Genomic DNA, 56,383 nt, shown 5'->3' on the forward strand with positions numbered 1-56,383 from the left:
GATGGAGCGGTCGAAGCGGCGCGCCAGCTCCAGCCCGGAACCGGGCTTCTCGCTGAGCGCCACCAGGAGGGCGTGTTCAAGGGCCACCGGGGGAGGATGGCACAGCTATGCAACTCGTTGCAACGGGTCTCACGTATGGCGCCTCTCATCCTCCGGGCCAGCGCCTCGGCACCTGAGGTGGAGGCGGGCGACCGGGGTCGCGGGAGAACGTGAAGCCATGACGATCCTCCTCTCGGACCCACGGGTCCACGCCGTGCCGGTCCGTGAGAACGGCGACCAGCTGGTCCGGCTCGCCGCCGGCTTCGGGCCCGCGCGGGCGCTGGTGCGCTCCGGCCTCGCCGAGTGTCTCGAGACCGCCGCCGCGCAGCTGCCGCCCGGAGTGGCGCTGCGGGTGGTCGAGGGTCACCGCACCGCCAGCGACCAGCAGGCGATCATCGCCACCTACACCGCCGAGCTCCGGGCCGCCCGGCCCGGCATCCCGGCCGCGGAGCTGGCGCGCCTGACCAGCCGCTTCGTCGCCCCCCTCGAGGTCGCCCCGCACGTGGCCGGCGGTGCCGTGGACCTCACCCTGGTCGACGCCACCGGCGCCGAGCTCGACCTCGGCACCGCCATCGACGCTACCCCGGAGGCCTCCCAGGGACGCTGCTTCACCGCGGCGACCGGGATCGGCGCCGAGGCTCGCGCGCACCGCGACCTGCTCGCCCGCGTGCTGGGGGCTGCCGGGCTGGTGAACTACCCCACCGAGTGGTGGCACTGGAGCTACGGCGACCGCTACTGGGCGCTGACCACCGGCGCTCCGGCCGCGCTCTACGGCCCGGTCGACCTGGCGGTCGCGGCATGAGCGCGGTGCCTGTGAGCGCGGTGCCTGTGAGCGCGGTGCCCGTGAGCGCGGTGACCGTGAGCGCGGTGACCGGCCTGTCGGGGCCGCTGCTGGCCGTCGACCCGGCCGCGGTCGCGGCCAACACCCGGCTGCTGGCCGGGCGCACCGGTGCCGAGGTGATGGCCGTGGTCAAGGCCGACGGCTTCGGCCACGGCGCCGTCGAGGTGGCCCGCGCCGCGCTCCTGGGGGGCGCGACCTCGTTGGGGGTGACCAGCATCGAGGAGGCGCTGCCGCTGCGCGAGGCCGGACTGGACGTCCCCCTCCTCAGCTGGCTCAACCCGGTCGGGGCCGACTTCGCCACCGCCGTCCACGCGCAGGTGGAGCTCGCCGTCCCCTCGCTCGAGCACCTGGCGGCGATCGCCCGACAGGGGATCGGCGCCCGGGTGCACCTGCACCTGGACACCGGTCTGGCCCGCGACGGCGCCGCCCCGGCCGAGTGGGCCGCGCTGTGCCGAGCGGCCCGGGTCGCCGAGCGCGCCGGCCGGCTGCGGGTGGTGGGCGTGATGGGGCACCTGGCCTGCGCCGACGAGCCCGGCCACCCCGCCAACGCGGCCGGCCGCCTCCGCTTCGCCTGGGGCCTGCGGGTCGCCCGCGCCGCCGGGCTGAAGCCCGCCGCCCGGCACCTGGCCGCCACCGCTGCCGCCCTGACCGACCCGCTGTCCCACCACACCCTGGTCCGGGTCGGCGCGGGCCTGGTCGGGATCGACCCGACCCGGGACGGTGCCGGCAGCACCCTGCTGCGGCCCGCGATGACCCTGACCGCGCCGGTGGTGACCGTCCGCCGGGTGCGCGCCGGTACGCCGGTCGGCTACGGCCACACCTGGACCGCCCCGGCGGCGACCACGCTGGGCCTGCTCCCCCTGGGGTACGCCGACGGGCTGCCGCGGGCGGCGTCCGGGCGGGCCGAGGTGCTGCTGCGCGGCCGGCGTCGCCCCGTGGTCGGGCGGATCTCGATGGACCAGGTGGTCGTCGACCTGGGCGAGGAGGAGGTGCGGCTGGGCGAGGTGGCGACCGTGTTCGGGCCCGGTGATGACGGGGAGCCGACCGCGGCCGACTGGGCGCGCTGGTCCGACACCCTGGAGCACGAGGTCGTCACCGGCCTCGGCGCCCGGGTGCACCGGGTGGTCGCCCGCTCCGGACTGCGGAGCCTGGCATGAGCCGGGTGGCCGTGATCGGCGGCGGCCAGAACTGCGAGCACGAGGTCTCGCTCGCCTCGGCGGCCTCGGTCGCCGACGCGCTGGCGAGCTGCGGCCACGAGGTCGTGCGACTCACCATCAGCCCCGACGGCGCGTGGTGCGACGCCGACCGCCGGCCGATCGGGCTCGCCGCGGCCGTCGAGGTGCTGCGCGGCTGCGACGTCGTGGTCCCGGTGGTGCACGGCCCGCGCGGGGAGGACGGCACGCTCGCCGCCCTGTGCGACCTCGCCGGGGTCCGCTACGTCGGCTCCGGCCTGCGCGCCGGGGCGCTGGCGATGGACAAGTGGACCACCAAGCTGGTCGCGGGAGCCGTCGGCATCGCCACCGCCCCCGGGGTGCTGCTCACCCCGGCCAGCGCACCGACGTACGCCTGGAGCCACCCGGTGGTGGTCAAGCCGGTCGCCGCCGGCTCCAGCCACGGCGTCTCCCTGGTCCGCACGCCCGAGGAGCTGCCCACCGCCCTCGCGGCCGCCCTCGCGCTGGACGACCGGGTGCTGGTGGAGGACCTGGTGGTCGGCCGGGAGGTCGACGTCGCCGTGCTGGGCCGCGCCGACGGCTCCCGGACCTGCTCGCCTGCCCTGGAGATCGTGGTCGACGGCCTCTTCGACCTCGAGACCAAGTACGACGGCAGCGCCGACTTCCGGCTGCCCGCCGCCCTGGACGAGGTGGAGCGCAAGGCGCTGGAGGAGGCCGCCCTGGCGACGTACGACGCCCTGGGCTGTGCCGGGGTCGCGCGCGTCGACTTCTTCCTCACCGCCGCCGGTCCGGTGCTCAACGAGGTCAACACCATGCCCGGCTTCACCGCGGCCTCTCAGGTGCCCCGGATGTTCGCCGCCGCCGGCCTGCCCTACGCCGAGCTGCTCGACCTGCTGGTGCGCGACGCGCTCGCCGCCCCGTGAGGGCCCGGATCCAGGGCCTGGACCTGCTCCGCGGGATCGCCATCGCCCTGGTGATGCTGCGGCACGCACTCCCGGAGCAGCTCCCGGGCGCCGGCGTGGTCGGCGTGGTGATGTTCTTCGCGCTGAGCGGCTACCTGATCACCGGCCTGCTGCTGGAGGAGCTGCACAGCACCGGGCGGGTGGACCTGCGCCGCTTCTACCTGCGTCGCGCCCGGCGGCTGCTGCCCGCACTGGGGTTCCTGGTGCTCGGCGTGGTGCTGGTGACGCTCACCCTGGACCCGCTCGGCGACCGCGCCGAGCTGCCCAGGACCGTCGCGGTCGCCCTGACCTGGACCGGCAACCTGCCGTTCGGCCACGCCAGCGACGCCACCTTCCACCTGTGGACCCTGGCGACCGAGGAGCAGTTCTACCTGCTCTGGCCCGCCGTGCTGGCTCTCGCCTTCGCCCGGCGCCGCATCGGTACGGCGCTGCTGGCGGTCGCCGCCGCCTGCCTCGGCGCCTGCATCCTCACCCTGGTGCTGCTGGCCGACGCCCCGGACCTGGCCTACTCGCTGCCCACCTCGTGGGCGGTCTGCTTCGTGATCGGCGCCGGCATCCGGGTCTACGGCGACCGCATCGGCCCGGTGCTGGCCCGCTGCCCCGGGTGGGTGCCGGCGGCGGCCGTGGCCGGGCTGGCGGTGCTGAGCGTGATTCCATTGCGCGGACACGCACTGACCTACCTGGCGGGAGGACCGGCCATCGCTTCCCTGACCGCGGTGCTGCTGATCGCCTGGCGCGGCTGGACGCAGGTGCGCAACCCCGGTCTCCGAGCCCTGGTGTGGCTCGGCACCGTCTCCTACTCGGCGTACCTGTGGAACTATCCGCTCACCATGTGGCTCCGCCCCCACCTCGACCACGCCGGCCTGCTGGCCGCGGTGCTCACCCTGCCACTCGCGGCCCTGGGCTGGTACGCCGTGGAGCAGCCGCTGCAGGCGCGTCGCCGTTCCGAGCGGGTCCCGGCATGACCGGCGTGACGGGCATGACAGGCGTGACCCGCGACTGGCGGAGCTGGGCGCCCGACCTAGCGGTCGGGCTGGTGGTGCTGCTGGTCGGGCTGGTGGAGGCCACCGGCACCGACCTCGTCTACTCCTCCCGGACCTCCCTGGCGCTGGTCGCGCTCGGGATGGCCGCGGCCGCCGGGTTGAGCCGTCGGGCCCCCGGCATCGCGCTGCTGCTGGTCTGGGCGGTCTGCGGCATCCAGCTGCTCGGCAGCGTCGACCTGATGGTCTCCGAGGTGGCCGTCGCCGTGGTGGCGTTCGGCACTGCCCGCTGGGGATCGCTGCTCACCGTGTGGCTCAGCGCGCTCTCCATCCCCGCCGCGGGCCTGGTGGTCTTCGTGCTGCTCGCGGTCTCCCAGCTCTCCGGGCTGGTGGAGCAGGCGGGCGTGATGACGCTCGTCGAGCGTGCCTACTCCTACGGCGACACCTGGCAGCTCGCCGCGGCGCTGATCGGCGTCTCGGTGCTCGGCATCCCGTGGCTGGCCGGCCTGGCGCTGCGCTTCATGTCCCGGGCCCGGCGCTCGGAGATTTCGCAGGTCGCCGCCGAGGAGGACGCCGCCCAGGCGCACCGGGAGTCCGAGCAGGCCCGCGAGATCGCCCAGCTCCGCGAGGAGCAGGCGCGGATGGCGCGCGACGTGCACGACGTGGTGGGGCACTCACTGGCGGTGATCCTGGCCCAGGCCGAGTCGGCGCAGTACCGCAAGGGCTCCGACACCGAGGCGCTCAAGGAGACGATGGCCACCATCGCGACGTCGGCCCGCACCTCCCTCCAGGACGTGCGCCAGGTGCTGACCACCACCGCGCAGCCGACGGTCCGCCTCGGCGGGCTCGACAGCCTGGTGGACGGCGTCCGGGCCAGCGGGCACCAGGTCCTCAGCACCGAGGAGGGGACGCCCCAGCCGCTGCCCCCGGACCTGGAGACGGTGGCCTACCGGGTGCTGCAGGAGATGCTCACCAACGCGATCCGGCACGGTCGGCGCGACTCGGTGGTGCACGTGGAGCGGCACTGGGAGGGTGAGCTGCGTATCGAGGTCCGCAACGTGGTCGACACCTCCGAGGACCTGACGGCCCCGATCGCCGCGGTGGACGTCGCTCGCATGACGAGCGAGCCGCGGTCCGGCGGCCGGGGGGTCGAGGGGATGCGCCGCCGGCTGGAGGCGGCCGGCGGACGGCTCGACGTACGGCGTCGCCAGGAGGAGTCCGGCCCCACCTTCACCGCCACCGCCTGGCTGCCGTTGCGGTCGGTGGCCTCGTGAGCGCGCCCGCCGAGGAGATCAGGGTGCTCCTGGTCGACGACCAGGAGCTCTTCCGGGCCGGCGTCTCGGTGATCGTGGACGCCCAGGAGGGCATGAGCGTGGTCGGCCAGGCCGGTGACGGCATCGAGGCGCTGCGCCTGGTCGAGGAGCTCGAGCCCGACGTGGTGCTGATGGACATCCGGATGCCCGAGATGGACGGGGTTGAGGCGACCCGGCAGCTGTTCTCCCGCGAGCGGGTCGCCAGGCGGAGCAAGCCGCTGCGGGTGGTGGTGCTGACCACCTTCAACCTCGACGACCGGGCGGCCACCGCGATCCGGCACGGTGCCAGCGGCTTCCTGCTCAAGGACACCACGCCGCTGATGCTGCGCGACGCGATCCGCACCGTGCACGCCGGCAACGCGGTGCTGGCGCCGGCGGACCTCTCCGCGCTGCTGGAGGGACAGTTCCGCTCCGCCTCGCCCGCGCCGACGGCGTACCTCGGCCTGACCGAGAAGGAGCGGGAGATCTTCGAGGCCGTGGCCCGAGGGCTCTCCAACACCGAGATCGCGGGACAGGTCTTCGCCAGCGAGTCGACGGTGAAGACGCACGTCGGCGCCATCCTGCGCAAGCTCGCGCTGCGGGACCGGGTGCAGATCGTGGTCTTCGCGCACGAGCACGGGCTGGCGTCCGGCTGAACCGTGACAGTGGTTCTGTCACAATGCCGACATGGTCTACGAACTCGGTCAGGGCACGGGCCCGCTCAGGGGCGTCAAGGTCGTCGAGATCGCCGGCATCGGTCCCGGGCCGCACGCGTGCACGATCCTGGCCGACCTCGGGGCCGACGTGATCCGCGTGGAGCGCCCGGGCGGCAACCCGCTCGGCGGCGGGCCGAGCGACCTGCTGACGCGTGGGCGCCCCAGCGTGGCGCTCGACCTCAAGCGCCCCGAGGCGGTGGCGGCGGTGCTGGAGCTGGTCGCCGGCGCCGACGTGCTGGTCGAGGGCATGCGGCCCGGGGTCACCGAGCGCCTGGGGCTGGGCCCCGACCAGTGCTGGGAGCGCAACCCCGCGCTGGTCTACGGTCGGATGACCGGCTGGGGCCAGGACGGCCCGCTGGCCGAGGTCGCCGGCCACGACATGAACTACCTCGCCCTCTCCGGGGTCCTGCACGGCCTGGGCCAGGACCCCGCCCGGCCGCACTTCCCGACCAACCTGCTCGGCGACTTCGGGGGCGGCTCCACCTACCTGGTGATCGGGGTGCTCGCCGCGCTGCTGGAGGCGAAGGTCTCCGGTCGGGGTCAGGTCGTGGACGCCGCCATCGTGGACGGCGCCGCCCACCTCAACACCATGTACGCCGGCCTGCTGGGGATGGGCGTGCAGCGCGAGCAGCGCGCGGTCTCCCTGCTCGACGGCGGCGTGCCCTTCTACGACGTCTACGAGACCAGCGACGGCCGTCACCTCTCGGTGGGTGCCCTGGAGCCCCAGTTCTACGCCGAGCTGCTGCGGCTGCTCGACCTCGAGCAGCTGCCGGACCGCAACGACCCGGCCAACCTGGCCACCATCCGCGAGGCCTTCACTGCGCGCTTCGCCGAGCGCACCCAGGCGGAGTGGGCCGAGGTCTTCGACGGCACCGACGCCTGCGTGGCGCCGATCGTGCCGATGACCGAGGCGGCCCGGCACCCGCACCTGGTCGCGCGGGGCACCTACGTCGAGCGGGACGGGGTCGTGCAGCCCGCCCCCGCCCCGCGCTTCTCCCGGACCCGGCCCACGATCTCGATGTCGCCGCCGGCCACCGGCGGGCAGACCCGGGAGGCGCTGGCTGTCTGGGGCGTGACGGCGGTGGACGCGCTGCTCGACTCCGGAGCCGCCGTCCAGGCCTGACGGCGGTGGAGAACCCTCGGGCGCTGTGGGCGGGTGGGCCTAGGCTGGTCCGGACATGCTGATCCGACTTCTGCGCGAGCAGCTCGCGCCCTACCGCTCCTGGCTCGTGGCAGTCGTCGCCCTCCAGGGTGTCAGCGTGCTGGCCGCGCTGGTCCTGCCCAGCCTCAACGCCGCCATCATCGACAACGGGGTGACCACCGGGGACACCGGCTACATCGTCCGGGTGGGCGCGGTGATGCTGGCGGTCTCCCTGGTCCAGATGGTGGGCTCGGTCGGCGCCGCCTGGTTCGGGGCGCGCACCGCGATGAGCGTGGGCCGGGACCTGCGCGCCGCGCTCTTCCACCGGGTCGGCAGCTTCTCCGCGCGCGAGGTGTCGCAGTTCGGGGCGCCCTCGCTCATCACCCGCACCACCAACGACGTCCAGCAGGTCCAGATGCTCGTCGCGATGGCCTGCATCATCGCCGTCACCTCACCGCTGATGATGGTCGGCGGGGTCGCGATGGCGCTGCGCCAGGACGCCGGCCTCGGCTGGCTGCTGGCCGTCGTCGTGCCCGCGCTCATCATCAGCGTCGGGCTGGTGGTGAGCCGGATGGTGCCGAGCTTCCGGCTCATGCAGGCCCGCCTCGACTCCGTCAACCGGATCCTGCGCGAGCAGATCGCCGGTATCCGGGTGGTCCGCGCCTTCGTCCGCGAGCCGTACGAGACCGCCCGCTTCGGCCGCGCCAACGACGAGCTCACCGAGGTGGCCGTTCGCGCCGGCCGGTGGATGGCCACGCTCTTCCCGCTGGTGATCCTGCTGGTCAACCTGGGCAGCGTCGCGGTCATCTGGTTCGGCGGCCACCGGGTCGACTCCGGGGACTCGGGCGTCGGCTCGCTCACCGCGTTCCTGTCCTACCTGATGCTCATCATGATGAGCGTGATGATGGCGACCTTCATGCTGATGCAGGTTCCCCGCGCTGCGGTCTGCGCCGACCGGATCACCGAGGTGCTGGACACCCGGACCTCCCTGACCCCGCCGTCCGACCCGCTGCCCCTGGACCCGGACCGGCGCGGCTGGGTCGACCTGGACCGGGTCACCTTCGCCTACCCCGGCGCTGCCGACCCGGTGCTGAGCGAGGTCTCGTTCTCGGCCCGTCCGGGCCAGACCGTGGCCGTGGTGGGCTCCACCGGCTCCGGCAAGACCACCCTGGTCAACCTGGTGGCCCGGCTGGTCGACGTCACCGGCGGCGAGATCCGGGTCGGCGGGCACGACGTACGCCGGGTGGAGCCGCAGACCCTGTGGGCGGGGATCGGCCTGGTCCCCCAGAAGGCCTGGCTGTTCAGCGGCACGGTGCGCAGCAACCTGCTGCACGGCCGCCCGGGCGCCAGCGAGGACGACCTCTGGGCCGCGCTGGAGATCGCGCAGGCGCGTGAGTTCGTGGCGGCGCTGCCCGAAGGGCTGGACGCCCCGGTCGCCCAGGGCGGCACCAATTTCTCCGGCGGTCAGCGGCAGCGCCTGGCCATCGCCCGCGCCCTGGTCCGCCGTCCCGCGGTGTACCTCTTCGACGACTCCTTCTCCGCCCTCGACGTCGCCACGGACGCCCGCCTGCGGGCGGCGCTGCGGCCCGTCACCCGGGACGCGACGGTCATCGTGGTGGCGCAGCGGGTCTCCTCCATCACCACCGCCGACCAGATCGTGGTCCTGGACGACGGCCGGGTGGTGGGGCACGGCACGCACGCCGAGCTGCTGACCGACTGCCCGACGTACCAGGAGATCGTCACCTCCCAGCTCGGCACCGACGAAGGGGCGCTGGCATGAGCGAGTCCCCGGACCAGGCGCCGGACCAGGTCAAGCGCCCGCAAGGTCTCAAGGAGACCGAGCGGATCGCCCCGCCCGGCCCGGGCCACGGGCCCGGCGGCGCGATGGTCGCCCAGAAGCCCGAGAGCTTCGGCGAGTCCGGCAAGCGGCTGATCGGGCTGCTCCGCCCGGACCGGGTGACCGCGGCGCTGGTGGTGGCGTTCGGCGCCCTCTCGGTCCTCATGACCGCGATCGGCCCCCGGATCCTCGGCCACGCCACGGACCTGATCTTCACCGGCGTGCTGGGCCGGCAGTTCGCCCCCGGCACCCCCGACTCCGAGCTTCCCGAGGCCATCCGCGGCCAGGACGTGGTGCCCGGGGCCGGCGTCGACTTCGGCGCGGTCGGCCAGGTGCTGCTGATCGTGGTGGCCGTCTACGCGGCCGCGTCGCTGCTGGCCTGGCTCCAGGGCTACCTGGTCAACGACGTGGTGCAGAAGACCGTGCGCCGGATGCGGGCCGGGGTGGAGGAGAAGATCCACCGGCTGCCGCTCGCCGCGGTCGACAGGTCCTCGCGCGGGGAGCTGCTCAGTCGCGTCACCAACGACATCGACAACGTCAGCCAGACCCTGCAGCAGACGATGAGCCAGCTGCTCACCGCGGTGCTGTCGGTGTTCGCCGTGCTCGCGATGATGTTCTGGATCTCGCCCACCCTGGCCCTGGTCTCCCTGGTCTCGGTGCCGCTCTCGCTGCTGATCACCCGCGCCATCATGAAGCGCTCCCAGGGCAAGTTCGTCGCCCAGTGGCGGCGTACCGGCGCGCTGAACTCCCAGGTGGAGGAGGCGTTCTCCGGGCACGCTCTGGTCAAGGTCTTCGGCCGGCAGGAGGAGATCGAGCAGACCTTCGCCGAGGAGAACCAGGAGCTGTTCCGGGTCAGCTTCGGCGCGCAGTTCATCAGCGGCCTGATCATGCCGGCGATGATGTTCGTCGGGAACCTGCTCTACGTCGTGATCGCGGTGCTGGGCGCCCTGCGGGTGGCGAGCGGGACGATGACCCTCGGCGAGGTGCAGGCCTTCATCCAGTACGCCCGCCAGTTCAACCAGCCGCTGACCCAGGTCGCCTCGATGGCCAACCTGCTGCAGTCCGGGGTGGCGTCGGCCGAGCGGGTCTTCGAGCTCCTCGACGCGGACGAGGAGCCGGCCGACCCGCCGCCGTCGCAGGCGGCGATCACCCGCGGCGAGGTGGTCTTCTCCGACGTCTCGTTCTCCTACGACCCCGAGCGTCCGCTGATCAGCCACCTGTCCCTGGTCGCCCGGCCGGGGCAGACGGTCGCGATCGTCGGCCCCACCGGTGCCGGCAAGACCACCCTGGTCAACCTGCTGATGCGCTTCTACGACCTGGACGGCGGCCGGATCACCGTCGACGGGCACGACATCGCCGAGCTGCCCCGCGCCCAGCTGCGCGGACGCGTGGGGATGGTGCTCCAGGACTCGTGGCTGTTCCAGGGCACCATCCGCGACAACATCGCCTACGGCCGGCCCGGTGCCGACGAGGAGGAGGTGCTGGCAGCGGCGCGGGCCACGTTCGTGGACCGGTTCGTGCACTCGCTGCCCGAGGGCTACGACACCGTCATCGACGAGGAGGGGTCCAACCTCTCGGCGGGGGAGCGGCAGCTGGTCACGATCGCCCGCGCCTTCCTGATCGACCCGGCGCTGCTGATCCTGGACGAGGCGACCTCCTCGGTCGACACCCGGACCGAGCTGCTGCTCCAGCAGGCGATGACGGCGCTGCGCACCGACCGCACCTCGTTCGTCATCGCGCACCGGCTCTCCACGATCCGCGACGCGGACCTGATCCTGGTGATGGAGTCGGGGGCGATCGTCGAGCAGGGCACGCACGAGGAGCTGATCGCCGCCGACGGCGCGTACGCCCGGCTGCACCGCGCGCAGTTCGCTGCTGCGGTGACGTGAGTACTGGGAGTATGTTCCCCGCATGAACGCGCAGCCGGATGCCGGCAACTCCGTCCAGCACGTCGACGTCCTGATCATCGGCGCCGGGCTGTCGGGGATCGGGGCCGCCAGCCAGCTCACCCGCGAGCTGCCCGGCAAGAGCTACCTGGTGCTGGAGAGCCGACCGCGGATGGGCGGCACCTGGGACCTCTTCCGCTACCCCGGCGTCCGCTCGGACTCCGACATGTTCACCCTCGGGTACCGGTTCAAGCCCTGGCGCGGGGACAAGGCGCTGGCCGACGGCGCCGCCATCCTCGACTACGTGCGCGAGACCGCCGTCGAGTACGGCGTGGACAGCCACATCCGGTACGACCGCCGCGTGGCGGCGGCCGACTGGGACTCCGAGGCGGCCCGCTGGACCGTCACCGTGGAGACCGAGCGGGAGGATGTCGGGGCGGGTCGCTGAAGGTGCGCGAGCACTACACCTGCTCGTTCCTGTGGGCCTGCAGCGGCTACTACGACTACGACCAGGGCTACTCGCCCTCGTTCCCGGGCATCGCCGACTTCCGCGGCACCGTGGTGCACCCCCAGCACTGGCCCCAGGCGCTCGACGTCGCGGGCAAGCGCGTGGTGGTCATCGGCTCCGGGGCCACCGCGGTCACCCTGGTGCCCGCGCTCGCCCAGGCCGGGGCGGGCCACGTGACGATGCTGCAGCGCTCCCCGACGTACGTCCTGCCGGTGCCGGGGGTGGACGTGATCGGGCAGAAGCTGAAGAAGGTGCTCCCGAGAAGGCCTCCTACATGGTGACCCGGTGGAAGAACGTCGCCCAGGCCACGCTGCTCTTCCAGGCCTCCCAGCGCTGGCCCGGCCCGGTGCGCCGGATGATCCGCCGCCTCAACGCCCGCATGCTGCCCGAGGGCTACCCGGTCGACACCCACTTCAAGCCGACGTACGGCCCCTGGGACCAGCGGATGTGCCTGGTGCCGGACGGCGATCTCTTCCGCGCCATCAAGCAGGGCGGGGCGTCGGTGGCCACCGGGACCATCGAGACCTTCGACGAGACCGGCATCCGGCTCGCCTCGGGGAGCACCTGGACGCCGACCTGGTGGTCACCGCCACCGGGCTCAACCTGCTGGCCTTCGGGGGCATGACCATCTCGGTCGACCAGCAGCCCGTCGACCTGACCCAGACCATGGCCTACAAGGCGATGATGCTCTCGGGCATCCCGAACTTCGCCTACACGATCGGCTACACCAACGCCTCCTGGACGTTGAAGGCCGACCTGGTGGCCGAGTACGTGTGCCGGCTGCTGGCGCACCTGGACGCCACCGGCGCCCGTACGGCGGTGCCGGTCCGCGACCCGGAGATCGCCGAGGAGCCGTTCATGGACTTCTCCGCCGGCTACGTGCTGCGGGCGCTGGACCGACTGCCCAAGCAGGGGTCGACCGAGCCGTGGAAGCTGCGGCAGAACTACGTCCACGACGTCCGCACGATCCGGCGCGGGGCCATCGACGACGGCGTGCTGTCCCTGCGGTGAGCCTGGGCCGCCTGCCGAGGTGTACCTCAGGTCACACCAGTAACACCAGGATTCTCCGCTGAGCGGACGTGGGGGTTACTCTGGCGTCAGACGGCTCGTCAAGTCTTGCCTCGACCGTCCTGCGGGAGCGACACGCTCGAATCCCGTCCTCACTTCTCGTGAGGCACACGCAGCAGTCCTCGACTGCCAGCCCCGCCATCCGGCGGAAGCGCGTTGGTGAGACACCAACCGAAAGATCATCACATGAACTTCGCCGAACTTGGCGTGCCCTCGAACCTGTCCGCAGTGCTCGAGGCGCAAGGCATCACCATCCCCACCCCGATCCAGGCGGCCACGCTGCCTGACTCCCTGGCCGGCCGCGACGTGCTGGGCCGGGGCCGCACCGGATCGGGCAAGACCTACGCGTTCCTGCTCCCGCTGGTCGCCCGCCTCGACGCGAGCAAGATGCCGGCCATGCCGCGCAAGCCGCGCGCGCTGATCATGGCGCCGACCCGCGAGCTGGTCACCCAGATCCGCGAGGCGCTGCTGCCCCTGGCCAAGGAGGCCGGGCTCTCCACGCTCACCGTCTTCGGTGGCGTCGGCCAGAACCCGCAGGTCGCCGGCCTGAAGAAGGGCGTCGACATCGTCATCGCCTGCCCGGGTCGCCTCGAGGACCTGATGGGCCAGGGTCACTGCGACCTCTCCGCCGTCGAGACCACCATCCTCGACGAGGCCGACCACATGGCCGACCTGGGCTTCCTGCCCGGCGTCCGCCGGATCATGGACAAGACGCCCCAGCAGGGCCAGCGGCTGCTCTTCTCCGCGACCCTGGACAAGGCGATCGACGTCCTGGTCAAGCGCTTCCTGCACAACCCGGTCACCCACGAAGCCGACTCGGCCCAGTCGCCGGTGGCGAAGATGTCCCACCACGTGCTGCACATCGGTCGCGAGCAGAAGGTCTCGGTCCTGGTGGACCTGACCAGCGCGCCCGGCCGCACGGTGATCTTCACCCGCACCAAGCACGGCGCCAAGGCGCTGGCCCGCCAGCTCAACAGCAAGGGCGTGCCCGCCGTCGAGCTGCACGGCAACCTGTCGCAGAACGCGCGCACCCGCAACATGGAGGCGTTCCACTCCGGCAAGGCCTCCACGCTGGTGGCCACCGACGTCGCGGCCCGCGGCATCCACGTCGACGACGTGGCGCTCGTGGTCCACGCCGACCCGCCGTCCGAGCACAAGGCCTACCTGCACCGCTCGGGCCGCACCGCCCGCGCCGGCGCCGAGGGCACCGTCATCACGCTGATGACCGACGACCAGGTGCGCGACGTCCGCGACCTGACGCGGCTGGCCGGCATCAAGCCGACCACCACCAAGATCACCTCGGCGGGTCACCCGATCCTGACCGAGCTGGCTCCCGGTGCTCGCACCCTGGTGCCCGGTGGCTACGCGCCGCCGGCCCCCGCGGGTGGGCGCAGCAGCGGTGAGTCCACTGGTGCCCGCAGCGGTGGCGGCGGTCGCAACCGCTCGCGCACCGGCGGCGGCGCGCGTGGTGCGAAGAGCACCACGTCGGGCCAGTCGCGCGGAGGCTCCGGTGGCCAGTCCGCCGGCGGCCAGCGCACGCCGAAGAGCCCGGCCACCGGCGGTCGCCCCGCCGGCGGCGGCGCACGGCGTCGTCCCGCGGCCGCAGCCGGGAGTGGCAGCCACAGCGCTTCCAGCTTCAGCGGACGCCGCTGACCGGTAGCAGCATGAGCTGAGGAACTCCTCGGTGTGACGGTGCGTTGATCTCGTGCCGCCACCCGAGGAGTTCTTCCATGTCCGGACCTGTCCGTCATCCTCTCCAGCCCCAGGTGGACCGCCTGGTCGACCTGGGCTATCCCGCGCTCGCCGGGCTCGACGAGGCCGCCTTCCGCGGCCGGCTGGCACCGCTGCTCGCGCTCGAGCTGCCCGAGCCGGTCGCCGTCCCGTCCCCGCCACCCGCTGAGGACGGTCACCTCCGGCACGTCGTGGTGGTGGACCGGACGCTGGTGCCCCCGGAGTCCACGGTGCCGCTGCTGCGCCTGCCCGGCAGCGCGAAGCCCGGGATCGTGGACCGGCACCACCCCGAGGGTGGGCTGGACGCCTACCTGCCGCTTCCCGAGCTCGACCTGCCCCCAAGCGGCGTCTACCTGCTGGCCGACGTCGACCGCGGCGAGGAGTTCTGCGGCGTACCCCCGAGCAGGCCCTGAGGGTGATCCGGGAGCGGGGACGCACCCCGCTGACCATCGAGGAGGGCATCGCTGTGCTCACCCAGGCGCCGTACCTGCTGGAGCGCAACAAGTGCTTCTCACTCGCCGGCTCCCGCCGCGGCGACCGTCGGGTGCCGGGGCTGTGGATCAGCAACCGCGCCCCCAAGCTGGGGTGGTGCTGGGACGGCAACCCCCACGACTGGCTCGGCGTCGCCTCGGCCGGCACCCGCTTGGCCGCCCCGTAGAGTCGACCGGGCTGGCCGCAGCGTAGGCAGCGTGGGCGCAGGCAGGGAGGTGGTCGCCGGTGCAGGTCTGGCTCCGTCGAGCCCTGTGGGACGTCGTCCCCCGGGACCAGCGCGACACCGCCGAGGGGCTGCGGCGCCGCCAGGTGGTCACCGTGGCCGTGGCCGTGGTCGGCGCCCTGGTGCTCGGCTGGTCGATCCGGCTGGAGCCCGGGGACTCGCTGTTCTACGTCGGCACGTTCGCGCTGGCGGCGGTGTGGACGGTCGGCGCCTTCGTCTCCGGGCGGCTGCACCTGGGGCGGATCGCCTTCGGGGACCGGCTCACCCGCCCGGTGCTCACCCCGCTGGTGATCGGCTTCGGCCTGGCCGGGGTGTTCGTGGCCGGGGCCCTCGTGGTGCGCCAGATCCCGTGGCTCGACGAGCAGGTGCGCTCGGTGCTGGACTTCGCCGACCAAGGGTCGGTGCCGTTGCTGGTGCTGATCACCACGGTCAACGGGATCGCCGAGGAGCTCTTCTTCCGGGGGGCGGCGTACGCCGCGGTGCCCCGGCACCCGGTGCTGTGGACGAGCCTGGCCTACCTGGTCGTCACCCTGGCCACCGGCAACGTGATGCTCGCTTTCGCCGCCGCGCTGCTCGGCGTGCTGTGCGGGCTGGAGCGGCGCGCCTCCGGGGGCATCCTGGGCCCGATCCTGACGCACGTGAGCTGGTCGGTCACGATGCTGCTGGTGCTCCCGCTGGTCTTCGCCTGAGCCCGACCTCCCGGGGCAGGGGCCTCGCTCAGCGGCCCTGCTCCTCCAGCGCCCGGCGTACCGCCTCCTGGTAGCTGAGCGGCTCGCCCGGGACCAGCTCGCGGATCGAGTGGTCGCTGACCACCACCTCGACGCCCATGGAGTCGATGAGGTTGCGTCCCGTGGTGGTGTCGGTGTCGGTGACCAGGGAGAGCCAGTGCGAGGAGAGCCGCGGGCTCATCACGGGCACCGAGACGATGGGCACGGCGTCGCCGGTCATCACCTCGGAGGCGACCTGGAGCATCTGGGTGTAGGTCATCGCCTCGGGGCCGCCGATCTCGAAGACCCGGCCGAACGCCTGGTCGTTGTCCACCACTCCCACCAGGTAGCGGATCACGTCGTGGAGGGCGATGGGCTGGGTCTTCGTCTGCGCCCACCTGGGCACCACCATGGCCGGCAGGTTCTTGACCAGCTGGCGGGTGATCTCCCAGGAGATGCCTCCCGCGCCGACCACGATGGCTGCTCGCAGCACGGTCACCGGCACCCCCGTCTCGCCGAGCAGGGACTCCACCTCGCGGCGGCTGCGCAGGTGGGCGGAGAGCTTCTGGTCATCGGCGCCGAGCCCGCCGAGGTAGACGACCTGGCGCACCCCGGCGGCGGCCGCGGCCTTGCCGAAGGCTCGCGCCGCGTCACGGTCCTTGGACTCGAAGTCGTCGTGGTCCAGGCTGTGCACCAGGTAGACCGCCACGTCGATGCCGTCCAGGGCCGGGCCCAGGGTGGTCTCGTCGTCCACGTCGGCGCCCACGGGCGTCCCCGGGCCGTCGTACTCCTGGGGGCGCCGGGTCATCGCCCGTACGTCGTACCCCTGGTCGATCAGGGCCGGCACCAGACGGCTGCCGACGAAGCCGGTGGCGCCGGTGACCAGGACGCGCGATGTCTCGGTGGCGGTCATGCTCGCCAGCGTAGGCCCGGGGTGGGTGAGCAGTCCGGCCATAGGTCCCTGTCGGTCTCGTGCCGAAGACAGTAGTTTCTACTCATGATCGGTGATGAGTCCTTTGTCCAGCTCGACGAAGCCGAGTGCTGGGAGTTCCTGCGCAGCCACGAGTTCGGCCGGATGGCGTACCACCTCGTGGAGGAGGTGCACATCGCCCCGGTCAACTACGCCGTCGACCACGACACCCTGCTCTTCCGCACCGCGGAGGGCAGCAAGCTGCTGGGCGTGGTGATGAACCCCGACGTCGCCTTCGAGGTCGACGAGTACGACGACCGGCAGGCGGTCAGCGTCATCATCCGCGGGGTCGCCCGCAAGCTGGAGGAGGACGAGGAGCACCGTGCCGAGAACGTCCCGCTGCGGCCCTGGGTGAAGTCGCTGAAGTACAACGTGGTCGAGGTGCGGCCGACCGAGATCAGCGGCCGCCGCTTCCCGCTGGCCAAGCCCTGGACGCACATGCGGCCCGACCCGGAGTGACCACGCCGCCCGAGGCGTCGAGGTGACGGCTCAGCGGGCGCGCTTGCGGATGCCTTCGCGCTTGGTCTCGTCCATCGCCGCCTCGTACGCCGAGACCAGGGCGGCGACCGAGAGCGGCTTGAGGCGCTCCACGACCTCCTTGAGCCGGTCCGGGGTCATGCCCGACTCCTTGTACTTGGGCCAGACCATGGTGCGGAACAGCTCGTAGAGCTCGTGGGCGATCTCGCGTCCGTGGCGGGCGTAGAGCTCGCTCGCGGCCCGGGCGGCCTCGACCGGGTAGCCGAGCTCGAGCAGCCCCAGGCCGACGGAGAGCTGGGAGACCGCGACCCGGAACCGGCCCCGGGTGGCCGGCAGCACGATGTTGAGGGCCTCCAGGGTGGACAGGTCGTCCTCGGTCAGCTCCCGGCCCGCCCGGCCGCAGAGCTCGGCGCGGGTCATCTCCACCGGCATCTCGGCCATCCACGGGGCGAGCATGGTGCGGTGCAGCGCGACGTCCTCGGCGCTGGCGTCGGCCGGGATGCCCGCGACGTACCGCTCGATGGCGGCCAGGGTGAACCCGTGGCTCTGCAGCTCCTGGACCAGCTCCAGCCGCGCGACGTGGTCGGCGGAGTAGTAGCCGGAACGGCCGCGCCGGATCGGCGGCGGCACCAGGCCCTTGGTGGTGTAGAAGCGGATGTTGCGCACGCTCATGCCGACCCGGGCCGTGAGCTCGTCGAGGGTGAGCAGGCCGCGGGCGGCGTCGGCGGCCACCGCAGCGGTCTCGTGCATCGGTTCTGCCACGTCGCCTCCGTCCTCCTGCTCTGCTCCGCGCCTGCTCCGGGACCTGGACCGCTGCGTGGTGGTCCCGATCACATCCGCAAGACTGCTTGACGATTGTGACAGTAATAATGTCACAATCGAGGGAGCACCCGCGTCAGCGCGACGCGACCCCGCACGTCACACCCAAGGACGGTCATGGCAGAAGCATTCGTGTACGACCACATCCGCACCCCCCGCGGCAAGGGCAAGGCGGCCGGCAGCCTCCACGAGGTCAAGCCCATCGACCTCGCCGTGGGCCTGCTCGACGCCGTCCGGGAGCGCAACCCCGGGCTCGACCCGGCCCGCGTCGACGACGTCGTGCTCGGCGTGGTGTCCCCCCTCGGCGAGCAGGGCGGGGACATCGCCAAGACCGCGGCCATCGCCGCCGGCTACCCCGACACCGTCGCGGGCGTGCAGCTCAACCGCTTCTGCGCCTCGGGCCTGGAGGCGGTCAACCAGGCCGCCTCGCGGGTGCGCGGGGGGTTCGAGGACCTGATCCTGGCCGGTGGCGTGGAGTCGATGAGCCACGTCCCGATGGGCTCCGACGGCGGCGCCTGGGCCCAGGACCCCGCCACCGCGCTGAAGACCGGCTTCGTGCCCCAGGGCATCGGCGCCGACCTGATCGCCACCGTCGAGGGCTGGAACCGCGACGACGTGGACGCCTACGCCGCCCAGTCCCACCACCGCGCCGCCAAGGCGTGGGCCAACGGCTACTTCTCCGGTGCCGTGGTGCCGGTGCGCGACGCCAACGGCCTGGTCGTGCTGGACCGTGACGAGACCATCCGTCCCGACACCACCGCCGAGAGCCTCGCCGGCCTCAAGCCGTCGTTCGCCCAGATCGGCGCGGACGCCGGCTTCGACGACGTGGCGCTGGAGAAGTACCACTGGATCGAGCGGATCAACCACGTCCACCACGCCGGCAACTCGTCGGGGATCGTGGACGGCGCCGCGCTGATGGCGATCGGCAGCGAGCAGATCGGCAAGGACCTCGGCCTCACCCCGCGGGCCCGGATCATCTCCACCGCCGTCTCCGGCGCCGACCCGGTGATCATGCTGACCGGTCCCGCACCCGCCGCCCGCAAGGCGCTGGCCAAGGCCGGGCTCGAGGTCGGCGACATCGACCTGTTCGAGATCAACGAGGCGTTCGCCGCGGTCGCCATGCGCTTCATGCGCGACATGGGCATCAGCGACGAGATCACCAACGTCAACGGCGGCGCCATCGCCATGGGCCACCCGCTGGGTGCCACCGGCGCCATGATCCTCGGCACGCTCATCGACGAGCTCGAGCGGCGCGACCAGCGCCGCGGCCTCGCCACGCTCTGCGTCGGCGGCGGCATGGGCATCGCCACCATCGTCGAGCTCGTCTGAGAAGGGACCACCACACACATGAGCACCACCCACAACGACCAGACGGCCGACCAGAGCGCCGTCCACTACGAGCGCGACGCCGACGGCATCGTCACCCTGACGATGGACGACCCCACGTCCAGCGCCAACACCATGAACGAGATCTACCAGCGGTCCATGGAGGCTGCGGTCTCCCGGCTGTACGACGAGGTGGACAGCGTCACCGGAGTCGTGGTGACCAGCGCCAAGAAGACCTTCTTCGCCGGCGGCGACCTGAAGATGATGGCGAAGGCGACCAAGGACGACGCCGAGGCGATCTTCACGGGCGTCGAGGCGATCAAGGCGACCCTGCGCCGGCTCGAGACCTACCCCCGCCCCGTGGTGGCCGCGGTCAACGGCACCGCCCTGGGCGGTGGCCTGGAGATCGCGCTGGCCACCAACAGGCGCATCGTCGTGGACGACCCCAAGGTCAAGCTCGGCCTGCCCGAGGCCACGCTGGGCCTGCTGCCCGGCGGCGGCGGCGTCACCCGCACCGTCCGGATGCTCGGCCTGCAGACCGCGCTGATGGAGGTGCTGCTCCAGGGGCCGCAGTTCAACCCCGCCGCGGCCAAGGCCAAGGGCCTGGTCGACGAGCTGGTCGCCACCCGCGAGGAGCTGGTGCCCGCGGCCAAGGCCTGGATCGCCGAGCACCGCGAGGACGCGGACGCCGCGAAGAACCCCTGGGACCGTCCCGGCTACAAGATGCCCGGCGGCAGCCCCAAGTCCCCGGCGCTGGCGGCGTTCCTGCCCGCCTTCCCGGCACTGCTGCGCAAGCAGCTCAAGGGCGCCGACTACCCCGCGCAGAAGGCGATCCTCGCCGCCGCCGTCGAGGGCGCCAACACCGACTTCGACACCGCCTCGCGGATCGAGTCGCGCTACCTGACCACCCTGGTCTGCGGGCAGAACTCCACGAACATGATCCAGGCGTTCTTCTTCGACCTGCAAGCGATCAACTCCGGCTCCCTGCGCCCGCAGGGGGTCGCGCCGTTCAAGGCGACCAAGGTCGGCGTCCTCGGCGCCGGGATGATGGGCGCCGGCATCGCCTACGTCTGCGCCCGCGCCGGCATGCAGGTGGTGCTCAAGGACGTCGAGCTGGCCAACGCCGAGAAGGGCAAGGCCTACTCGGAGAAGATCAACGCCAAGGCCGTCTCCCGCGGCAAGCTGACCCAGGACAAGAGCGACGAGCTGCTGGGCCGGATCACCCCCACCGCCGACCCGGCCGACCTGGCCGGCTGCGACCTGGTGATCGAGGCCGTCTTCGAGGACGCCTCCCTCAAGGCGAAGGTCTTCGCCGAGGTGGCGCCGTACGTCACCGGTCATGAGCGGGGCGACGCGCTGCTGTGCTCCAACACCTCCACCCTGCCGATCACGGAGCTGGCGACCGGCGTGGACCGCCCGGCCGACTTCATCGGGCTGCACTTCTTCAGCCCCGTCGACAAGATGCCGCTGGTGGAGATCATCCGTGGCCGCGAGACCTCCGACGAGGCGCTCGCGAAGGCGTACGACGTGGTGCAGCAGATCCGCAAGACCCCGATCGTGGTCAACGACAGTCGCGGGTTCTACACCTCCCGCGTCATCGGCACCCAGATCAACGAGGGCCTGCGGATGCTGGCCGAGGGTGTCCACCCGATGTCGCTGGAGCGTGCCGCGACCCAGGCCGGCTACCCGGTGGGTCCGCTGCAGATCAGCGACGAGCTCAACCTGGAGCTGATGAAGAAGATCCGGATCGCCAACGAGGAGGCGTGGCGTGCCGAGGGCAAGGACGTCTCCGCCGACCCCTCGACCCAGGTCGTGGAGAAGATGCTGGAGATCGGTCGCCCCTCGAAGCTGAAGGGCGCCGGCTTCTACGACTACGACGAGGCCGGCAGGCGGACCGCGCTGTGGTCCGGCCTGGCCGAGACCTTCCCGCCCGCCGAGCAGCAGCCGCCCCTGGCCGACATCATGGACCGGATGCTCTTCATCGAGGCGCTCGAGACCGCGAAGTGCTTCGAGGAGGAGGTGCTCACCTCGGCGGCGGCCGCCAACATCGGCTCCATCATGGGCATCGGCTTCCCGGCGCGCACCGGTGGCGCCGCGCAGTTCATGACCGGCTACGAGGGTGCTGACGGCACCATCGGCCTGGGTGCCTTCCTGGCCCGCGCCGAGGAGCTGGCCGCGACGTACGGCGAGCGGTTCGCGCCCACGCCGTACCTGCGCGAGCTCCTCGCCAAGGGCGAGGGCTTCCCCGCCTGACCCCTGCCGCCCGGCGCCATCCATGTAACGCCCGGTTAGACGCACTTGCACCCCCCGTCTACGGGGGCGGAAGTGTGTAAAACCGGGCGTTACATGCGTTCAGCGGCCAGAATCAGCGGGTGACCCCGCCCGAGCCCACAGCCCCCCGGCCAGCCGTCGCCGTCGCGGACCTGCACGTCAGGTTCGGCGAGGTGGAGGCGGTCACCGGCGTCTCGCTCCAGGCGTACGCCGGCCAGGCGACCGCGCTGCTCGGGCGCAACGGCGCCGGCAAGTCGACCACCATGCGGGTGCTGGCCGGCGTGGTGCCGCCCACCTCGGGCAGCGTGCTGGTGGCCGGTCACGACGTGGCCCGCGACGCGCTGTCGGTCAAGCGGCGAGTGGGCTACTGCCCAGACGTCGGGGGCCTGGTGCCCCGCGCCACGCCGTGGGAGCACCTGCAGCTCGCGGCCCGGCTGCGCCGGATGCCCGAGCAGGGTGCCGAGGGCTGGGAGCCGCGCGCCCGGGAGATGCTCGAGCGGTTCGAGCTCGGCGACGTGGCGCACCGGGTCACCGCCGGGTTCTCCCACGGCATGGGTCGCCGGCTCTCGGTCATCCTGGCCGCCTTCCACCGCCCCGACGTACTGCTGCTGGACGAGCCCTTCGACGGGGTCGACCCGATCGGCGTGGAGGCCACCTTCGAGGTGGTGGCCGACGCCCGCGCCCGGGGCGCCTGCGTGCTGCTCTCCACCCACCTGCGCGAGCTGGCCATCGGCACCTGCAGCTCCGCCCTGGTGCTGCGCGGTGGCGCCCAGGTGGCAGACCTCGACGCCGACGAGCTCTCCGGGGAGGCCGGGGCCAGTGCCTACCGCGCCCTCCTCGACTGAGGTGTCGACCCGGGCCCGGCTGGCCGAGCTCTGCTGGGCGCCCGTGGTCGACACCGCGCACCTGCTCCGCTTCCGCTCCGCCTCGGTACGCCGTCCCCTCGCGCGCCGCATCGGCTGGTCGGTGCTGCTGCTGATCACCCTGGGGGCCGCCACGCTGCCGGCCCTGGCGCCGTCCGCCGGCGGCGGGGGCCGGGCGTTCGACACGTTGCTGCTGCTGCCCAGCCTGATGGCCGGGTTCCTGCTGCTGGCCATCGTCTCGGCCGTGGCCAGCGGCGGCGGCCGCGAGCTGCTCGCGCACGAGCACGCGGTGGCGTTCCCGGTGAGCCCGACCACCGACCACCTCGGGGCGCTGCTGATGGCCCCCCTCAACATCGCCTGGCTGCTCCAGGCCTGGTTCCTGCTGGGAGCCGCCGCGTTCGGCCAGGGTCTCTCCGGACTGCTCGGGCTCCAGGTCGTGATGGTGCTGTGGCTGCTGGTCGCCACCACCGCGGCGCAGGCGGTCGCCTGGACGATGGAGGCGATCCGGCGGCGCAGGCACGGGGTGGCCGCCTTCCGGACGATCAGCGGGGTAGTCGGTGCCGGGGCGGTGTGGCTGCAGCTCTCGGGCAACCTGGGCGCCTTCCTGGACGCCGTCCCGACCCTGTACCTGCTGGTCGCGGCCCGCTCGGGTCTCGGGGTCGACTGGGCGGGCGCGGTGGCGGTGGAGCTGCTGCTGACCCTGGGCGCCGTGGTGCTGGGGGCCTGGCCGGCCCACCTCGCCGCGCGGCGGCTCGCCCGGGACGAGCTGAAGGCGGAGAGCAACGTGCACCCGGCTCGGGCGCTGCCGCGGTCGGCGTTCGCGATGCTGGTGCGGATCGACCGGGCGTCGGTGTGGCGGGCGGTGCCGATGCGCCGGGGGTTGGCGGTGCTGGCGCTGGGACCCGGGCTGGTCGCGGTGGCCGGGGCCATGACCTGGGACACCGTGACGATCCTGCCTGGCCTGGTGGTCAGCGGCGGGGTGCTGCTCTTCGGGGTCAACGCCTGGTCGCTGGATGGTCGCGGGGGCCTGTGGCGCGAGAGCCTGCCGGTGGACGCGGCGTCGGTGTTCCGAGCCCGCAGCGCGGTGATGGCCGAGTGGCTGCTCGCCGCGGCCCTGGTCACGGTGGTGCTCGCCTCGCTGCGGGCGGGCGTCCCGACGGCCTCGGAGCTGACGGCGCTGGTGGTCACGGTGCTGGTGGTCACGGTGCAGGTGGTGGCGGTGGCGATGACCTGGTCCTCGCGGCGCCCGTTCGCGGTCAACCTGCGCTCGGCGCGCGCCACCCCGGCTCCGCCGATCGTGATGGTCGGCTACTCGGCTCGGTTGGCGACAAGCACCACACTGACTGCCATGGTGTTCTCCACGCTCTCCCAGGCGGCTCCGTGGTGGGTCGTCGCCGCGGTCGCGGTTCCGTTCCTCAGCTGGTCGACGGTGCGGTGGTGCCGGGCCTCGCGGGTGTGGCAGGACCCGGCGGCCCGGGCGGTCGTGGTCACCACGGTGGCCGCCTGATGGGGCAGGTGCTGCTGGTGCGCCACGGCCAGGCCTCCTGGGGGGCCGCGGACTACGACGTGCTGTCCGAGACCGGCCGCCGGCAGGCGGAGGTGGTCGGGCGTGCCCTGGCCGACCTGGCTCCCGACGTCGTGGTGCACGGCGCCATGGCCCGGCAGCGGGACACCGCCCAGCTCGCAGCCGCTGCCGCTGGGTGGTCGGCACCCCTGGTCGTCGACGCCCGGTGGGACGAGATGGACCACCTGGCGATGCTGGACCGGCAGCCGGCCGAGCACACCGGCGAGCCTGACCGCCGGCAGTTCCAGGCCTGGTTCGAGGCGGCCACCCAGCGGTGGACGTCGGGGGAGCACGACGACACCTACGACGAGTCGTTCCCGGCGTTCCGGGAGCGGGTGCTGGCCGGTCTGGCCGCCCTGACCGAGGCCGGGACGGCGGTGGTGTTCACCTCCGGAGGTCCGGTGGCGGCTGCGGCGACCCGCCTCATGGAGGCCGGCACCGCGACGTACGTCCGACTGGCGCCGGTGGTGGTCAACACCTCGGTCACCCGGATCGTGAGCGGGCGCCGTGGGCTGAGCCTGGTCTCGTTCAACGAGCACCAGCACGTGCCGCGCGACCTGCGGACCTATCGCTAGCCCAGCACCTGGGACTGCGCGAGGCAGTAGGCCTCCGCCGCGCGGAGCTCGCGCCAGGCGGGGGACTTGAAGTTGCGGATCAGGGCGGCGCGGGTCGCCTGCTTGGCCCGAGCCTCGCCGATGCGCCGGCCGAAGCAGGTGCTGTAGGTGAGGATGTCGAGCTGGTTGTTGGTCGCGAAGGCCTGGGCACGGCTGGCCAGCTTGATGTAGCTGGTGCACGCGAACTGGGAGTCGGCCCACAGGGTCGCCATCCGCTTGGGGACCCGGGGCACGAAGCCGTCGGCCTTCTCCGGAGAGAGCACGTCGGCCTCGACCAGCTCCTCCTCGCTGACCTGGGCCAGCACCTTGTCGGCGAAGCACTGGCCCTCGGCGATGTCCTCCTCGGTGGCGTAGGCGCCGACCACGAAGCTCACCAGTTGGTCGCGCACGCTGGGTGGCTCTGCGGGGCCCCCTCGCCACTGGGGTTGGCATCGCTGCTCGCGCAGGCGGTGATCAGCGTGGCGGACGCGATCAGCGTCGCGGCAGTCGTGAGCGCTCTCCGAAACATGGTCGGCTCCCATCGACTCATGGTTCTCCCTCAAGCACCGCGCGTTGTGAGCCGCGACACTCCTCCAGGTAGGGACGCTACCCGACCGTAGCCATGGCAGCCATGCCCGAAATTCGGTAGGGCCGCCAGGGTCGGGCTAGACGAGCTTGCGGAAGAGCGGCAGGGGCGCGTGCTTGATCAGCACCGACATCGGCCCCCAGGGCACCCGGGGGACGGCGGTGGAGGGGCGTTCGGCCTCGATCGCCCGCACCATCGAGCGGACCCCGCGCCGGGTCGAGGCCATCAGCGGCGGCGGGGTGGCGGACGGGCCCGTCTGGTTCATCTCCGAGGCGATGTAGCCGGGGTAGATGACCGAGACCTTGATGGCCGACCCGTGCAGCTCCGCCCGCAGGCCCTCCGCCAGGTGCGCCACCCCGGCCTTGGTGGCGGCGTAGGTGGCCATGGACTTGGGCATGCCGCGCACCGCGGAGATGCTGGAGATCATCACCAGGTGCCCGTGCTCCTGGGCCCGGAAGATCTCCATGGCCGCCTCGGTCTGGGCGAGCGCGCCGACGAAGTTGGTCATCGCGGTCTCGCGGTTGGCGTCGAACCGGCCGGTGCCCAGCGGGGCGCCCTTGCCGAGGCCGGCGTTGACGATCACCCGGTCCAGGGTCCGCCCCTCGGCGGTGAGCTCCTCGGCGAAGCTGCCGAAGACCTCGAAGACCCGGTCGTGGTCGTTGACGTCGAGCGCCCGGATCGAGACCGGGTGCCCGGGGTGGGCGGCCTGGATGTCGGCGCGCAGCTCCTCCAGCCGGTCGGTACGCCGGGCGCAGAGCGCGAGCGCGTGGCCGGCGTCGGCGAACTGACGGGCCATCTCAGCCCCCAGCCCGCTGCTGGCGCCGGTGATCAGGATGGTCTTGCGGGGGGACGGCTGAGTCATGGCCGGAGTGTAGGACTCGTCTCGGCCCATCTCAGCGGAGCCGCTGGTGGATGTCCTCGCTCATCCGCACGATCGCGACGTAGAACTCCAGCGTCATCCGGATGAAGCACAGGTAGAGCAGGAACATGAAGGCGCCGACCACGAGGAAGAGCAGGCCCACGGCGGGGGAGTCGGAGACGAAGCCGGCGATGGTGAAGAAGAGCCAGGTCAGGCCCAGGCCGATCACCGACAGGATGTAGACCAGCTTGACGACCATCGGCGTGATGAAGCTGCTGAAGGAGAAGTCGAAGAGGCTGCCGAAGAACCCCTTGCGCGACGGGCCCTGCGGGCCGCCGGGGTAGCCGGCGGGTTCGCCGTAGCCCTGGGTGTAGGGGTTGGTCTCGCCGGGACCCCCGGGGGGCTGGGCGCCGTAGGGATTGGTCTGGCCGTACGGGTCCTGCGGCGGGTTGCCGTAGTTGGACATGCTGATTGTTCCCCTCGTCGTGGTCGCGGTCTTGGGAGCCGCGCTGCCTGCGGCGTCACCCTAGTGACGCCTGGCCCCTATGCCCGGCTGGGCGCGGGTAAAACCTGGCGCGTCTCTCGACAGGGATCTGCATACTTGGTATACATACCGAGTATCCAGACGCTCCCGGGGCGCGGCGGATCGCCAGGAGGCTGAGATGTCAGTGCGCCAAGCCATGCTGGCGCTGCTGGAGCAGGGGCCGAAGTACGGCTACCAGCTCCGTGCGGAGTTCGAGCAGCGGACCGGGTCCACCTGGCCGCTCAACATCGGGCAGGTCTACACGACCCTGGCCCGGCTGGAGCGGGACGGACTGGTGGAGGCGGACGCCGCCGACGTCCAGGGGCACGTGGTCTACCGCGCGACCCCCCGGGGCCGGGACGAGGCCGCGACCTGGTTCACCACGCCGGTGCCCCGCGACCAGCCGCCGCCGCGCGACGAGCTCGCGATCAAGCTGGCCATCGCGGTCACCCTGCCTGGCGTCGACGTGGGCCAGGTGATCCAGCAGCAGCGCACCGCCACCATGACCGCGCTCCAGGACTACACCCGGCTCAAGCGCTCCGGCCGGGCCGCCCGGCCGACCGAGCCCGAGGACCTGGCCTGGAGCCTCGTCGTGGACTCCCTGGTCTTCACCTGTGAGGCGGAGCTCCGCTGGCTGGACCACTGCGAGGCGCGGCTGCGGCGGGTCGCGGCGGAGCGAGCGGCCGCGCCTGATCAGACCACCTCGGCACCGACCACCTCGGCACCGACCACCCAGGCACCGTCCAGCAGGGAGAACCGATGAGCGCCGAACCGATCGTCCGACTTCACGACGTCAGCCGGGTCCACGGCTCCGGCGCGGGGGAGGTGCATGCGCTGCGCGGCGTCTCCTTCCAGGTCCGTCCCGGCGAGCTCGTCGCGGTGATGGGTCCCTCGGGCTCCGGGAAGTCCACCCTGCTCTCGCTTGCCGGTGGACTGGACCAGCCCACCTCGGGCACGGTGAGCATCGAGGGCGTCGACCTCGGGTCGCTCAACCAGGCCGGCCGCGCCCGGATCCGGCGTACGTCGGTGGGCTACGTCTTCCAGGACTTCAACCTGATCCCCGCGCTGACCGCGGAGGAGAACGTGGCACTGCCGCGCGAGCTGGACGGCGTACGTGGCCGGGACGCCCGGGAGGCCGCACGCGCCGCGCTGGCCGAGGTGGGGGTGGCCGATCTCGCCGACCGGTTCCCCGACGACATGTCGGGCGGGCAGCAGCAGCGGGTGGCCATCGCCCGCGCCATCGTGGGCGATCGGCGGCTGATCCTGGCCGACGAGCCCACCGGGGCCCTGGACACCGACACCGGCGAGCAGATCCTGAGGGTGCTCCGGGACCGTTGCGACGCCGGAGCGGCCGGGGTGCTGGTCACCCACGAGGCGCGGCACGCGGCCTGGGCGGACCGGGTGGTCTTCATCCGCGACGGGGTCGTGGTCGACGAGGCCGGCGCCGACGACCCCGACGACCTGCTCGAGTCCAGCGCTACCGGAGGACTGTGATGCGGGGCTGGCGGCCGCTGCTGCGGCTGGCCTGGCGTGACGTGCTCCGGTCCAAGGGGCGCAGCGCGCTGGTGCTGGTGCTGATCGCGCTCCCGGTGCTCGCGGTGACCACGGCGCTGGTGGTGACGGCGACCGTCCAGACCTCCGGCGGTGAGGGCCTGGAACGGCGGCTCGGCGCCGCGGACGCCCGGATCTCCTTCGACGGGTCCGGCAAGGTGCTCCACCAGTTCGACCCCGACACCGGCTCCTCGATGAGCGAGGGGTCGCGCGGCAGCGGGCTCACCCAGGCCGGCATCGCCGAGGTGCTGGGCCGCGAGGTCCGGACCATCGGCTGGCGCCAGGACCAGCTGGTCGTCCGGAGCGAGGACCGCTCCACCCAGGCGCGCGTCTCCTACCTCGACCTGGCCGACCCGTTGGCCCAGGGCCTGGCCCGGCTCGAGGAGGGGCGGATGCCCGGCGCTCCCCGCGAGGCGTTGGTCAACCGGGCCTTCGTCGACCTGGGAGTTGAGCTGGGGGAGACGCTCACCCTGACCGACGGCACCACCTTCGAGGTGGTCGGCATCGGTGAGGACGCCTCCCAGAAGGGCTTCCCCGCGCTCTTCGCCCCACCCGGCGCCGAGACCGCCTCGGCACGCACCGGGACCTGGCTGCTGGACGCCGGTGACGTCACCTGGTCCGAGGTCCGGGCGCTCAACGAGCATGGCGCCACGGTGCTCTCCCGGGCGGTGCTGCTGGACCCGCCGCCGGATTCCGCGCTGCCCGCGGACCTGCAGCAGTCCGGCAGCGGCGACGCGGCCCTTACGGTCGGTGTCCTGGTCGCGGTGATGGTGCTGCTGGAGGTGGTGCTGCTGGCCGGTCCCGCGTTCGCCGTCACCGCGCGCCGCCAGTCGCGCACCCTGGCCCTGCTGTCCGCCGTGGGCGGCGCCCCGGCGCAGGCACGCCGCACCATCATGTCGATCGCCGTGGTGCTGGGCGCCCTGGCCGCGCTGGTCGGGGTGGTCGGCGGCATCGCGCTCGGCGGGCTGGTCGCCGTACCGGTGGCCCAGCACTACAGCAGCGAGTGGTTCGGGCCTTTCGACGTGCCCTGGACCTGGGTGCTGGTGGTCGCCGCCTTCGGGTTGGTCTCGGCGCTGCTGGCCGCCGCCGTCCCCGCGAGGCTGGCCTCCCGGATGGACGTGGTCGCGGTGCTCGCCGGACGGCGGGGGGACGCCGCTCCGTCGCGCCGCTCTCCCCTGCTGGGACTGGTGCTGCTCGGCGCCGGCGTGGCCGGCGCGGTGGTCGGGGCGCGGAAGCAGAGCGGGGGCGAGGTGTTCATCGCCGGCTCGGCGATCGTCTGCGTGCTGGGCATGGTCCTGCTGGTCCCCGTGGTGCTGACCGTCCTGGCCCGCATGGGCGGGCGGCTGCCGCTGCCCCTGCGGTACGCCGTACGCGACGCGGTCCGGCACCGCGCCCGCACCGTCCCCGCCGTGGCCGCGGTGGCGGCCACCGTCTGCGGCGTCGTGGCGCTCGGCATCAGCACCAGCAGCGACGCCAAGGAGGACCGGGAGACCTACACCCCCCGGCTGGTGCACGGCGACGGCATCGTCACCGTCAGCGACGCCACCCCCGCCCAGTGGAGTCAGGTCGAGCAGATCGTGCGTCGTGAGCTGCCGGGGGCGACGGTGACCCCGGTGCTCGGTGTCCCGGAGCCCACGGACGCGTACGTCGACGTGAGCTACCGGGTGCCGGGGCCCGAGCACACCCTGCTGGACTGGACCGGTGGCTCGATCGGCACCATGAACCTGGTCGGTGACGAGATCCCTCATGTGCTGCCCGACCTCAGCGCGGCGGAGCGAGCCCGAGGCGACGCGGCGCTGGCGCAGGGGCGCGTGGTGGTCTTCAGCAATCACGCCGTGAACGCGGACGCCGTGCGGATCAAGGGCGCCACCTGGGACCACGACACCGGGAGGGAGCAGACCCTCTTCGGCCCGGCCACCGTGCCCGCGAGGTACGTCGTGGTCGAGGGCACGGGCTTCCCGGCGTACGGCGTGGTGCCCACCACCGTGGCAGAGGAGCTGGGCATCGAGTCCGGAGTCGTCTCGGTGCACGTGACCGGGGCCGAGATCACCGACGACCAGCGCCAGGCGATCGGCGAGGCGGTCGCAGGGTTCGGCACCTATGCCGAGTTCTACCTGGAGCGGGGGTACGTCGAACGGGACAGGGTGCTGCTGCTGTGGGTGCTGGGTGCACTCGGTGCGGTGCTCATGCTCGGCGGCACCCTCACGGTCACCTTCCTGGCGCTCAGCGACGCCCGTCCGGACCTGGCGACCTTGGCAGCCATCGGAGCCGCGCCGCGGACCCGGCGGGCGGTGGCGGCGTCGTACGCCCTGGTGGTCGGGCTGGTCGGCGCGGTGCTGGGCGCCCTGGTGGGGTTGGTGCCGGGGATCGCGGTGACCTATCCGCTCACCCGCAGCACCGGGATCTGGAGCATCGAGGGCGAGGGCATGACCTCGGTCTCCGGGGAACCCCCGACGATCGGGCCGTTCCTGGAGATCCCGTGGCTGATGATCGCCGTCGTGGTGCTCGGGCTGCCGCTGCTCACCGCGCTGGTCGTGGGCGCCACGGCCCGCTCCCGGCTGCCGATGGTGGCCCGCCTGGACTGAGTCCGGCGACCGCGAGTCTGGCGGGCGGGGGAATGTCGCACCGGGTCCACGAGGTTGACCAAGAGTGACTTCTCCCGCCCTGCCTGCCATGCCCACCCTCTCCGTGCTCGACCTGGTGCCGGTGCGCACCGACCAGACGACCGGCGACGCGATCAACGCCTCGCTGTCGCTGGCCAGGACCGCGGACGGGCTGGGCTACCGGCGCTACTGGCTGGCCGAGCACCACAACATGCCGGCGGTGGCGGCGACCAACCCGCCGCTGCTGATCGCCATGGTGGCCGGGGCGACGTCGCGGATCCGGGTGGGCAGCGGCGGCGTGATGCTGCCCAACCACGCCCCGCTGGTGATCGCCGAGCAGTTCGCGCTGCTCGAGGCGGCCTACCCCGACCGGATCGACCTGGGCATCGGCCGGGCGCCCGGCACCGACCAGCTGACCCGCTACGCGCTGCGCCAGGGCGCGGGCGGTGAGGACCCGGTCGCGGAGTTCCCGCGCTACGTCGACGACATCGGCGTGCTGATGTCCGAGCACGGTGCGGCGATGGCCTTCAACGGCCGCGAGCACCCGCTCAAGGCCACACCCAAGGCGGCGTCGGTCGCGCCGATCTGGTTGCTCGGCTCCTCGGACTACTCAGCCCGGCTGGCCGCCTCGCGCGGTCTGCCCTACGTCTTCGCCCACCACTTCGCCGGGCAGGGCACCGCCGAGGCGCTCGAGCTGTACCGGACCTCCTACCAGCCCTCGGAGCGGTTCCCCGAGCCGCGGACCTTCCTCACCGTCAACGCCTGCGTGGCGGACAGTGCCGAGGAGGCCGAGCGCCTGGCGCTGCCGCAGGTGCTGCAGATGCTGGCCATCATGACCGGCGCGCCGCTGACTCCGCAGCGCCTGGTCGAGGAGGCCGAGAAGGTCGAGGTGCCGCGCGGCCAGCAGGGCATGGTCGACGGCATGCTGCGCCGCTGGGTCGTGGGGGACGCGGAGTCCTCGCGGACCCGGATCGCGCAGCTGGCCGCCGAGTTCGGCGTGGACGAGGTGATGATCCACCCGGTCGCCGGCTCCTTCACCGGTACGCCGGCCGCCGCGACGCCGGCGCGCGAGGAGACGCTCCGGCTGCTCGCGGCCTGAGCGCACCGCCGGCTCACCAGGCGGTCGGCTTGGTCGGGGCGACGACCCAGGCGTCGAAGAGCGGGTCCAGGTCCTGGCCGGTGACCCGCTCGGCGAGCCGCCGGAACTCGCGCGTGCCGGCGGATCGGCCGCCGTACTTGGCGACCCAGGCCTTGGCGAGCCGGAAGAACAGCTCGTCGCCGACGCGCTGGCGCAGGGCGTGCAGGGTGGCGGCGCCGCGGTCGTAGATCGCGTCGGAGAAGATCCCGAGGCGACCGGGATCGGAGACCACCGTGGTCCAGAACTTGTCGCTGGCCTTCCGCGCCAGCACCTTCTCGTAGGCCTGCTGGGCGGTCGTGCCGCCGCGGGCCTCGGTCCACAGCCACGTCGCGTACTCCGCCCAGCCCTCGTTGAGCCAGATGTCGGCCCACCGACGGAGGCCGACGTGGTCGCCCATCCACTGGTGAGCGAGCTCGTGCGCGGCCGTGGCCTCGTCCGCGTCCCGGCTGAAGAACGAGCGCGTCTGGGTCTCGAGTGCGTAGCCGACGGAGTTGTCGTCGACGATCGAGCCGTAGGAGACGAACGGGTAGCGCCCGAACCGCTCCTCGAAGAAGGCGACCATCTCGCCGGTCAGAGCCAGGCTCGCCTTGCTGCGCGCCCGCTTGGCGGCGGGGAGGTCCCGGTCCAGGAAGTCGATCACCGGGACACCGCCGGGGGTGGTGGAGCGCTGCATCTTGAAGTTCCCGATGGTGGCGGTCGCCAGGTAGGACGACATCTGGTCCGGGGCGTCCCAGACCCAGGTGGTCCGGCCCTTCCTGGTGCGCCGGCTCTCGAGCAGCCCGTTGGCGGCCACCGTCAGCCCCTTGGGCACCGTCACCTTGAAGCGGTAGGACGCCTTGTCGCTGGGGGTGTCGTTGACCGGGAACCAGGTGGCGGAGCCGTCGGGCTCGCTGACCACCATGGCGCCGTCGCGGGTGGTGACCCAGCCGTAGAGCGCGTCCTCGATGTCCTTGGGGCGACCGGTCGCGCCGCCGTACCTGACCACCACCTTGTGCTTCTGCCCGGGGCTCATCGACGAGCGCGGGGTGACCACCAGCTCGTTGTCGAGCGTCTGCCGGAAGCGGGCCGGGCGGCCGTCGACCGTGACCGAGCCGGCCACCAGGCCACGCAGGTCCAGGTTGAACCGGCGCAGGCGCTGGGTGGGCACCAGGCGGATCTTGGCGACCCCGTCGAGCCGGCCCACCAGCCGCGCCGGCGCGGGCCGCGGCGGGGTGTAGTCGAGGTCGAGCGCGTAGTGCTGGACGTCGTAGCCGCGGTTGCCCGCCAGCGGGAAGTACGGGTCGCCCCCGCCGGCCCCGCCGATGACGCCCTGGGGGCGGGACGCCGGGTCGGGACCCGCAGCGGCCTGGGCAGGGCTGAGGGCGGGGACGAGCAGGGCGCCGAGGACGAGGCCGGCGATACCGAGGCGGCGGGGGGTCTCCATCCGGCGACTGTAGACCTCGGGGCCGACGTCCCGCGTGGGGCAATCCCCGGGGATAGAAAAAGTCAGGCTTGACTGTTTGTTAGTTTCCGGGTCAGGATGGTCTCGTGAGCAGCCAGCCGATCCGAGTCCCGCAGGAGGAGCGCACCCGCGCCATGCGGGCGCGACTGCTGGAGGCCACCGTCGAGTGCCTGGTCGAGTTCGGGTTCTCCGGCACCTCCACCACGCTGGTCAGCCAGCGCGCGGGCGTCTCCCGGGGTGCGCAGCTGCACCACTTCCCGACCAAGAACGACCTCGTCGTCGCGGCCGTGGAGCACCTCAGCGCCCTGCGCGGCGCCGAGCTCGCCGACACCCTCGCCGACGTGCCGGGAGGCCCGCAGCGCACCCGCACGGTGCTGCGGATCCTCGCCGACCACTTCACCTCGCCCGTCTTCGCCGCGGCCCTGGAGCTCTGGGTCGCCGCCCGCACCGACGAGACCCTGCTCGCGGCCGTGCAGCCGCTGGAGCAGCGGGTCGGGCGCGAGGCCCACTTCCTGACCGCCGCCGCCCTCGGTGTCGACGGCACCGCTCCCGGCACCCGGGAGCTGGTGCAGGCGACCCTCGACCTGCTCCGCGGGCTGGGCCTGGCCAACACCATCTCGGATGACACCCGCCGTCGCGAGCGGATCCTCGACCAGTGGGCCACCACGCTCGAGAGCACGCTCGGCATCTCCGGCAGCAACCCCGACTCCAGCACTCACGAAGGAGCATGACCTTGCTCGACGACGTCCTGTCCGACCTCACCGCCGAGGGGGACAGCCTGGAGGCTCTCGTCTCCCCGCTGGCCCCCGAGCAGTGGCGCACGCCGACGCCGGCAGCCGGCTGGGACGTGGCGACCCAGGTCGCCCACCTGGCTTGGACCGACGAGGTCGCCGTCAAGGCGGCATGCGACAAGGTGGCCTGGGACGCCGAGGTGATGGGCGCCATCGGCAACCCCGAGGGCTACGTCGACGAGATGGCGCTGACCGGCGGTGCCGTCGACCCCGCCGCGCTGCTCGCCCGCTGGCGCACCGCGCGCACGAAGCTGGTCAAGACGCTCGCCGAGCTCCCCGAGGGCCACAAGCTCCCGTGGTTCGGCCCCCCGATGTCGGCGACCTCGATGGCCACCGCCCGGCTGATGGAGACCTGGGCGCACTCCCTCGACGTGCACCAGGCGCTCGGCGCCGAGCCGGAGGTCACGGACCGGATCCGGCACGTCACCCACCTCGCGGTCCGCACCCGCAACTACTCCTTCCTCAACCGGGGCCTGGAGAAGCCGGCCGAGGAGTTCCGCGTCGAGCTCGTCGCACCGTCGGGCGAGGTCTGGAGCTACGGCCCCGAGGACGCCGCGCAGACGGTGACCGGACCGGCGTACGACCTGTGCCTGCTGGCCACCCGCCGGGTCAGCCGGAGCCGGACCGCCCTGGTGGCGACCGGCCCCGAGGCCGAGGTGTGGCTCGACATCGCCCAGTGCTTCGCCGGTCCCGCGGGAGCCGGCCGATGAGCGCGGGCAACGGCGCGGTGCGGATCGGCAACTGCTCCGGCTTCTACGGCGACCGGCTCTCCGCGATGCGCGAGATGCTGGAGCAGGGCGAGCTCGACTACCTCACCGGTGACTACCTCGCCGAGCTGACCATGCTCATCCTGGGCCGCGACACCATGAAGGACCCGAGCCTCGGCTACGCCCGCACCTTCGTCCGTCAGGTCGAGGACACCCTCGGCCTGGCCCTGGAGCGGGGCGTCAAGATCGTCGCCAACGCCGGCGGCCTCAACCCCGCGGGCCTGGCCGAGAAGCTGCGCGAGGTCGCCAAGGGCCTGGGCCTGGACGCCGCGGTGGCCCACGTCGAGGGCGACGACCTGCGCGCCAAGGCCGCGGACCTGGGGTTCACCAACGCCCTGACCGCCAACGCCTACCTCGGCGGCTTCGGCATCGCCGCGGCCCTGCGCGGCGGCGCCGACATCGTGGTCACCGGCCGCGTCACCGACGCCTCCGTCGTCGTGGGCCCCGCCGCCTTCCACCACGGCTGGACCCCCGAGCAGTACGACGAGTTGGCGGGCGCGGTGGTGGCCGGGCACGTGATCGAGTGCGGCACCCAGGCGACCGGTGGCAACTTCTCCGGCTTCCTCGGCCTGGACCGGACCCGCCCGCTGGGCTTCCCGCTGGCCGAGATCGCCGCCGACGGGTCCAGCGTGATCACCAAGCACGCCGGCACCGGGGGAGCGGTCACGATCGACACCGTCACCGCCCAATTGGTCTACGAGATCCAGTCCTCGCGCTACCTCAACCCCGACGTGACCACGCACCTGGACTCGATCCAGCTGACCCAGGCCGGACCCGACCGGGTGGCGATCACCGGGGTCCGTGGCGAGGCCCCGCCCGCCCAGCTCAAGGTCTGCGTCAACGAGCTCGGCGGCTGGCGCAACAGCATGGAGATCCTGCTCACCGGCCTCGAGATCGACGCCAAGGAGGCCTGGGTCCGCGAGCAGCTGGTGGCCGGATGGGGCGATCACCAGCCCGCGGAGGTGGCCTGGGCGCGCACCGCCCCGCCGGTCAAGGACCCCGAGTCCCAGGAGCTCGCCTCGTGCGTGCTCCGGGTCACCGTCCTGGACCCCGACCCGAAGGTCGCCGGCAAGGGCTTCACCGCGCCCGCGGTGGAGACCGCGCTCGGCTCCTTCCCCGGCTTCACCCTGATGGCGCCGCCGTCGCCCGCGACGCCGTACGGCATCTACCGCCCGGAGTACGTCGACCGCGAGGTCGTGACGCACACCGTCGTGCACGCCGACGGCACCACTGAGGTCATCGCTGATCCCGGCACCTACTGCCCGCCCGAGCAGCGCGACGCGCTGGTCGACCAGGGACGTCGGCCCTCGCCGTTCCCGGCGCCGGTGGACCAGGTCAACCGGGTGCTGCCGCTGGGCACCTTCGTGCACGCCCGCTCCGGTGACAAGGGAGGCGACGCCAACCTCGGGCTGTGGGTCTCCCACGACGACGAGGAGAAGCGCGCCGCGCGGGTCACCTGGCTCACCAAGCTCATCACCGCCAAGAAGATCCGCGAGCTCGTCCCCGAGGCGGCGGACCTGGAGGTCGACGTCTACTCGCTGCCCAACCTGGGCGCGGTCAACGTCGTCATCCGCGGCCTGCTCGGCGCGGGCGTGGCGGCCTCCACCAGGACCGACCCCCAGGCCAAGGCCCTGGGCGAGTGGGTCCGTTCCCGGCACGTCCACATCCAAGGAGAACTGTTGTGAGCACAGCCGAAACGCTCGAGGAGCGTTCGTCGGTCGAGGAACGGGCGGCGCTGCGGCAGGCCGCCGCGGAGTTCACCCGACGCGAGATCGCGCCCCACCTGCAGGAGTGGGAGGACGCCGGCGAGCTGCCGCGCAGCCTGCACCTGGCCGCGGCCCGCGCCGGCCTGCTGGGCGTGAGCCTGCCCGAGAGCATCGGCGGCAGCGGCGGCGACCTGCTCGACACGATCGCGCTGCAGGAGGGGATGTTCTCCGAGGGTGCCTCCAGCGGCCTGATGTCGGCGCTGTTCACCCACGGGATCGCGCTGCCGCACATCGCGGCCCACGGCTCGCCCGAGCTGGTCGACCGCTACGTCCGGCCCACCCTGGCCGGGGAGCTGATCGGCGCGCTCGGCATCACCGAGCCCGGCGGCGGCTCGGACGTCGGCAACCTGCGCACCACCGCGGTCCGGGACGGTGAGGAGTGGGTGATCAACGGGGCCAAGACCTTCATCACCTCCGGCACCCGCGCCGACTTCGTCACCACCGCGGTCCGCACCGGCGGCCCGGGTGCCGGCGGCATCTCGCTGATCGTGGTGCCCACCAGCACCCCCGGCTTCACCGTGGACCGCAAGCTGGCCAAGATGGGCTGGCACTGCTCCGACACCGCCGAGCTGAGCTACGTCGACGTACGGGTGCCGGCCGGCAACCTGGTCGGCGAGGAGAACGCCGGCTTCTGGTACATCGCCGAGCAGTTCGTGGTCGAGCGGATGGCCCTGGCCATCCATGGCTACGCCATCGCGGAGCGCTCACTGGCACTCACCCACGCCCACTGCCGTGAGCGCAGCACCTTCGGCGAGCCGCTGATCAAGCGCCAGGTGGTGCGCCACAAGCTGGTCGAGATGCGCCGCCAGGTGGAGGCCGCCAAGGCCTACACCTACGCGGTGGCCGAGCAGTACGTCGCCGCCGGCGGCCCGAACGAGCAGGTCATCGCTGCCGCGTGCCTTGCCAAGGAGACGGCGTGCAACGCCGCCACCTATGTCTGTGACCAAGCCGTCCAGCTGCACGGCGGGACGGGATACATGCACGGGACCGAGGTGGAGCGGCACTACCGCGACGCCCGGCTCCTGCCAATCGGAGGAGGAGCGACCGAGGTGCTGACCGACCTTGCCGCCAAGCTGTTGGGGTACACCAAGTGAGCGCCGTGACGACTGAGGAGACGCCTCAGCCGAGCCGGCGCGAGCACCTGCTCGCCAAGATCGCCGAGCTGGACGAGCAGAACGCCAAGGCCGTGGCCGGCGGCGGCGAGAAGTACATCGCCCGCCACCACGCCCGCGGCAAGCTGCTGCCCCGCGAGCGCATCGAGCTGCTGATCGACGAGGGCTCGGCGTTCCTGGAGCTCTCCCCGCTCGCCGGCTGGGGCACCGACTTCACCGCCGGCGCCTCGGTGGTCTGCGGCATTGGAGTGATCGAGGGCGTGGAGTGCATGATCACCGCCAACGACCCGACCGTGAAGGGCGGCGCCTCGAACCCGTGGACGTTGAAGAAGACGTTCCGGGCCGCGCAGATCGCCCAGGAGAACGCCCTGCCCACGATCTCGCTGGTGGAGTCCGCGGGCGCGGACCTGCCGACCCAGAAGGAGATCTTCATCCCGGGCGGCAAGATCTTCCGCGACCTGACCCGGGCCAGCGCCCGGCGTGAGCCCACGATCGCCCTGGTCTTCGGCAACGCCACCGCCGGCGGCGCCTACGTGCCCGGCCTCTCCGACTACACCGTGATGGTCAAGGAGCAGGCGAAGGTCTTCCTGGCCGGCCCCCCGCTGGTCAAGATGGCCACCGGTGAGGAGACCGACGACGAGACCCTCGGTGGTGCCGAGATGCACGCCCGCACCTCCGGCCTGGCCGACTTCCTGGCCGAGGACGAGCGCGACGCGATCCGCATCGGGCGTCGCATCGTGGCGCGGCTGAACTGGCGCAAGGCGCGACCGGAGCCCCGGGCCTACGCCGAGCCGGCCGAGAGCCCCGACACCCTGCTCGACCTGATCCCCACCGACCTCAAGGAGCCCTTCGACCCGCGCGAGGTCATCGTCCGGATCGTCGACGGCGTCAGCGCCGGCAACGAGGTGCCCTTCGACGAGTTCAAGCCGCTCTACGGCTCCTCGCTGGTCACCGGCTGGGCGCAGCTGCACGGTCGGCCGATCGGCATCCTGGCCAACGCCCAGGGCGTGCTGTTCTCCGAGGAGGCCCAGAAGGCCACCCAGTTCATCCAGCTGGCGAACGCGAAGGACACGCCGCTGCTGTTCCTGCACAACACCACCGGCTACATGGTGGGTGCGGAGTACGAGCAGGGCGGGATCATCAAGCACGGCGCGGCGATGATCAACGCCGTCTCCAACTCCACCGTGCCGCATATCTCGATCCTGATCGGGTCGTCGTACGGGGCGGGCAACTACGGCATGAACGGCCGCGCCTACGACCCGCGGTTCCTGTTCACCTGGCCCAACGCCAAGTCCGCGGTGATGGGCCCGGCCCAGCTGGCCGGCGTGCTGTCGATCGTCTCCCGAGCCGCGGCCGAGGCCAAGGGCAAGGAGTACGACGAGGAGGCCGACGCCGGGATGCGCACCTTCGTCGAGGCCATGATCGAGGAGCAGAGCCTGCCCTTCGCGCTGTCCGGGATGCTCTACGACGACGGGGTCATCGACCCCCGGGACACCCGGACCATCCTCGGCATCTGCCTGTCCGCCATCGACACCCAGGCCACCGCGGGCACCGACCGCTTCGGCGTCTTCAGGATGTGAGTACCAACATGAGCAGCACCACCCCTCCCTCCACCACGATCACCCGCGTCCTGGTGGCCAACCGCGGCGAGATCGCCCGCCGGGTTTTCACCACCGCCCGCCGGCTCGGCATCGACACGGTCGCCGTGCACTCCGACGCCGACGCCGGCCTGCCCTTCGTCGCCGAGGCCGACCAGGCCGTGCGGCTGCCGGGCAACACCCCGGCCGAGACCTACCTGCGCGCCGACCTCGTCCTGGACGCGGCGCGCAGGACCGGCGCCGACGCGGTCCACCCCGGCTACGGCTTCCTGTCGGAGAACGCCGAGTTCGCCCGCGCCGTCATCGCCGCCGGGCTGGTCTGGCTCGGCCCGGACCCCAGCTCGATCGAGTCGATGGGCTCCAAGATCGAGTCCAAGAAGCTGATGGAGGCCGCCGGTGTGCCGGTGCTGGCCGACCTCGGCACCAGCGCCACCGAGGCCGACCTGCCGTTGCTGGTCAAGGCGTCGGCCGGCGGCGGCGGTCGCGGGATGCGCATCGTGCGCACCCTCGCCGAGCTGCCCGGCGAGGTCGAGAAGGCCTCCGCCGAGGCGGCGTCCGCGTTCGGTGACGGCACCGTCTTCGTCGAGCCGTACGTCGAGCACGGCCGCCACGTCGAGGTCCAGGTCGTGGGCGACCGGCACGGCACCGTCGCGGTCTTCGGCGAGCGGGACTGCTCCATCCAGCGCCGTCACCAGAAGGTCGTCGAGGAGGCTCCCGCGCCCGGACTGAGCGAGGAGACCCGCTCCGCGCTGCACGAGGCGGCCCGCGCGGCCGCCGCCGCCATCGACTACGTCGGCGCCGGCACCGTGGAGTTCCTGCTGGACGCCGCCGACCCGACCCGCTTCTGGTTCCTGGAGATGAACACCCGCCTACAGGTGGAGCACCCGGTCACCGAGGCGATCTTCGGGGTCGACCTGGTCGAGGCGCAGCTCTCGGTCGCCGAGGGCAACCCGGTCAGCGCGCCCCAGGAGGGCCCGCGCGGTCACGCCGTCGAGGTCCGCCTGTACGCCGAGGACCCGGCCGCCGACTGGCAGCCGCAGTCCGGGGTCCTGACCACCTTCGAGATCCCCGGCGTGGAGGTCGAGTTCGCCAACCCGGCCTCGGGCGGTCTGCGCCTGGACACCGGCTTCGTCGGCGGCTCCGAGGTGGGGACGCACTACGACGCGATGCTGGCCAAGGTGATCTCCTTCGCACCGACCCGCCAGCAGGCGCTGCGCCAGCTGGCCGGCGCCCTGGCCAAGGCCCGGCTGCACGGCCTGACCACCAACCGCGACCTGCTGGTCGAGGTGCTGCGCCACCCGCGGTTCGTCGCGGGTGAGGTGAGCACCGACTTCTTCGGCACCGAGGAGCTGGCCACCAGGTCGGCCGCCCAGCCCACGGAGGGAGTCGCGCAGGCGGCGTTCGCCGCGGCGGTGGCGCTCGCTGAGCGGGACCGGCTCGCGCGCACCGTGCAGCGGGGCATCCCGGTGGCGTGGCGCAACGTGCCCAGCCAGCCGCAGCTCACCTCATTCGAGGTCGCGGGCACCGACGAGCCGCTCGAGGTGCGCTGGACCGGCGGCCGTGACGGCTATGCCGGCGACGGGGTCACCGTGCTCGCGGCCTCGGTGGAGTCGGTGACGCTCGAGGTCGACGGCGTCGCCACGACGTACGACGTGGTGGTGGACGCCGGCCGGCTGGACGCCCCGGTGGTGCACGTGGACTCCCCGCACGGCTACCAGCGGCTGACCAAGGTCCCGCGGTTCACCGACCCGTCGGAGCAGGTGGCCACCGGCTCGCTGCTGGCCCCGATGCCCGGCAGCGTGATCAGCGTCGCCGTCGCCGCCGGTGAGGCGGTCACCGCCGGCCAGACCGTCCTGGTGATGGAGGCGATGAAGATGCAGCACACCGTGGCTGCGCCGACCGACGGCGTGGTCACCGAGCTCAACGTGGGCGTCGGCAGCCAGGTCGCCTCCGGCGACGTGCTCGCCGTGGTCACCGACAGCTCAGAGAACTCAGGCAACTCAGGCAACGAGGAGCAGGCATGACCGAGAACGCGTTCGTCGAGTCCGAGGAGCGGCGCGAGCTGCGCAAGGCGGTCTTCGCCCTGGCCTCCAAGTACGGCCACACCTACGTCGCCGAGAAGGCCCGCGAGGGCGGCAAGGTCACCGAGCTGTGGCAGGACATGGGCAAGCACGGCTTCCTGGGCGTCAACATCGCCGAGGAGTTCGGTGGCGGTGGCGGCGGGATCGGCGACCTTGCCGCGGTCCTGGAGGAGGCGGCCGCGGCCGGGGCGCCGATGCTGATGATGGTCGTCTCCCAGGCCATCTGCGGCTCGGTGATCGGGCGCTTCGGCACCGAGGAGCAGAAGCGGAGGTGGCTGCCGCGGATCGCCGAGGGCTCCTACACGATGGCCTTCGCCATCACCGAGGCCGACGCCGGCTCCAACTCCCACAACATCACCACCACCGCCACCCGGGACGGCGACGAGTGGGTGCTGAAGGGGTCGAAGACCTACATCTCCGGGGTCGACGAGGCCCAGGGGATCCTGGTCGTCGGCCGCGCCGCGGACGCGAAGACCGGCAACCTCAAGCCGTGCCTGTTCGTGGTGCCCACCGACGCCGCGGGCTTGGAGAAGCAGGTCATCGACATGACCTTCGACGCCCCGGAGAAGCAGTTCACCCTGTTCTTCGACGACGTCCGGCTGCCCGCCGACGCGCTCGTCGGGGACGAGGACGCCGGGCTGCTGCAGCTCTTCGCCGGCCTCAACCCGGAGCGGATCATGGGCGCGGCCTACTCCAACGGCATGTCGCGCTTCGCCCTCACCAAGGCGGTGGAGTACGCCAAGACCCGCACCGTGTGGCGGGACCGGCCCATCGGCACCCACCAGGGCATCGCGCACCCGCTGGCCAAGATCAAGATCGAGCTCGAGCAGTCCAAGCTGCTCCAGCAGAAGGCGGCGGCGCTCTACGACGCCGGCGACGACATGGGCGCCGGCGAGTACGCCAACATGGCCAAGTACGCCGCCGGGGAGGTGGCGTGCAACTCCACCGACGTCGCAGTCCACACCCACGGCGGGTCCGGCCTGACCACCGAGCTGGGGCTGGCCAACATGCTGGTCGCCGCCCGACTGGGCCGGATCGCGCCGGTCAGCCGGGAGATGATCCTCAACTTCGTGGCCATGCACTCCCTCGGCCTGCCGAAGTCGTACTAGTCGAGGTCGTACTAGTCGAGGTCGTAGTGGCCGAGGTCGTCGGTCCGCAGGCGCGTCAGCCGAACCATCGGCGCCGGCGCGGACGCCCCCCCGCGGCGTCCGCGTCGGGCACCTGATCCTGGTACAACGGCTCGGGTGCCGTCTGGGTCACGGCCTGCACGCGCTCGCGTACCGAGATCGGCACCGGCAGCTCGATCCCGGCGCTCAGCAGCTCGGCGGCGTCGCGCAGGTCCTCGACGTCGCCGCGGCACCGCGGGCACTGGGTGAGGTGGGACTCGTACGAGAGCCGGTCGAGCCCGTCGAGCCCGTCGAGGGCGAAGGCCGCGGATCGGTCGTGCACGTCGTTCATGCCGAGACCGCCTGGTGCTCGTCGTCGACCGGCTCGTCGTTGACCGCCTCGGCGAGGTGCAGCATCGCCTCGTGCAGCAGCTGCACGGTGGCCCCGGGGCGCAGGCGCAGCCGGGCGTCCACCTGGTCGTGGCTCCGACCGAGCAGGTAGACCTGCGAGAGCGCCTCGCGCTCGGCCCCGCTGAGCATCGGGAGCCAGTCGGCGTCCGGCGGGAACGTCGGCGGGCCGGCCGGGATCGCGCCGGTGCGCTGCCGCGGGACCGAGGCCCGGTGCGTCGTCACGGCCTGCCGGTGGGCGACCGCCAGCAGCCACGGCAGCGTGCTGTCCGCCTCCGGCTGCTCATCGCCGTTCCAGATCGACTCGTAGCAGCGAACCGTCGCCTCGTGCGCGCCGGGGCCAGGACCCAGCACCCGCGAGACCAGGCCCAGCACCCGGCCCGCGGTGGCGTCGAAGAGCTCCAGCATCGCCGGTGCGTCACCACGGCTCGCTCGGGCGAGCAGTCCGTGGATGCTCGCAAAGGCCGAAAGGGTCGACTGCGCGTGCGCAGAGGCAGATTCGGTCATGGCCGCCATCGTGGCCTGAGATCGGCGCCCGGAGGAGGGTCCAGGTGCCAACCTCCCCAATTCGGAGTAAAAGTCTTTACTTTGCCGCTACCTCGTCACCAGGGGCACGAACGCGTAGTGCCCGTGCTCGGTGATCTCGTCGTGGGTCACGCGCAGCATCGTGCCCCGCACCGGCACCACCATCACCCCGTCGTCGCTGAGCTGGGCGCGCAACGAGGAGGGCAGCCGCTCGGCCATCGCCGAGACCAGCACCCGGTCGTACGGCGCGTGCTGGGGCAGGCCCAGCACCCCGGGGCGCGCCGGCTCCACGGTGACCCACGGCTGGGCGTCGTGCGCCAGGTTGCCTCGGGCGAAGGTCACCAGCTCACCGAGGAGCTCGACGCCCCGCACCCGGCCGGTCGGGCCCACCAGGTCGCCCAGCAGCGCGGCGGTCCAGCCGGAGCCGGAGCCCACGTCGAGGACGTGCTGCCCGGGCCGCACGTCGAGCAGCCGGAGCATGGCGGCCACGGTCCGCGGCTGCGAGCTGGTCTGGCCGCCGCCGATCTCCAGGGGGCCGTCGTACGACGCGCGCCGGCGCAGCCTGGGGGGCAGGAAGAGCTCGCGCGGGTGCGCCTGGAACGCCGCTGCGATCGGGTCCGCGATCGGGTCGGTGGCGTCCATGAGTCCATCGAACGCGCAGCGGCCGGCAAGTTCAAGGGCGGCTAGGCCAGCTCGAAGAGCGCGACCAGCTCGCCGTCGGGCTCGGGCGAGCCGCCTTCGGGCTCCACGGTGATGCCGACGCCGGTGGCGTCCCGGGCGTCCCCGTCGAGCAGCACCGTCTGGTCGGACTTCGGTGGCATCAGCCCGGCGGGCACCATGTCGCCCTCGGGGGACTGGAACCACAGCTCGTAGACATGGCCCTCAGGCGCGGGCGGCATCGCCTCGGTGACCAGGACCGCCTTGCCGACCGACTTGGAGCGGACCAGGGTGGCGCGGGCGTCGCCCAGCTCCAGGGCGACCCGCTGCGCGTCGGCCGCGGCCAGCACCCGGTCGCTGGCGGTCAGCGTCCGGGAGGAGTCGTCGTCCTGCCACGGCTGGGTCACCGCGGCGCCCAGGCCGACGGCCGCGATCACCGCGGCGGCCGCCACGGCCGGGGCCAGGCGTCGGGCGGCGGTGCGGCGCGTCGTCACCGGCGGCCGCGGTCGTACGGCGGCCACGTCGTGCAGCACCCGGGGACGCAGCTCGGCGGGTGGCTCGGTCGCGCTCAGCTGGGCGAGCAGCGCAGCGGTCTCCCGGAAGGAGTCGACCTCGGCACGGCACTCGGGGCACCCCTCGAGGTGCCGCTCGAACTGGGCCTGCTCGAAGTCGTCCACCGCGTGGATCGCGTAAGCACCTGAGAGCGCGTGGATGTCGCTCATGACTGCACTCCCATCTGGTCGCGCATCCTGATCAGTCCGTCCCGGATGCGGGTCTTGGCGGTGCCGACCGGCAGGTCGAGCAGAGTGGCCACCTCGGTGTGGGTGTAGCCGCCGAAGAAGGCGAGGCCGACGGCCTCGCGCTGGACCTCGGTCAGGCCGGCCAGCGCCTGGCGGACCCGGACGGCCTCCAGGCCGGCGGTGGCGGCGTCGGCGGTGGCGTCGTGGGCCACCTCGTGGCTCTGGTCGTGGTACGTCGTGTCGCGCCGGCTGCTGGCCTCCGCGGCGCGGACCCGGTCGACTGCCTTGCGGTGCGCGATGGTCAGGAGCCAGGAGACCGCCGACCCGCGCTGGGGGTCGAACCGGGCGGCGTTGCGCCAGATCTCCAGGAAGACCTCCTGGGTGACCTCCTCGGACTGGGCCGGGTCGCGGACCACCCGGAGCACCAGTCCGTGCACCCGCGCCGCGCACGCGTCGTACACCTGGCGGAAGGCCTGCTGGTCGCCGCGCGCCGAGGCGCGGAGCAGGTCAGCCAGGTCAGCGCCGTCCGTCCCCTCCGGAGGACCGGAGGGGACGGACGAGAGGTGGCTCATGGGGCTATCAAACCTATGCCGGGTCGCTACCGCAATCTCAGGGCATCAGCACGGTGTCGATGACGTACACCGTGGCGTTGGCGGTGGGGATGTTGCCGCAGAGCACGGCCGCCTCCTCGTCGCCCACGGTCCAGGCCTCGCCCTCGCCCATGACCTCGACCGTGTCACCGGCCAGCGTCTCGTGCTCGCCGCCGACCTCGTCCGGGCCCAGCTGGCCGGCCACCACGTGGTGGGTGAGGACCTCGGTGAGGGCCTTCTTGTCCTTCAGCAGCGCGTTGAGGTCCTTCTTCGGGATCTGCGCGAAGGCGTCGTCGGTGGGCGCGAAGACGGTCAGCGCCTCGGCGGAGTTCAGGGTGTCGACCAGTCCGGCCTTGCCGACGGCGGCGACCAGCGTCGTGAGCAGCGGGTTCTCCGACGCGGCGGTGGCGACCGGCTTGGTGGCCATGCTGTCCACGGAGCCGGCTCCCTCGGTGGGGACGGCGGCACAGCCCTCGCCGAACGGCGCGGCCGCGGCGGAGCCCTCGGTCATGGTGGACTCGGACTCCATCGGGGTGGACTCCATCGACTCCGACTCCATCGGGGACTCCGAGGCGCTGGAGCTGGTCTCGCTGGCGCTCGAGTCGTCGTCCTCGTTGCCGCAGGCGGCGAGGCCCAGGGACAGGGTGAGTGCCATGGCGGCCAGTCCGGTGGTGCGGGTGATCTTGCGCATGATTTCTCGTCCTTTGCTGGTGGGCGACCTTCTCGGCCACGTGTCATGGGTCATTCGGTGCCGCGGGGCAACCGGATTGCCCGAGGGGCGGAAAGTTCTAGGAGACGGTGACGACGATCTCCTGGACACCGCTCGATCCCGCGGGGAAGGGCGTGGCCCGGGCCGGCGTCTGCACGTCGCCGTCGGAGGTGGTGGCCCGCACCGCGAGCGTGCGCGAGCCGGGCTCGGCGTCGAGCAGGAAGTACCACTGCCGCCAGTAGTCGACCCCGGCGTCCGGCCCGAGCTCGCACCGCTGCCAGGGGCCGCCGTCGACCCGCAGCTCGACGCTGTCGATGCCGCGCTGCTGGGCCCACGCGACGCCGCCGACCACCACCTGGCCGGCCTGCACCTCGGCGAACGCCTGGGGGGTGTCGATGCGGCTGGAGACCTTGATCGGGGCGTCCGTGGCCCAGTCGCGCTCGGTCCAGTAGGCCTGCTCGGCGTCGTAGCTGGTCAACGTCAGGCGCCGCAGCCACTTCGTCGACCCCACGAAGCCGTAGAGCCCCGGGGTCACCAGCCGGACCGGGAAGCCGTGCTCCCGCGGCAGGGGGGCGCCGTTCATGCCCACCGCGACCAGGGGCTCGCGCCCGTCGAGGGCCACCTCGAGCGGGGTGCTGATGGTGAAGCCGTCCACGTCGGTGGACAGGATCTGGTCCGCCCCGGTGTCGCCGACCCGTCGTACGCCGGCCATCGCCAGCAGCGTCGTCAGCGGCACGCCCAGCCACCGCGCCGCACCGACGTACTCGCCGCCGACCTCGTTGCTCACGCAGGTCATGGTGATGTCGCGCTCGACCAGCGGCATGGCGAGCAGGTCGTCGAAGCTGAGCTCCACCTCCTGCCCGACGTCGCCGTCGATGGTGAGCCGCCAGTCGTCGAGGTCGACGATGGGCAGGGTCAGCCGGGTGTCGATCCGGTAGAAGTCGTCGTTGGGCGTGCGGAAGGCCGAGATCCCGTCGTAGGTCTCTTCCAGACCCTCGGGCAGCGGCGGCGCCTTCTTCGACGCGGCGGGGAGCACCACGTCGGAGATCCGGGTGCGCGCCCGCGCCACCCACTCGCCGGTCGCGGCGAGCGCCACGCCGAGGGCTCCGGCCAGCAGCAGGGAGCGGCGCCGTACGCCGGTCCGTGCCGGGTCCGCGGGGCCGGTGCCGGCCCGGGACCCGGAGGGCGTGAGCCAGGACAGCACCCCGACCCCGACGACCAGGGCGACCGCCGACGGGATGAGCACGCCCGCGCCCGCCCCGGGGCGGGCCGCGGCGGTGTAGCCCGCGAGGCCGGTGAGCAGCACGATCAGGGCGGCGCCCGCGGCCAGGCTGCGCCGGGCGACGATGCCCGCGAGCGCGGCCAGCAGCAGGGTGGCGACCAGCACGCTGCCGATCAGGATGGGCTTGTCGGCGGTACCGAACTCAGCGACCGCCCACTCCTTCACCGGGGTGGGGGTGAGGTCGATGACCTGGGAGCCGACGGCCAGCACCGGCGAAGCGTCCGGGTCGGTCAACCCGGCGATGAGGTGGGCGGCGGCCATGCCGGTGATCGCCGCGAGCAGCCCCGCGGGGGCTCCGGCCAGTCTGCTGAAGGGAGCCATGGGGGTGGTTCGGAGCGGACGCGCTCCCGGATTGCCCCCGAGCGAGCGGCTCAGCCCGCGGCGAGCTCGTCCCGGATCCACCCCTGCAGCGCGGCGACCCCGTCGGCCAGCGACCACTGCGGCTTCCAGCCCAGGCCGACGAGCTCCTGGTCCAGCACGCTGGAGGCGGCCCGGACGTCGCCGTCGCGGAACTGGCCGGTCACGTGGGGTGCCGGCGCGGAGTGGAAGGCAGCGATGGTCTCGGCCAGCTGGCGGATGGTGGAGGGCTCGCCCGAGCCGACGTCGACCAGGCGCTGTCCCTCGGGGCGGTTGCGCACCGCGGTGGCGATCGCGGAGACCACGTCGTCGATGAAGACGAAGTCGCGGGTGATGTCGCCGTCCTCGTAGAGCGGGATCGACTCGCCCCGCATCGCCAGCTGGGAGAAGAGGGAGACGATCCCGGTGTAGGGGTTGCTGAGCGACTGGCCTGGCCCGTAGACGTTCTGCAGCCGCAGCGCGGTCAGCGACGTGTCGCGGGAGCCGGTCCACGCCGAGAGGATGTGCTCCTGGGCGAGCTTGGTGGCGCCGTACACGTTGACGGGGGCGGGCACGGTGGTCCCGGCGGAGTGCGGCTGCGCGACGGCGTCCTCGTGGTCCCACCGGCCGGCCTCGAGCTGGGCGTGGGTGCGCAGGCCGGGGCGGAACAGGGTGCCGTCGGGTCGCTGCCACTCGCCCTCGCCGTAGACGGCGCGGCTGCTGGTGAGCACGATGTGGTCGGGCACGTGCCCGATCCGGGTGAGCGCGTCGAGCACCTGGGTGGTGCCCACCACGTTGACCAGGCTGTGCCGGGTGCTCTCGTCCAGCGACTGGGCGGTGCCGGTTTCCGCGGCGAGGTGGATGACGGTCTCGGGACGGACCTCGGCCATCACGGCGTCCAGGTCGGCGGCCACCGTGACGTCCCCGCGGACGAACTCAGCCGCCTGGTGCAGCGCCTGCGGGCGCTCGGCGACCGGGTGCACCTGGGGGTGCAGGTTGTCCAGCACCACCCAGCGCTCCGCCTCGCCGGCGAGCACCTGCGACAGGGCGCAGCCGATGAAGCCCGCGCCTCCCGTGACCAGGACCGGACCGAGACGTGAGGACATGGCGAAGCACCTTCGTGTTGGCCGGCGATGAGGGCCGGAGCGGACTGCGGCGAGCCGTTCGCGCCGTCGTACGCGGCGTCGAGCGACTTGTAGCATACGGGACGGCGGCGCCACCGGGGCGTGGCCGACCCAGCGATGGAGAAGGAGCAGCGTGGCCCCGAGCCCTTCGCGTGAGCGCAGCGTGACCGTCCAGTCCATCCTCTACGGCACGGAGCTCGGAGCCTTGGAGCGGACCCTGGAGGCGCTGGACACCTCGGCCGCGCTGGCCCGCCGCGACGGCCTGGGCGACGGACTCCGGGTCGTCCTCGGCGACGCCTCGCCCCACCGGCTGGTCAGTGACGAGGTGCTGGCGGGCTACCGGAGCCGCTTCGGCGAGCTGGAGTCGCTGGACTACCTGTTCTTCGGCGAGAACACCGGCACCGCCAAGGGCCACAACACCATGGCCCGGCTCACCGACTCGGCGTACCTGGTGACCAGCAACCCGGACATCGTCCCGGACGCCCGCGCGCTGTGGCGGATGCTGGACCTCTTCGAGGACCCGAGCACCGGGATGGTGGAGGCCAAGCAGCTCCCGGTGGAGCACCCCAAGGAGTACGACGTCGCGACCGGCGAGACGGGGTGGGCCGCGACGGCGTTCGCGATGACCCCCCGCGACCTCTTCGACGAGCTCGGCGGCTTCGACGAGCAGACCTTCTTCATGTACTGCGACGACGTCGACTACTCCTGGCTGGTGCGCGAGGCCGGCCGGGTGGTGCGGTTCCAGCCCGCGGCGCTGGCCTTCCACGACAAGCGGCTCTCGCTCACCGGTGCCTGGCAGCCCACAAGCGCGGAGACCTTCTACTCCGCCCAGGCGGCGCTGCTGCTGGCCCACAAGTGGTCCCGGGAGGACGTCGTGGAGCGGGTCCTGGCGGACTTCGGCCGCTCCACGATCCCCGAGTACGCCGACGCGGTGGCGGAGTTCGAGCGCCGGCGCGACGCCGGGCTGCTGGTGGCGCAGCACGACCCGGAGCACCGGGTCGGCTACTTCGCCGATGGCTACTACACGAAGCACAGGTACGCGTTGTGACCGAGTCCGCCCCGTTCCTGACCTTCCTGGTGCCCGCGGCCATCGGGCCCGACCAGCTGCGTGAAGGGCTCCTCTCGCTCGCCGCGCAGACCTCCACCTCCTTCGAGGCGCTGGTGGTGCGCGGCCCCGGCGACCCGGACCCCGACGCCCTGCTGGCGGAGGTCCCGCCGACCCTGGGCTCCCGGCTGCGGGTGCTGGTCGTCGACGACGACGCACCGCTGGGCTGGCTGGAGCCCGCCGTGGCGCAGGCCCGCGGCCGCTACCTGGCGATCTCCGAGGGGCTCACCTGGTTCGCGCACTTCGTCGAGAGCTGCCAGCTCCACGCCGGGGACGGGTCGACCACGCTGCGCGGGCTGGTGCTGCACCAGGCGGTGGAGGCAGCCTCGGTCGGCGGCCTGTCCGGCGTACGAGGGGTGCGGGCGCCGGTGCGCCGCGGGGGAGACGCCTTCTCGGTGCTAGAGCACCTCGGGCCGCGGCCCGCGGCCTCCCGGCACGGTTTCGCGCTGCCCCGCGCGGTGCTCGGCGACGGCGCTCTGCGGCCGGACCCCGAGCTGGGCACGGCCGCCCTGCGCGACCTGCTGCTGCGGGTGGTGGCGCGCACGGGCGTCACCGAGCTCGGGGAGGTGGTGGCGCTGAGCTGCGAGCTCGAGGGCACCGGCACCGGACTCGGCCTGGAGCGGGACGAGGACGCCGCCCGGCTGCTGGCGAAGGTCGACGCCGCCGGGTGGCAGCTGCCGGCCGGGTCCATCGCCCCTCTGGTGGCCGACACCCAGCGCGAGGGCGAGGGGGCCACCACTGCCGAGACGGCGCAGCTGCGCCACCTGGTGGAGCTCAAGGACAACCACATCGCCAACATCGAGGCGCAGCTGGCCGCCTTGGAGCAGCGGGTGGCGAGGCTCCAGGCCACGGTGGAGAAGAAGGACGCCACGGTGCAGCGGCTGCGGGCCAAGCTCGGCCGGGGCTGAGCAGCCTCAGGCGCCCGCACGCCGGCCCGGGAGCCACCCGCGGCGACCCGACGGCTGGCTCCGGAGTCGCCCGAGCAGCTCCTGCAGCTCCTGGGGGGTGAGGTCGACGATCGAGCCCTCCGGGCGCTGATCGGGGTGCTGAGTCAGCAGCAGGTCGGTCTCGCGCAGCAGGGCCAGGCGCTGCTCCTGACGGGCGGTGCGCTTCTCCAGCTTCTCGCTGAGCCGCTGGGCCCGCTCGCGGACCTTGTCGCGCTCCGCGAGGACCTTGGCCAGGCGCAGGTTGGTGTGGTGCAGCCGGGTGGCGAACTCCCGCGCCTGGTCGTTCATCTTGGTGGCGTCGGCCTGGGCCTTCTTGATCAGGGTGCGGAAGCGCTCGAAGGCGTGCGGCGGCATCAGCATCTCGACCTCGTCGAACTTGTCCAGCACCCGGTGCATGGCGTCGTCCCACTCGGACTTGTCGTGCTCCTCGCGCGAGGAGCCGGAGCCCCACCACCGGTAGACCGAGGTGATCTCCGGCGCCGAGTGGACCCCCACCACTCCGGCGGAGCGGACGATGAGGTCCCAGTCCTCGGTGGTGTTGAGGCTCTCGTCGAAGCGCAGCGACAGGTCGTGGAAGGTCCCGCGCGGGAAGGCGATGGTCATGCACGGGCTGTAGTTGGCGCGCAGGTGGTCGACCATCTCGTAGTGCAGGGGCCACTCGCGCTTGATCGGCGCCACGGCCCGCGGCACGAACTCCGACGTGCTGGGGTCGGCCCGGACGGGCTGCAGCAGCGCCACCGAGCGCAGCAGCCGACCCTCGGCCTGCTCCTCGGCGCGGTGGAAGGTCTCCACCCAGTGCTCCAGCACGGTGTCGTCGTCGTCGAGCATCACCAGGTAGCGGCCCCGGGCCAGCTCGAACCCGTCGTTGAGCGGGGCGGAGCGGCCGGGCCGCTCCACCTCGACCAGGCGGGTGCGCTCGGTGAGCCAGGAGGGGAACTCCGCCAGCACCTGACGCGTCTCCTCGACCGCGGCGGGGGCGGCGCGGTGACACATGACGAGGAGCTCGAAGTCCCGGTCGGTCTGGGCGGCCAGGCACGTCAGCACGTCCTCCAGGCAGCGGCCGCGGGTGCCCTGGGTGCGGGTGATGATGGAGAGGAAGGGGCGCTGAGTCTCGGCTGCTTCCGGCTCGGCCGTGCCCGGCACCGTGATCCCGAGGGTGCGCAGGAAGGCGCTCAGCGAAGTGGCCGGCAGGTGGGCCGGGTGCAACGAGCCGGAGGCGCGGGGTGCGGGGACCGGGGCGGTGCTCCGGGCCGCGTCGAGCCGGAGCGGGTGGCCGGTGCTGTCCACGCGGACCCGGCGGAAGATCGCCGCTCCCGGCTCGGGGACGATCCGCACGCCAGCCGCCTCGACCAGCTCCTCCAGGCGCTCGCCGGCGCCGTCCTGGGGGGAGGATTCCCAGGCCGCGCCCAGGCGCCGGAAGGCCCGGACGTCGAGCAGGGAGCAGGCGCCGGAGACCAGGTAGGGGCCGACCGGGGGCAGCGGCTCGTCCTCGAGCTCCAGGAGCTCCTCGGTCTGGTCCTCGCCGTCCGGGCTGTCTGGCTCAGCGCTGGCGTCTGCTGTGTCACCGGCGTCGCCCGCGGCGGGGTCCTCGGTGGGGTCCTCGGTGGGGTCCGCGGCGGGGTCATCGGTGGGGTCCTCGGTGCTCTCCGGCAGCATCGCCCGCACCTCGGTCGGCAGCACCCGGGCGTCGACCAGCACCCCGCCGCGACCCGGCTCGGCACCGGCCTGGGCGTCGTACGTCGAGAGCATCCGGGTCAGTGCCGCAGGCGAGGGCAGCGAGGTGGCCTCGGAGACGAGCACCAGGTCCTCGTCTGTCAGCGCGAGCGCCTCGACGAGCCGCTGCCACCAGTCCGCGCCGCCGTCGGTGAAGGTGGCGCCGGTGAAGGTGGCGCCGGCGTCGCCGCGCTCGAGCGTGCTCTCCCGCGCCTGCTGCGAGAGCGCCACCCGGACCAGCTCGGCGTCCACGTGGGCGTGCCGCAGGGCCGCCTCCCAACCCTCGCGGACCGGGTCCGGGACGTGCTCCGAGGTCGGCTGGGAGTCGCCGCTCCAGTCCATGAGGAGGACGGCCAGGCGGGTTGGCTTGGTCAAGACTCGCGCTTTCTGATCGGGTCCAGCTCGGGTCCGGCTCGGGTCCAGGCAGGCTGCGGATGCATCTTCTCGGCGCAGGCAGCATAGGCGTTGCGGGCCTCGGGCCAGAGTAGGGTGAGCCGCTGACGAACGTGACCGACGGCCCGAACAGGGGGATCTGCCCGTGCCGGAAGCCTCGCCAGGCACTGACTCGACCACCACCGACCCGACTTCCACCGACCCGACCTCCGTGGCGATCCAGTCGATCCTGTTCCACACCTCGGTGCCGGCCGTGGAGCGGACCCTCGCGACGCTGGACCACTCCGCGCGCATCGGCAAGGCTGAGGGCTCGTGCACCCGGGTCGAGGTCCTGCTCGGCGACGCGAGCCGGGCGCCGCTGCTGGACTCCGGGGCGCTGGCCGGGCTGCGTGACCGCCTGACCTCGCTGGACCGGCTGGAGTACGTGTACTTCGACGACAACGTCGGCACCGCCAAGGGGCACAACGCCCTGGCCCGGCTCAGCGACAGCGAGCTGCTGGTCACCTCCAACCCCGACATCGTCCCGGATGCCCGGGCCCTGTGGCGGATGGCCGCCGCGTTCGCCGACCCGTCGGTGGGCATGGTGGAGGCCAAGCAGCTGCCCTTCGAGCACCCCAAGGAGTACGACGAGCACACCGGTCACACCTCGTGGGCGGCCACCGCGTTCGCGATGACCCGACGCTCGGTGTTCGAGGCGGTCGGCGGCTTCGACGAGCAGACCTTCTTCATGTACTGCGACGACGTCGACTACTCCTGGCTGGTGCGTGAGGCCGGCCTGCACGTGGTGTTCCTGCCCTCCGCCGTGGTCTTCCACGACAAGGAGCTGAGCGTCGACGGTCGCTGGCAGCCCACCGGCGCCGAGCGCTTCTTCTCCGCGCAGGCCGCGCTGCTGCTGGCGCACAAGTGGTCCCGCGAGGACCTGGTCGCCGAGATCCTGGACCACTTCGAGGTCAGCGAGGTCGAGGACGAGAGACGGGCGGCCGAGGAGTTCCGCCGGCGCCGCGCCGAGGGGTTGCTGGTGCCGCAGCGCGACCCCGCCGGGAGCGTGGGCACCTTCGTCGCCGGGGCGTACGCCGAGCACAGGTTCGCGCTGTGAGCGGGCACCGGTACGACAACGAGGTGGCCGACGACAACGTCTACGGCCACGCGCTCTCGCTGCTCGCCGAGCACCTGGCCGACGACGCCGCCGGCGGGGTCCACCTGGACCTGGCCTGCGGGTTCGGCCACATCGCCGAGCACGTGTCCAAGCGCTTCGACCTGCACTACGTCGGCGTGGACCTCGACCCGCAGGCCCTGGCGGCGGTGACCGAGCGCGGGCTGGAGGCGCATGCCGTCGATCTCGGCAGCCCCGAGGCCGCCGAGGAGCTGCTGCGCGTCCTGGACGGGCGGCGACTCGCCTCCCTCACCTTCCTCGACGGTCTCGAGCACCTGACCTCCCCGGTCCACGTGCTGACGGCGATGTCACGGCTGATGTCGGCCGAGCGCGCCGTGGGCGTGATCAGCGTGCCCAACGTGACCCACCTCGACGTGGCCACCAAGGCGCTGCTGGGGCAGTGGGAGTACACCGAGTCCGGCCTGCTGGACGCCACGCACTACCAGCTGTTCAGCGCCCGCTCGCTCGAGGTGGCGCTGCGCCGGGCCGGGCTGGCCCGGCTCGACTCGCGCGACGTGGTGCTCGCCAGGAGTGACCAGCACCTGCCGTCGGACCACGTCGGCCTGTCGGAGCGGACCAGCCTGGGGCAGTGGCTCCGCGCCGTGCGGTCCGACGCCGAGGGCCACGGCAGCACGAACCAGTTCGTGTGGGCGCTCGGCGCGGTGCCTGCGCAGGCCGCGACGCCGGCGGCGCGGGAGCCCTCCGAGGTGTTCCTCAGCGTGGTGATGCGCACCCAGGGCCGCCGCAGCCAGGAGTTGCGGGAAGCGCTGCTGTGCCTTGCGGCCCAGAGCTGCGACGACTTCGAGGTGATCCTGGTGGCGCACCGGACCACGGTGTCCGAGCAGCTGGCGGTCGAGCGGATCGTGGAGGACCAGCCGCCGCACCTGCGATCGCGACTCAGGCTGCTGCTGCTGGACGAGGGCGGCCGGTCCGCCCCGATCAACCTGGGGCTGCGGCACGCGCATGGGCGCTACGTGGCGGTCTTCGACGACGACGACCTCGTGCTGGCCCACTGGGTCGAGGCGTTCCGCACGGCCGAGCAGGACAGTCCCGGGCGCATCCTGCGGGGCGTGGCGCTCCGGCAGCGCGCCACGCTGTCCCAGGTCCGCGGCGCGGCGGGCGTCAAGGCGCTGGACGCGCCGGAGGCGATCTTCGACCGGGAGTTCTCCCTGGCCCACCACCTGGTCGCCAACCAGACCCCGCTGTTCGCCTTCGCGTTCCCCCGCTCCTTGCACGTCGACCTCGGGCTGGAGTTCGACGACTCGCTGAGCACCACCGAGGACTGGCAGTTCCTGCTGCGGGCCGCACAGCTCAGCGGGGTGACCGACGTCGGTCGCACCGTGGCCGTCTACCAGTGGTGGCCCCTGGGCGAGTCCTCGCGCACCCTGCACTCCTCCGAGGAGTGGAGCCAGAACCGGGCTGCCATCGACCGGCTCATCGACTCGCGTCCGTTGCTGCTGCCGGCCGGGGAGACCCGGCGGCTTCGCGAGGACCTGGGCCGGCTGCGCCGGGCCGAGCAGATCGTGGACGAGCAGGGCGACGCCATCTTGGAGGTGCACCACCGGCACGAGAAGGTCCAGGACCAGCTCCGTGCCGAGCTGCGCGACGCCCTGACGCTGGTGCACGAGCTCAACCTGGTCGTGGCCAGCCAGACCCGGCAGCTGACGAAGGCGAAGCGTCGCCTGGAGCGTCAGAGGGCCAAGACCGCCCAGGCGCTGGCCCAGACGGGCCAGCCCGGCAAGGCGGACCAGCCCTCGCCCGGGCAGCCCACGACCGAGCCGGCCGGCCCCCGCGGCTGAGGCTGCGCCTGCGGCGCAGTCGCGGGGAGGACCTCAGCTCAGGATCGTGAGCAGCTGGGTGGCACGGGTGAGCACGACGTACAGGGTGGCGCGGCCGGTGGCGGACTCGGTCTCGATCTCGTCGGGACGCACCACCACGATGCCGTCGAACTCCAGGCCCTTGGTGTCCACGCCGGTCAGCACGACGATGCGGTCGTCGCCGGAGGGGGCCTGCGTGGAGTCCACCGCGCGCTCGGCGCCAGGGGCGTCGTCGGCGAACTCCGGCCAGGACGCGAGCCAGGCGTTGACCTCGGAGCGGCGGGCGGACGGCACCACGATGGCGACCGTCCCGGCCACGCGCCCGGCGATGTCGGCGACCGCTTCGCGGGTGCCGCGCTCGAGGTCGTCCACCTGCACCTCGCGCGGCTCCTCGCCGGTGGACCGGACGGCCTCGGGCAGGTCCGCGTCGAGTCCCACGCGCTGGGCGTACGCCGCGGCGTAGGAGTAGATCTCCGCGGAGTTG

At 72.7% G+C, this 56,383-nt stretch carries 53 protein-coding genes and 1 pseudogene (2 of these 54 running past the window's edge); 37 read left to right on the forward strand and 17 right to left on the reverse strand.

The genetic code is table 11. The annotated features are described in order from the left end of the window. A protein-coding gene (locus tag C0R66_RS00830; protein ID WP_101523085.1) for a PadR family transcriptional regulator crosses the window boundary here: on the reverse strand, window positions 1-87 show its 5' end (the start). Its footprint begins 459 nt before the window's first position; 87 of the gene's 546 nt are visible here — the first part of the coding sequence; the start codon lies at window positions 85-87; its stop codon lies beyond the left edge, outside the window. A gap of 130 nt (window positions 88-217) precedes the next feature. On the opposite strand from C0R66_RS00830, the gene C0R66_RS00835 reads away from it, so the two are divergent. The 16 genes and pseudogenes from C0R66_RS00835 (at window position 218) to C0R66_RS00895 (ending at window position 15,577) form a co-directional block, all read left to right on the forward strand. Beyond that, window positions 218-841 carry a M15 family metallopeptidase gene (locus C0R66_RS00835; protein WP_101523086.1) on the forward strand — a complete coding sequence of 208 codons (624 nt, stop codon included), beginning with the start codon at window positions 218-220 and terminating at the stop codon, window positions 839-841. Beyond that, on the forward strand, window positions 838-2,037 hold the full coding sequence (gene alr, locus C0R66_RS00840) for an alanine racemase (RefSeq protein WP_101523087.1): 1,200 nt from the start codon (window positions 838-840) through the stop codon (window positions 2,035-2,037). Before C0R66_RS00835 ends, alr begins: the two co-directional genes overlap by 4 nt. Next, on the forward strand, window positions 2,034-2,975 hold the full coding sequence (locus tag C0R66_RS00845) for a D-alanine--D-alanine ligase family protein (protein WP_101523088.1): 942 nt from the start codon (window positions 2,034-2,036) through the stop codon (window positions 2,973-2,975). Before alr ends, C0R66_RS00845 begins: the two co-directional genes overlap by 4 nt. Continuing rightward, entirely contained in the window at window positions 2,972-3,979 is a 1,008-nt protein-coding gene (locus tag C0R66_RS00850; protein ID WP_101523089.1) for an acyltransferase family protein, read from the forward strand. Before C0R66_RS00845 ends, C0R66_RS00850 begins: the two co-directional genes overlap by 4 nt. Further along, window positions 3,976-5,268 carry a sensor histidine kinase gene (locus tag C0R66_RS00855; RefSeq protein WP_158647812.1) on the forward strand — a complete coding sequence of 431 codons (1,293 nt, stop codon included), beginning with the start codon at window positions 3,976-3,978 and terminating at the stop codon, window positions 5,266-5,268. Before C0R66_RS00850 ends, C0R66_RS00855 begins: the two co-directional genes overlap by 4 nt. Continuing rightward, a complete protein-coding gene (locus C0R66_RS00860; RefSeq protein ID WP_101523091.1) occupies window positions 5,265-5,942 on the forward strand; it encodes a response regulator in 678 nt (225 codons plus the stop codon). The genes C0R66_RS00855 and C0R66_RS00860 overlap by 4 nt, the downstream gene beginning before the upstream one ends. 31 nt (window positions 5,943-5,973) lie before the next feature. After that, a complete protein-coding gene (locus tag C0R66_RS00865; RefSeq protein WP_101523092.1) occupies window positions 5,974-7,125 on the forward strand; it encodes a CaiB/BaiF CoA transferase family protein in 1,152 nt (383 codons plus the stop codon). Window positions 7,126-7,180: 55 nt separating this feature from the next. Continuing rightward, window positions 7,181-8,923: an ABC transporter ATP-binding protein gene (locus C0R66_RS00870; protein ID WP_101523093.1), complete on the forward strand. Its 1,743-nt coding sequence runs from the start codon at window positions 7,181-7,183 to the stop codon at window positions 8,921-8,923. Beyond that, window positions 8,920-10,869 carry an ABC transporter ATP-binding protein gene (locus C0R66_RS00875; protein ID WP_199286752.1) on the forward strand — a complete coding sequence of 650 codons (1,950 nt, stop codon included), beginning with the start codon at window positions 8,920-8,922 and terminating at the stop codon, window positions 10,867-10,869. Before C0R66_RS00870 ends, C0R66_RS00875 begins: the two co-directional genes overlap by 4 nt. A 22-nt stretch (window positions 10,870-10,891) precedes the next feature. Beyond that, on the forward strand, window positions 10,892-11,314 hold the full coding sequence (locus C0R66_RS19805) for an NAD(P)-binding protein (RefSeq protein ID WP_277869147.1): 423 nt from the start codon (window positions 10,892-10,894) through the stop codon (window positions 11,312-11,314). Window positions 11,315-11,316: 2 nt separating this feature from the next. After that, window positions 11,317-11,655, forward strand: coding sequence for an NAD(P)/FAD-dependent oxidoreductase (locus C0R66_RS19810; RefSeq protein WP_277869148.1), 339 nt, complete (start codon window positions 11,317-11,319; stop codon window positions 11,653-11,655). Beyond that, window positions 11,649-11,999: an NAD(P)/FAD-dependent oxidoreductase gene (locus tag C0R66_RS19815; protein WP_277869149.1), complete on the forward strand. Its 351-nt coding sequence runs from the start codon at window positions 11,649-11,651 to the stop codon at window positions 11,997-11,999. The genes C0R66_RS19810 and C0R66_RS19815 overlap by 7 nt, the downstream gene beginning before the upstream one ends. Continuing rightward, the gene (locus C0R66_RS19820) at window positions 11,954-12,385 is read left to right on the forward strand and encodes an NAD(P)/FAD-dependent oxidoreductase (protein WP_277869150.1); all 432 of its coding nucleotides are present in this window, start codon (window positions 11,954-11,956) and stop codon (window positions 12,383-12,385) included. Before C0R66_RS19815 ends, C0R66_RS19820 begins: the two co-directional genes overlap by 46 nt. 243 nt (window positions 12,386-12,628) lie before the next feature. Continuing rightward, complete coding sequence (locus C0R66_RS00885; protein WP_101523094.1) at window positions 12,629-14,095, forward strand: DEAD/DEAH box helicase; 1,467 nt, start codon at window positions 12,629-12,631, stop codon at window positions 14,093-14,095. Window positions 14,096-14,172: 77 nt separating this feature from the next. Beyond that, a pseudogene (locus tag C0R66_RS19230) lies at window positions 14,173-14,831 on the forward strand (DUF5701 family protein). A gap of 59 nt (window positions 14,832-14,890) precedes the next feature. Further along, entirely contained in the window at window positions 14,891-15,577 is a 687-nt protein-coding gene (locus C0R66_RS00895; protein ID WP_101523095.1) for a CPBP family intramembrane glutamic endopeptidase, read from the forward strand. A 28-nt stretch (window positions 15,578-15,605) separates the two neighbouring features. On the opposite strand, the gene C0R66_RS00900 is transcribed toward C0R66_RS00895, so the two are convergent. Beyond that, window positions 15,606-16,508 (reverse strand): NAD(P)H-binding protein, encoded by a 903-nt coding sequence (locus tag C0R66_RS00900; protein ID WP_101525960.1) that lies wholly within the window; start codon window positions 16,506-16,508, stop codon window positions 15,606-15,608. Between the two features lie 84 nt (window positions 16,509-16,592). Here C0R66_RS00900 and C0R66_RS00905 point away from each other — a divergent pair, with 84 nt between their 5' ends. Beyond that, a complete protein-coding gene (locus C0R66_RS00905; protein ID WP_101523096.1) occupies window positions 16,593-17,024 on the forward strand; it encodes a pyridoxamine 5'-phosphate oxidase family protein in 432 nt (143 codons plus the stop codon). Window positions 17,025-17,054: 30 nt separating this feature from the next. On the opposite strand, the gene C0R66_RS00910 is transcribed toward C0R66_RS00905, so the two are convergent. Beyond that, a complete protein-coding gene (locus C0R66_RS00910; RefSeq protein ID WP_241901528.1) occupies window positions 17,055-17,804 on the reverse strand; it encodes a MerR family transcriptional regulator in 750 nt (249 codons plus the stop codon). Between the two features lie 174 nt (window positions 17,805-17,978). Here C0R66_RS00910 and C0R66_RS00915 point away from each other — a divergent pair, with 174 nt between their 5' ends. The 5 genes from C0R66_RS00915 (at window position 17,979) to C0R66_RS00935 (ending at window position 24,460) form a co-directional block, all read left to right on the forward strand. After that, a complete protein-coding gene (locus C0R66_RS00915; RefSeq protein WP_101523098.1) occupies window positions 17,979-19,190 on the forward strand; it encodes an acetyl-CoA C-acetyltransferase in 1,212 nt (403 codons plus the stop codon). Window positions 19,191-19,208: 18 nt separating this feature from the next. Continuing rightward, the gene (locus C0R66_RS00920) at window positions 19,209-21,440 is read left to right on the forward strand and encodes a 3-hydroxyacyl-CoA dehydrogenase NAD-binding domain-containing protein (RefSeq protein ID WP_101523099.1); all 2,232 of its coding nucleotides are present in this window, start codon (window positions 19,209-19,211) and stop codon (window positions 21,438-21,440) included. A 119-nt stretch (window positions 21,441-21,559) separates the two neighbouring features. Continuing rightward, window positions 21,560-22,303 carry an ABC transporter ATP-binding protein gene (locus C0R66_RS00925; protein ID WP_241901529.1) on the forward strand — a complete coding sequence of 248 codons (744 nt, stop codon included), beginning with the start codon at window positions 21,560-21,562 and terminating at the stop codon, window positions 22,301-22,303. Window position 22,304: 1 nt separating this feature from the next. After that, window positions 22,305-23,828, forward strand: a complete 1,524-nt coding sequence (locus C0R66_RS00930) for a hypothetical protein (protein ID WP_101523100.1) — start codon at window positions 22,305-22,307, stop codon at window positions 23,826-23,828. Then, window positions 23,828-24,460, forward strand: coding sequence for a histidine phosphatase family protein (locus C0R66_RS00935; protein WP_101525962.1), 633 nt, complete (start codon window positions 23,828-23,830; stop codon window positions 24,458-24,460). Before C0R66_RS00930 ends, C0R66_RS00935 begins: the two co-directional genes overlap by 1 nt. On the opposite strand, the gene C0R66_RS00940 is transcribed toward C0R66_RS00935, so the two are convergent. From C0R66_RS00940 to C0R66_RS00950, 3 genes are all read right to left on the reverse strand, one after another. Next, window positions 24,457-24,888, reverse strand: a complete 432-nt coding sequence (locus tag C0R66_RS00940) for a hypothetical protein (RefSeq protein ID WP_158647813.1) — start codon at window positions 24,886-24,888, stop codon at window positions 24,457-24,459. The genes C0R66_RS00935 and C0R66_RS00940 overlap by 4 nt on opposite strands. A gap of 255 nt (window positions 24,889-25,143) precedes the next feature. Further along, window positions 25,144-25,926 (reverse strand): SDR family oxidoreductase, encoded by a 783-nt coding sequence (locus C0R66_RS00945; RefSeq protein ID WP_101525963.1) that lies wholly within the window; start codon window positions 25,924-25,926, stop codon window positions 25,144-25,146. A gap of 31 nt (window positions 25,927-25,957) precedes the next feature. Further along, a complete protein-coding gene (locus tag C0R66_RS00950; protein WP_101523102.1) occupies window positions 25,958-26,389 on the reverse strand; it encodes a DUF4282 domain-containing protein in 432 nt (143 codons plus the stop codon). 196 nt (window positions 26,390-26,585) lie between these two features. Here C0R66_RS00950 and C0R66_RS00955 point away from each other — a divergent pair, with 196 nt between their 5' ends. The 4 genes from C0R66_RS00955 to C0R66_RS00970 all read left to right on the forward strand — a co-directional run bounded on the left by C0R66_RS00955 (window position 26,586) and on the right by C0R66_RS00970 (window position 31,699). Then, window positions 26,586-27,209: a PadR family transcriptional regulator gene (locus C0R66_RS00955; RefSeq protein WP_101523103.1), complete on the forward strand. Its 624-nt coding sequence runs from the start codon at window positions 26,586-26,588 to the stop codon at window positions 27,207-27,209. Next, window positions 27,206-27,940 carry an ABC transporter ATP-binding protein gene (locus C0R66_RS00960; RefSeq protein WP_101523104.1) on the forward strand — a complete coding sequence of 245 codons (735 nt, stop codon included), beginning with the start codon at window positions 27,206-27,208 and terminating at the stop codon, window positions 27,938-27,940. Before C0R66_RS00955 ends, C0R66_RS00960 begins: the two co-directional genes overlap by 4 nt. After that, complete coding sequence (locus C0R66_RS00965; RefSeq protein WP_101523105.1) at window positions 27,940-30,582, forward strand: ABC transporter permease; 2,643 nt, start codon at window positions 27,940-27,942, stop codon at window positions 30,580-30,582. Before C0R66_RS00960 ends, C0R66_RS00965 begins: the two co-directional genes overlap by 1 nt. A 64-nt stretch (window positions 30,583-30,646) precedes the next feature. Further along, window positions 30,647-31,699, forward strand: a complete 1,053-nt coding sequence (locus C0R66_RS00970) for an LLM class flavin-dependent oxidoreductase (protein WP_241901530.1) — start codon at window positions 30,647-30,649, stop codon at window positions 31,697-31,699. 13 nt (window positions 31,700-31,712) lie between these two features. Here C0R66_RS00970 and C0R66_RS00975 read toward each other — a convergent pair whose 3' ends face one another. Beyond that, a complete protein-coding gene (locus C0R66_RS00975; RefSeq protein ID WP_101523107.1) occupies window positions 31,713-33,161 on the reverse strand; it encodes a M1 family metallopeptidase in 1,449 nt (482 codons plus the stop codon). A gap of 104 nt (window positions 33,162-33,265) precedes the next feature. Between C0R66_RS00975 and C0R66_RS00980 the strand changes: the two genes are divergently transcribed. Genes C0R66_RS00980 through C0R66_RS01010 form a run of 7 tightly spaced genes read left to right on the forward strand, consistent with a single transcriptional unit; the run spans window position 33,266 to window position 42,403 of the window. Further along, a complete protein-coding gene (locus C0R66_RS00980) occupies window positions 33,266-33,910 on the forward strand; it encodes a TetR/AcrR family transcriptional regulator (RefSeq protein ID WP_241901531.1) in 645 nt (214 codons plus the stop codon). Then, the gene (locus C0R66_RS00985; RefSeq protein ID WP_101523108.1) at window positions 33,907-34,680 is read left to right on the forward strand and encodes a TIGR03084 family metal-binding protein; all 774 of its coding nucleotides are present in this window, start codon (window positions 33,907-33,909) and stop codon (window positions 34,678-34,680) included. The genes C0R66_RS00980 and C0R66_RS00985 overlap by 4 nt, the downstream gene beginning before the upstream one ends. Beyond that, entirely contained in the window at window positions 34,677-36,422 is a 1,746-nt protein-coding gene (locus C0R66_RS00990) for an acyclic terpene utilization AtuA family protein (protein ID WP_101523109.1), read from the forward strand. Before C0R66_RS00985 ends, C0R66_RS00990 begins: the two co-directional genes overlap by 4 nt. Beyond that, window positions 36,419-37,597 carry an acyl-CoA dehydrogenase family protein gene (locus C0R66_RS00995; RefSeq protein ID WP_241901532.1) on the forward strand — a complete coding sequence of 393 codons (1,179 nt, stop codon included), beginning with the start codon at window positions 36,419-36,421 and terminating at the stop codon, window positions 37,595-37,597. Before C0R66_RS00990 ends, C0R66_RS00995 begins: the two co-directional genes overlap by 4 nt. 5 nt (window positions 37,598-37,602) lie before the next feature. After that, on the forward strand, window positions 37,603-39,195 hold the full coding sequence (locus C0R66_RS01000) for an acyl-CoA carboxylase subunit beta (RefSeq protein ID WP_101523110.1): 1,593 nt from the start codon (window positions 37,603-37,605) through the stop codon (window positions 39,193-39,195). Between the two features lie 8 nt (window positions 39,196-39,203). Beyond that, the gene (locus C0R66_RS01005) at window positions 39,204-41,237 is read left to right on the forward strand and encodes an acetyl/propionyl/methylcrotonyl-CoA carboxylase subunit alpha (RefSeq protein WP_101523111.1); all 2,034 of its coding nucleotides are present in this window, start codon (window positions 39,204-39,206) and stop codon (window positions 41,235-41,237) included. Next, on the forward strand, window positions 41,234-42,403 hold the full coding sequence (locus tag C0R66_RS01010) for an acyl-CoA dehydrogenase family protein (RefSeq protein ID WP_101523112.1): 1,170 nt from the start codon (window positions 41,234-41,236) through the stop codon (window positions 42,401-42,403). The genes C0R66_RS01005 and C0R66_RS01010 overlap by 4 nt, the downstream gene beginning before the upstream one ends. Before the next feature lie 55 nt (window positions 42,404-42,458). Here the strand turns inward: C0R66_RS01010 and C0R66_RS01015 are convergent, their stop codons facing one another. From C0R66_RS01015 to C0R66_RS01050, 8 genes are all read right to left on the reverse strand, one after another. Then, window positions 42,459-42,752 carry a zf-HC2 domain-containing protein gene (locus C0R66_RS01015; protein WP_101523113.1) on the reverse strand — a complete coding sequence of 98 codons (294 nt, stop codon included), beginning with the start codon at window positions 42,750-42,752 and terminating at the stop codon, window positions 42,459-42,461. Continuing rightward, window positions 42,749-43,315 carry a sigma-70 family RNA polymerase sigma factor gene (locus tag C0R66_RS01020; protein ID WP_158647814.1) on the reverse strand — a complete coding sequence of 189 codons (567 nt, stop codon included), beginning with the start codon at window positions 43,313-43,315 and terminating at the stop codon, window positions 42,749-42,751. Before C0R66_RS01020 ends, C0R66_RS01015 begins: the two co-directional genes overlap by 4 nt. 87 nt (window positions 43,316-43,402) lie before the next feature. Then, the gene (locus tag C0R66_RS01025; RefSeq protein ID WP_101523115.1) at window positions 43,403-43,975 is read right to left on the reverse strand and encodes a protein-L-isoaspartate O-methyltransferase family protein; all 573 of its coding nucleotides are present in this window, start codon (window positions 43,973-43,975) and stop codon (window positions 43,403-43,405) included. Between the two features lie 41 nt (window positions 43,976-44,016). Next, window positions 44,017-44,712, reverse strand: coding sequence for an anti-sigma factor (locus tag C0R66_RS01030; protein WP_101523116.1), 696 nt, complete (start codon window positions 44,710-44,712; stop codon window positions 44,017-44,019). Beyond that, window positions 44,709-45,302: an ECF RNA polymerase sigma factor SigK gene (gene sigK, locus C0R66_RS01035; protein ID WP_101523117.1), complete on the reverse strand. Its 594-nt coding sequence runs from the start codon at window positions 45,300-45,302 to the stop codon at window positions 44,709-44,711. The genes C0R66_RS01030 and sigK overlap by 4 nt, the downstream gene beginning before the upstream one ends. 37 nt (window positions 45,303-45,339) lie before the next feature. After that, window positions 45,340-46,011, reverse strand: a complete 672-nt coding sequence (locus C0R66_RS01040) for a fasciclin domain-containing protein (protein WP_101523118.1) — start codon at window positions 46,009-46,011, stop codon at window positions 45,340-45,342. A gap of 97 nt (window positions 46,012-46,108) precedes the next feature. After that, a complete protein-coding gene (locus C0R66_RS01045) occupies window positions 46,109-47,632 on the reverse strand; it encodes a molybdopterin-dependent oxidoreductase (RefSeq protein WP_101523119.1) in 1,524 nt (507 codons plus the stop codon). Window positions 47,633-47,682: 50 nt separating this feature from the next. Continuing rightward, complete coding sequence (locus C0R66_RS01050; protein WP_101523120.1) at window positions 47,683-48,753, reverse strand: NAD-dependent epimerase/dehydratase family protein; 1,071 nt, start codon at window positions 48,751-48,753, stop codon at window positions 47,683-47,685. A 151-nt stretch (window positions 48,754-48,904) separates the two neighbouring features. On the opposite strand from C0R66_RS01050, the gene C0R66_RS01055 reads away from it, so the two are divergent. After that, complete coding sequence (locus C0R66_RS01055) at window positions 48,905-49,819, forward strand: glycosyltransferase family protein (RefSeq protein ID WP_101523121.1); 915 nt, start codon at window positions 48,905-48,907, stop codon at window positions 49,817-49,819. Beyond that, window positions 49,816-50,784 (forward strand): hypothetical protein, encoded by a 969-nt coding sequence (locus C0R66_RS01060; protein WP_101523122.1) that lies wholly within the window; start codon window positions 49,816-49,818, stop codon window positions 50,782-50,784. Before C0R66_RS01055 ends, C0R66_RS01060 begins: the two co-directional genes overlap by 4 nt. 6 nt (window positions 50,785-50,790) lie before the next feature. Here the strand turns inward: C0R66_RS01060 and C0R66_RS01065 are convergent, their stop codons facing one another. Next, complete coding sequence (locus C0R66_RS01065; protein WP_158647815.1) at window positions 50,791-52,911, reverse strand: glycosyltransferase family 2 protein; 2,121 nt, start codon at window positions 52,909-52,911, stop codon at window positions 50,791-50,793. A 163-nt stretch (window positions 52,912-53,074) separates the two neighbouring features. On the opposite strand from C0R66_RS01065, the gene C0R66_RS18500 reads away from it, so the two are divergent. Both C0R66_RS18500 and C0R66_RS01075 read left to right on the forward strand, forming a co-directional pair. Then, the gene (locus C0R66_RS18500; RefSeq protein WP_158647816.1) at window positions 53,075-54,025 is read left to right on the forward strand and encodes a glycosyltransferase family protein; all 951 of its coding nucleotides are present in this window, start codon (window positions 53,075-53,077) and stop codon (window positions 54,023-54,025) included. Further along, the gene (locus C0R66_RS01075) at window positions 54,022-55,881 is read left to right on the forward strand and encodes a methyltransferase domain-containing protein (RefSeq protein WP_158647817.1); all 1,860 of its coding nucleotides are present in this window, start codon (window positions 54,022-54,024) and stop codon (window positions 55,879-55,881) included. Before C0R66_RS18500 ends, C0R66_RS01075 begins: the two co-directional genes overlap by 4 nt. A 33-nt stretch (window positions 55,882-55,914) precedes the next feature. Here the strand turns inward: C0R66_RS01075 and C0R66_RS01080 are convergent, their stop codons facing one another. After that, a protein-coding gene (locus C0R66_RS01080) for a HelD family protein (RefSeq protein WP_101523125.1) crosses the window boundary here: on the reverse strand, window positions 55,915-56,383 show its 3' portion. 1,697 nt of this gene lie beyond the right edge of the window; 469 of the gene's 2,166 nt are visible here — the last part of the coding sequence; its start codon lies beyond the right edge, outside the window — the gene reads right to left on this strand; the stop codon is at window positions 55,915-55,917.

The organism is Nocardioides houyundeii, from assembly GCF_002865585.1.
Classification (GTDB): Bacteria; Actinomycetota; Actinomycetes; order Propionibacteriales; family Nocardioidaceae; genus Nocardioides; species Nocardioides houyundeii.

Bases quoted from the DNA above. Each gene is read 5' to 3' on its own strand.
- C0R66_RS00985 (WP_101523108.1), top strand. From the start codon at position 33,907: ATGACCTTGCTCGACGACGTCCTGTCCGACCTCACCGCCGAGGGGGAC.
- C0R66_RS01040 (WP_101523118.1), bottom strand. From the start codon at position 46,011: ATGCGCAAGATCACCCGCACCACCGGACTGGCCGCCATGGCACTCACC.
- C0R66_RS00935 (WP_101525962.1), top strand. From the start codon at position 23,828: ATGGGGCAGGTGCTGCTGGTGCGCCACGGCCAGGCCTCCTGGGGGGCC.
- alr (WP_101523087.1), top strand. From the start codon at position 838: ATGAGCGCGGTGCCTGTGAGCGCGGTGCCTGTGAGCGCGGTGCCCGTG.
- C0R66_RS19805 (WP_277869147.1), top strand. From the start codon at position 10,892: ATGAACGCGCAGCCGGATGCCGGCAACTCCGTCCAGCACGTCGACGTC.
- C0R66_RS00915 (WP_101523098.1), top strand. From the start codon at position 17,979: ATGGCAGAAGCATTCGTGTACGACCACATCCGCACCCCCCGCGGCAAG.
- C0R66_RS00990 (WP_101523109.1), top strand. From the start codon at position 34,677: ATGAGCGCGGGCAACGGCGCGGTGCGGATCGGCAACTGCTCCGGCTTC.
- C0R66_RS01050 (WP_101523120.1), bottom strand. From the start codon at position 48,753: ATGTCCTCACGTCTCGGTCCGGTCCTGGTCACGGGAGGCGCGGGCTTC.
- C0R66_RS00920 (WP_101523099.1), top strand. From the start codon at position 19,209: ATGAGCACCACCCACAACGACCAGACGGCCGACCAGAGCGCCGTCCAC.
- C0R66_RS00870 (WP_101523093.1), top strand. From the start codon at position 7,181: ATGCTGATCCGACTTCTGCGCGAGCAGCTCGCGCCCTACCGCTCCTGG.
- C0R66_RS19815 (WP_277869149.1), top strand. From the start codon at position 11,649: ATGGTGACCCGGTGGAAGAACGTCGCCCAGGCCACGCTGCTCTTCCAG.
- C0R66_RS00945 (WP_101525963.1), bottom strand. From the start codon at position 25,926: ATGACTCAGCCGTCCCCCCGCAAGACCATCCTGATCACCGGCGCCAGC.
- C0R66_RS00855 (WP_158647812.1), top strand. From the start codon at position 3,976: ATGACCGGCGTGACGGGCATGACAGGCGTGACCCGCGACTGGCGGAGC.
- C0R66_RS00955 (WP_101523103.1), top strand. From the start codon at position 26,586: ATGTCAGTGCGCCAAGCCATGCTGGCGCTGCTGGAGCAGGGGCCGAAG.
- C0R66_RS00960 (WP_101523104.1), top strand. From the start codon at position 27,206: ATGAGCGCCGAACCGATCGTCCGACTTCACGACGTCAGCCGGGTCCAC.
- C0R66_RS00845 (WP_101523088.1), top strand. From the start codon at position 2,034: ATGAGCCGGGTGGCCGTGATCGGCGGCGGCCAGAACTGCGAGCACGAG.
- C0R66_RS00965 (WP_101523105.1), top strand. From the start codon at position 27,940: ATGCGGGGCTGGCGGCCGCTGCTGCGGCTGGCCTGGCGTGACGTGCTC.
- C0R66_RS00975 (WP_101523107.1), bottom strand. From the start codon at position 33,161: ATGGAGACCCCCCGCCGCCTCGGTATCGCCGGCCTCGTCCTCGGCGCC.
- C0R66_RS00885 (WP_101523094.1), top strand. From the start codon at position 12,629: ATGAACTTCGCCGAACTTGGCGTGCCCTCGAACCTGTCCGCAGTGCTC.
- C0R66_RS00900 (WP_101525960.1), bottom strand. From the start codon at position 16,508: ATGACCGCCACCGAGACATCGCGCGTCCTGGTCACCGGCGCCACCGGC.
- C0R66_RS01020 (WP_158647814.1), bottom strand. From the start codon at position 43,315: ATGACCGAATCTGCCTCTGCGCACGCGCAGTCGACCCTTTCGGCCTTT.
- C0R66_RS00950 (WP_101523102.1), bottom strand. From the start codon at position 26,389: ATGTCCAACTACGGCAACCCGCCGCAGGACCCGTACGGCCAGACCAAT.
- C0R66_RS01045 (WP_101523119.1), bottom strand. From the start codon at position 47,632: ATGGCTCCCTTCAGCAGACTGGCCGGAGCCCCCGCGGGGCTGCTCGCG.
- C0R66_RS01015 (WP_101523113.1), bottom strand. From the start codon at position 42,752: ATGAACGACGTGCACGACCGATCCGCGGCCTTCGCCCTCGACGGGCTC.
- C0R66_RS01005 (WP_101523111.1), top strand. From the start codon at position 39,204: ATGAGCAGCACCACCCCTCCCTCCACCACGATCACCCGCGTCCTGGTG.
- C0R66_RS00875 (WP_199286752.1), top strand. From the start codon at position 8,920: ATGAGCGAGTCCCCGGACCAGGCGCCGGACCAGGTCAAGCGCCCGCAA.
- C0R66_RS00865 (WP_101523092.1), top strand. From the start codon at position 5,974: ATGGTCTACGAACTCGGTCAGGGCACGGGCCCGCTCAGGGGCGTCAAG.
- sigK (WP_101523117.1), bottom strand. From the start codon at position 45,302: ATGAGCCACCTCTCGTCCGTCCCCTCCGGTCCTCCGGAGGGGACGGAC.
- C0R66_RS01010 (WP_101523112.1), top strand. From the start codon at position 41,234: ATGACCGAGAACGCGTTCGTCGAGTCCGAGGAGCGGCGCGAGCTGCGC.
- C0R66_RS00905 (WP_101523096.1), top strand. From the start codon at position 16,593: ATGATCGGTGATGAGTCCTTTGTCCAGCTCGACGAAGCCGAGTGCTGG.
- C0R66_RS01025 (WP_101523115.1), bottom strand. From the start codon at position 43,975: ATGGACGCCACCGACCCGATCGCGGACCCGATCGCAGCGGCGTTCCAG.
- C0R66_RS01030 (WP_101523116.1), bottom strand. From the start codon at position 44,712: ATGAGCGACATCCACGCGCTCTCAGGTGCTTACGCGATCCACGCGGTG.
- C0R66_RS00835 (WP_101523086.1), top strand. From the start codon at position 218: ATGACGATCCTCCTCTCGGACCCACGGGTCCACGCCGTGCCGGTCCGT.